Source organism: Chromatiales bacterium, assembly GCA_020445605.1.
Classification (GTDB): Bacteria; Pseudomonadota; Gammaproteobacteria; order JAGRGH01; family JAGRGH01; genus JAGRGH01.
Window position 1 is genome coordinate 1 of record JAGRGH010000010.1, and the last position, 55,143, is coordinate 55,143.

The window sequence follows — 55,143 nt, forward strand, 5'->3', positions numbered from 1 at the left end:
GGCCATCGGAAGCCATATAGATGGCTTCCGAAGCCGCGAACGCCTTTCAGGGATGAAAGGCTGGGCAAAGCTACAGGGACGTAAACCAGCACTGCGGTGTTGCGAAGAACGCTGGCGTAGCTCAGTCGGTAGAGCAACTGATTTGTAATCAGTGGGTCGCGGGTTCGATTCCTGTCGCCAGCTCCAGATCTTCTAAAATGAGTTTCAACAGCCTCCTAAAACGTCTGGGGGGGCTTCCCGCTCGATTCGCGTAATCAAGGCTTACTGCTCGCCAATGAGTTGTAAAGTCTTGGCTCGGTTGGCGGCCTAGGGTGCAATCGGCACTCGCGGTGATCAGCGAGAGCGCTGAGGCGATCAGCGCCCGTTCCGGTGTACAATACCCGCTCACGGTCTGGCTGAACGCAGCCGCTGACCATTCCCCCGACAAAGATCCCTCATCCCCCTCCCTAGTCTTTACTGCCGCCGCGGCGGCCAACGGTAGCTTTCTCTGATGTCCTTTGATTCTCTTGGCCTCAAGGCCGAACTCCTGCGCGCGATTGCCGCCCAGGGTTACACCATTCCGACCCCCATCCAGGCGCAGGCGATTCCGGTCGTGCTGGCCGGTCGCGACGTGCTCGCGGGCGCGCAGACCGGCACCGGCAAGACGGCGGCCTTTACGCTGCCGCTGCTGCAACGCCTGGACGATGGGCGCGGACCGCTGCGTTTTCCCCGCGCGTTGATCCTGACGCCGACCCGCGAACTGGCCGCACAGGTGGCCGAGAGTGTCGCCACCTACGGGCAGAACCTCGCCCTGCGCCACGCGGTGGTGTTCGGCGGCGTGGGCATCAACCCGCAGATCGACAAACTGCGCAGGGGCGTGGACATTCTGGTGGCGACGCCCGGGCGGCTGCTCGACCTCGCCAGCCAGCGCGCGGTGAACCTGTCCAAGGTGGAGATTCTCGTGCTGGACGAGGCCGACCGCATGCTGGACATGGGCTTCATTCATGACATTCGTCGCGTGCTGGCCCTGCTGCCTGCGCAGCGCCAGAACCTGTTGTTCTCGGCGACGTATTCCGACGACATCAAGCGCCTCGCCGACTCGCTGCTGCACAACCCGGCGCTGATCGAGGTCGCGCGTCGCAATACCGCCGCCGAGACCGTGGCGCAGGTGGTGCACCTTGTGGACCGCAAGCGCAAACGCGAGCTGCTCTCGCATCTGATCCGCGACGGAAACTGGCATCAGGTGCTGGTGTTCACGCGCACCAAGCACGGTGCGAACCGGCTCGCCCAGCAGCTGGAGCAGGACGGCATCCGCACCGCGGCCATCCACGGCAACAAGAGCCAGGGGGCGCGCACCTCCGCGCTGGCAGGCTTCAAGGCCGGCAACATCCAGGCCCTGATTGCGACGGACATCGCCGCCCGTGGCCTCGATATCGATCGTCTGCCCCGGGTGGTGAATTACGAGCTGCCGAATGTCCCCGAGGATTACGTGCACCGCATCGGCCGCACGGGCCGCGCCGGTGAGAACGGCATGGCCCATTCCCTGGTCAGCGGGGATGAGTCCGGTTTCTTGAAGGACATCGAGCGGCTGCTCAAGCGCACGATCGATCTGCGTCTGGTTCCGGGTTTCGCGCCCACCGGCGACGATGGGCCGGACCCTGATGTCCGCCCCGACCACCGGGGGCGCCCTGGCAACGGTGGACGTCAGGCTCGCGCGGGTGCAGGTCAGGGCGGCAACCGGAATCACGCATCGCAGCCGCGCTCAGGCGATGGAGCGGCGAATGCCCCGCCGCGCAGACGCCGCGTCCGCCGGCGCAGAGCACCGGCGACCGCGCACTGAGGGATCCGCTGTCCAACGGCCGCGGACGCTCGGGCTTCGCGAGCTTTCAGGTCCGGTTCGGAAGGGTCACTTGGTTCGGCCGGGGCGGATACGTCGGCCGCGATAGGCACAGGCGGCGATGAGCGACAGTCCGGCCGCGATCAGCGCCAGCCCCGGTATGGAGTAGGCGGGAACCGCTTCGGGGACCCCGCCGAATACGGCCAGCCCGAATCGTGCGTCCCCGAACAAGGGAAAGATGTGGGCCGCTGCGCCGGCGCTTGCGAGGGCGAGGCCGGCGACGACCAGCCAGCGTGAGTGGGGCGATCTGCTCATTGGCGCTCCAATTTGGTTCGTTTTTGCGACCTGTGCGAGACTCTACCCCGAAACGTACAAACAGGGGGAGTCCGGTCGATGAAGCTTCGAGTTCTCGCGGTCGCGGTCAGTAGCGCGATCTCCACGATGGTCTGCGCACAGACCTCAGTCCCCCACACCTTTGCAAACGGCGAAATCATCGACGCGGCCAAGTTCAATGAGAACTTCGACGCGCTCGAAACCGCCATCGACAGCATTTCCCCTGGTCCGCAGGGCCCGGCAGGACCTCAGGGCCCGCAAGGTCCCGCAGGCCCGACTGGAGCGGACGGTGCAGCGGGTCCAGCAGGCCCCGCCGGTCCGGCAGGCCCCCCCGGAGCGCCTGGAGCGCCAGGTCCGCCCGGCGCCGCAGGCGCGCCTGGTGCCCCTGGAGCGCCTGGTGCTCCGGGAGCCCCGGGAGCCGATGGTGCTCAGGGCATCCCCGGCCCCCCCGGCGCGGACGGCGCACCCGGCCCTGCCGGTCCGCCCGGCGCGGACGGCGCAGACGCCATGGACCTCTGTCCGGTCACGGTCACCACGACGGTCAGCCTGAACTGCCTGGATCTGTCCGGAACCAGTATGGACGGCGACGGCGAATGTCAGCTGACGGTCACGAGCCTGGATGTGCCGGGGATCGGCGCCGGCATCCTGATGACCGTTCCGCCGACCTCCATCACCGATGGAGGCGAGCCAACCTTCGTCTGGGATTCAACGCTGCAGGCGCCGCAGACCAACAAGTCGTTCATCATCAATGGCCACTACGGGTTTGAAACGTTCACCGCGGTGGGTTTCTACCATACGGTCTGCGGAACGGTGTATTCGACAGCGTCGAGCGGCAAGACCAGCAATATCTGCGTCGCGGAAGGGACCCTGATCCGGCTCGCCTCGGGTGATCTGGTTCCGGTCGAACGGATTGGCTATGACGATGATCTGCTGGTGTGGGATTTCGACAAGGGCGAGTTCGCTTCGGCGAAACCCGCGTGGATCAAAGTCACTGAACTCACCGACCGATACAATCTGCTGCGGTTCTCGAACGGTTCGGAACTGCGCACGATCCTTCAGCACCGCATCTTCAACCAGCAGGCCGGGCGCTTCACGCCATGCATGGATGACGAAACCCCGCTGGGGACCCGCACGCTGACCAGCACGGGTGAGATGGCCACGCTGGTTTCCAAGACGGTCGTTCACGAACCGGTGCGCTATTACAACCTGATCACCGAAGGTCACTTCAACGCGTTTGCCGGCGACGTGCTGACGAGCTGCCGGCTGAACAACCTGCGGCCGATCGAGAACCTGAAGTTCACCGGTGAGGCACGGCAATACCACGATGCCGGGGCGCTCAAGGGGCTCGATCCGTATCTGGTTCGCACGCTGCGCCTTGCTGAGCAACCGTTGCCGGCAGAGGAAATCCAGTGGTACGTGCGCCGGCTGCAACGCTTCGCGCTGCCGCGGCAGGCGACCAGTCGCCGGGCATATGGCTAGCCCGGAACGGCATCCGGTATAGGGAAACTCTGAACGATTCAGAGTTTCCCGCGGCACAGGGAGGTGCCGCCATTTTCAACGGATGTAAGACGTTGAAAATGAGAGAAAACGGGAAATGACACTTTTTCGGGCTCAACGCTCTGGCAATCCGGGACGGACTGGTCAGAGCTTCCATAGTGTTTTACGGGGGTCCGTCGGTGACAAACGTTGTCGGCGCCGAGCATGAGTTCCACAGCGAGGAATACGCCATCGGGTGGTCGGAGCGATTCGTGCCGACCCCTGAGCGCCGCCGCCTGTTTGCGCTGATCAGCGCCGAGCTTGCCGAGCGAATCCCGCCCGATGCGTGCGTCGTCGAGCTGGGACTTGGCCCGGGCTATCTGGCGAGCCACCTGCTGGAGCGCATGCCGGGCATCCGTTATTGCGGGATCGATTTCTCGACGCCGATGTTGCGGATTGCACGGGAAAGACTTCAGCAATTTCCGTCACGCGTGAGCTACCTGCAAGCCGATCTTGTCGAGGAGGCCTGGGAAGAAGCCACACCCCGGCCGGTTCACGCGGTCGTCTCCACCTGGGCATTGCACGATCTCGGTAGCGAGGAAAACATCCGCGTCGTCTACGAACGGGCGTACCGTGCGCTGGAATCCAGCGGCCTGCTGATCAACGGCGACTTCATCAAACCCGACGCTGCACGACAGGATTTCGAAGCGGGGCGTCTGTATGTGTCCAGCCATCTGAAACTGCTGGACCATGCGGGTTTTTTGCAGCCTCGGTGTCTGTCGATGTTCGAGGAGGAAATCGAGCATCCGACCTCGGCGCAGAACTACGCCTGCATCCGGGCACAGCGGCGGTGAGCGCAACGCAACGACGGAGAGACTGCAGCGTGCGGTGACCGCCGCAGCCGTGACGAACGACCGCGTTGAAGCCGACACTGTGGATCTGTTCGTGGTTACGTATCTTGCATGCCCGGGCTGATGGCTTCGGCAATTGATTGCAGCACCCGGATTTCGGCGAGCATCCCGCTCGGCCAGGAACGCCAGGGTGCGGACGGCGCGGGGCCTGCCGCTCCGAATACCCTGCAACCGTAGGTCCAATCAGGGACAATACCGGCGCGGAGATCGAGCCCGTGTTCTCGCCCACATCCATGACTTTGCGTTCCCTCTGCTGCAAACACGTACTGCGAGTTGTGCTCGTGGCGGTCATGGCGTCTTCCGTCGCGGCCTGCGGACGTCCGGCCGAGCCGACGATGTCGCTGTACCGCGCGGTCGAGATGGGCAATCTCGATCAGGTCCTCCGTCATGTCGCCTGGGGCAGCGACTTCAACGAGCGCGACGTGCGCGGTCAGACGGTGCTGCACCGGGCGGCGGCCGCGGGCCGCTCGACGATCGTCGAGAAGCTGCTGGCCGGCGGGGCCGATCCGAACCTGGGCGATTCGCTCGGCGACACGCCGCTGGTGCTGGCCGCACGGGCCGGACACCTCGCCGCGGCGCGCGCGCTGTTCGACGGTGGCGCGAAGGACGATCCAACCGCGCTGCTGTTCGTGGTCGCGGCACAGGGCCTGCCGGATCGACGCCTGCTCGACCTCGTGCTGCAACGCGGCGCGAAGATCAATGCGAAGAACGACCGCGGCGAGACCCCGCTGCACGTTGCCGTGGTCAATGGTGACCGACTCGTCGTGCGGGCGCTGGTGGCCGAACGCGCGGACCTGAATGCCACCGATGCCGACGGCCGCAGGCCTGCCGATATTGCACTGCAAAACGGCGACAATTACCTGTACAGTCTCCTGCAACGTCAGGGCGGCAGCTGACGAAATCCGGCGCATGGCCGGATCCAATTCATGACCTCGACCCAAACAGACTCCCAACCCGAGCGCATCGATATCGCGCCGGTGCTGCTCTCGGGCGGCTCCGGCACGCGGTTGTGGCCGCTGTCGCGCGCGCTGTTTCCGAAGCAGTTTCTCGCCGTGGACGGTGCGCCGCACACGCTGTTGCAGCGCACGCTGGAACGACTGGACGGGCTCGACCCGGCCTTTGGCCTGCGCGATGCGCTGGTGATCTGCAACGAGCAGCACCGGTTTCTCGTCGCCGAGCAGCTGCGCAGCATCGGCCGGCGCAGCGCCGGGATCTGGCTGGAGCCCGTAGGCCGCAACACCGCACCGGCCGCGACGATCGCCGCATTGGTCGCCGAGACCGGCGATCCGGTGCTGCTGATCATGCCGGCCGACCACGTCGTCGCCGATGGCCGGGCCTTTCGCGCCGCGGTCGAGACCGGCGCACGGCTCGCCGCCGCCGGTCGGCTGGTGACCTTCGGCATCGTCCCGGACGCGCCGGAAACCGGCTTCGGCTATATCCGCGTCGGCCACTCGCTGGAGGGCGCCGATGCGTTCGGTCTCGCCGCGTTTGTCGAGAAACCGCACGCCGCGCATGCGCAGGCCTACGTCGCCAGCGGCGAATATCTCTGGAACAGCGGCATCTTCATGATGCGCGCAAGCCGCTGGCTCGAGGAGATCGCGCGGTTCCGCCCGGAGATCGACGCCGCCTGCCGTGCCGCGCACGCCGCAGCCGTGATCGATGGCGATTTCGCCCGCGTTGACCGCACGGCATTTGCGGCCTGTCCGTCGGATTCGATCGATTACGCCGTCATGGAACACATCGCCGGCGGTGACGCCGCCGTGGTGGTGCCACTGGATGCCGGCTGGTCGGACATCGGCTCGTGGTCACAGCTCTGGCGCATCGGTGAACACGATGCCGCCGGCAATGTGAAACGCGGCGATGTATTGGTCGAGGACGCGCAGAACAACCTGGTGATCGCCGGACACCGGCTGGTCACGGCCGTCGGCGTGGAAGACCTCGTCATCGTCGAGACGCCCGACGCCGTGATGGTCACGCATCGCGATCGCGCGCAGGACGTGAAGAAACTCGTCACACGGCTCGACGCGAACGGACGCGAGGAGGCGAAACTGCCGCGTTGCGTGCATCGGCCGTGGGGCAGTTTCGAATCACTCGATCACGGCTCGCGCTTCCAGGTGAAGCGCCTGAGCGTGAAACCGGGCGCCGCACTCTCGCTGCAGAAGCACAGACATCGAGCCGAACACTGGGTGGTCGTGCGCGGTACCGCGACGGTGACCTGCGACGAACGCGTGTTCGATCTCCACGAGAACGAGTCGACCTACCTGCCGGTCGGCGCGGTGCACCGGCTCGAAAATCGCACCGGTCAACCGCTCGACATCATCGAGGTGCAGTCGGGCGACTACCTTGGTGAAGATGACATCGAGCGCATCGAAGACCGCTACAAGCGCAATAGCGACGACTGAACTCCAATCGCCACGTCTCACCGTGGCGAGTGCAACCAGCCTCCGAGAGACACCCCATGGGATTCAAATGCGGAATCGTCGGCCTGCCGAACGTCGGCAAGTCGACGCTGTTCAATGCGATGACGCGCGCGGGCATCGCCGCGGAAAACTACCCGTTCTGCACGATCGAGCCGAACATCGGCGTCGTGCCGGTCAACGATCCGCGTCTCGACCGGCTTGCTGCAATCGTCAAGCCCACGCAGGTGCTGCCCTCGACCATGCAGTTCGTGGACATCGCCGGGCTGGTTGCCGGCGCGTCGAAGGGTGAGGGGCTGGGCAACCAGTTTCTCGCGAACATCCGCGAGACCGATGCCATCGTGCATGTCGTGCGCTGTTTCGAAAACGACGATGTGATCCACGTCGCCGGGCGAATCGATCCGCTCGCGGATATCGAGGTCATCGACACCGAACTCGCGCTGGCCGATCTGGACAGTGTCGAAAAGGCGCTCTACAAGGCCGTGCGTCAGGCCAAGGCGCAGGACAAGCTCGCGATCGCCCGCAAGGCGCTGCTCGAGCGTCTGCGCGATCATCTGAACACCGGTGCGCCGGTGCGTGCGCTGGCCGTTGACGACAACGAACGCGCGCTGCTCTACGAGTTCCACCTGCTGACCGCGAAGCCCGTGCTGTATGCCGCGAACGTGGCCGAGGACGGCTTCGATCACAACCCGTTCGTCGAGCGCGTGCGTGCGCATGCCGCGGGCGAGGGCGCTGCGGTCGTCGTGATCAGCGCGGCGATCGAGGCTGAACTCGTGGAACTGGATGCCGCCGAACGCGCGGAGTTCCTGCAGTCCATGGGCCAGGAGGAGCCCGGGCTGGACCGGCTCGCACGCGCCGGACAGACACTGCTTGGGCTTCAGACCTATTTCACGGCCGGGCCGAAGGAGGTCCGTGCCTGGACCATTCCCATCGGTGCGACCGCGCCGCAGGCGGCCGGCGTGATCCACACGGACTTCGAACGTGGCTTCATTCGGGCCGAGGTGATCGGTTACGAGGACTTCATTGCCTGCAACGGGGAGACCGGTGCCAAGGAGGCCGGCAAGTGGCGGCTCGAGGGCCGCGACTATGTCGTCGCCGACGGCGATGTCATGCACTTCCGGTTCAACAACTAGTGGCCTGTCCCACAATTATCTAGGGAAGCTCTGATCAATCCGTCCCGGATTGCCAGAGCTTTGAGCCCGAAAAAGTGTCATTTTTCGTTTTCTTTCATTTTCAACGTCTTACATCGGTTGAAAATGGCGGCACTTCCCTGTGCCGCGGGAAACTCTGAATTGTTCGGAGTTTCTCCAGGGAAGCTCTGAGCCGGCCCGGAAGGGGCGGTCAGGGCCTTCCTCGACTCCGGAATCGGCGCGGGTATTGATTCAGGTCTGCTTTCCGGCACATTTCCGGGGCTATATTCTGGAGAAGGCGCCGATCCGCGATTTCCGTTGCGGCCCGGAGCGCGCGGTCCATGGCTGATCCACGAGGAGTGTCGGGAACATGATCACCTTCGACGAGTTGAATACCCACAACCACAAGATCACAGAGCTCAGCACCGTGCTGAGCTACCTGCTCGCCGAGCGCGGCATGTGCGATACCTCGGTCACGAGCCGGCTGTTTTTCGAGTATGTCGATCTGGTTCATGAACACCTTGAACTCGAGGACCGCACCCTGTACGCGAAACTGCTCGTGCATGGCGACAAGAAGGTCTCGAACACCGCGCGACTGTTCATGTCCGGCGAGGTCGAGATCAAGCGCATCTTCGGCGCGTATCTGAAGAAGTGGTGCGTGCGCAAGAAACACGCCCTGAACATCCACGACTACGACGCGTTTCGCCGCGAGACCGAGGAGATGTTCGAGATGGTCCTGAGCCGCATCCAGGACGAGACCGAGAAGCTCTATCCCCTGGTGCGCCGGGTCGAGGCCGAAGCGGCCTGAGACGCCTGCCCGCCAGTTGGCGGGTCAGCAGAACGTCCCGCGGTACAGCAGTAAGGCGTCAGCACTTTGATTAGGGAAGCTCTGATTAATCCATCCTGGATTAACAGAGCGACGAAAACGAAAAAGCGCGGTTTTTCGTTTTCTTACCATTTTCAATGGCTGGCGCACATTGAAAATGGTGGCACGTCCCTGTGCCACGGGAAACTCTGAATTGATCAGAGTTTCCTTCGCTTGCCGCAGGTGTTACGACCCCGTTTCTGCTGCGAAGTGGGGGGGGGGTAAATGCCACGAAAACCAAGGTTCCATCTGCCCGGCGTGCCGGTCCATGTCGTCGGGCGTGGCCACAGTCGCGAGCCGGTGTTCTTCGAGGATTCCGACTACGCGGCCTTCCTTGGCTGGCTGGGTGAGGCGACCGTGCGCTATGGCTGTTTGGCTCAGGCATTGATGTTCTGCCCGCAACCGCCGATAGGTTTCAGCGCTGCACCAGCACCACCCGACGATTGCTTGCGCGACCGCCTTCGGACGCATTAGTCGCCACCGGTGCAAGCGGACCGACGCCCCTGCCTTCCAGCCGCGCGCCATCAATCCGGTATTCTGCCATCAGCGCCTTGACGACTGACTTGGCGCGACCTTCCGACAAACTCATGTTGTGTGCAAGACTGCCCTGCATATCGGTATGCCCGACCACATAGAGTTTCAGGTCGGCACGCTCGTTCAGGAGCTTTGCGACTTCGTCGAGCGCGGGCTTTGATTCCGGCTTGAGATCGGTCTTGTCCGTGTCAAAAAATATACCTTCCACCACCACATAACCCTGCTTGTCGAGGTCTTCAGTTAGCGCCGCCATATTCAGCGTGGCCATGCCGGTGTCCATCTTTTTCATTTCGACGACATGCACGTCGGTGTTGTTGTCGCCCACGGCGAGAACCAGGTACGCGATTTGATCGCCCTGATCCAGCTTTGCGAATACGTAGCGGCCGGATTGGTTGCCAATCGAGGCAATGGCGAATTGCTGCCGCAGATGTGCCCCGACGTAGCCATCGACGCATTCCTTGTCGGCCTGATTGCACTGATAGAGAATCTCGACACCCTCCTTCTTCAGGGCTACCTCATAATTACGGTAGATTTCCAGCACCGAACGTTCCTTCGGATTCTTGTACAGTAGCTTGGTTACCTTTCCTTCCAATTTCTCGGTATTGTACTGTTTTGCTTCTTTGTCCCAGCCCTTGAAGACACGGTACTCATCATACTGTTTTACGTCTTTGCTATAGACAGTTGAACCGGCATAGGGCGCAACCAGGGGGTGGTCGGATTTGTCGGGTTTGGCAGCCAGAACCGGCTGCGACGCCAAGCACACCAGAATCGACAAAAACTGAAACAACGTCCCGCGCATACAGTCCTCCGCAACCAGAATTGAACCATCAACAGCGACTTTCTCAGCACATGATATACCTGCAAAAAAAATGTCATCCAGAAAAACCGCCTCAAAGAACAGCTTCCCGTAATATAGATCGCGATTGAATTGAGCCGTTAGGGAAACTCTGGTCAATCCATCCCGGATTGCCAGAGCTTTGAGCCCGAAAAAGTGCGATTTTTCGTTTTCTCTCATTTTCAACGTCTTACATCCGTTGAAAATGGCGGCACATCCATGTGCCGCGGGAAACTCTGACAATTCAGAGTTTCCTTCGAGGGAAGACGCTGCCACGCAAGCCACGCTCTGAGTTTCCCGGTGTCCCCCGGCACCTTGTGCTGCGGGGTAACCTGCTGCCCGGCACGGGTTTCATCACCTGGGGCGCTCCAATCGTTGGGGGTTCCGTTGCAATAGAATAGCCCGATGGAATCCCTGCTGCTGCGGTTTGCCCGGCATCCCTGGTGGACGCTGTTCGCGCTGTTCGCCCTGTGCGTGCTGGCCGCGACCAGGCTCGGCGACGTCCGGGTATACATCGGCGCGGACGAGTTGCTGGTCCGTGGCGACCCGCAGCGCAGCTACTACGAGGAGATTTCCAGACGGTTTGGCGAGGAGCGCGTAGCACTTCTGTACCTCGCTGACGACGCGGCGCTCGACCCAGAACGCCTCAAGGTTCTGCAAAGGGCCATCAGCGCGATTGAGGCGCTGCCCTTCGTCGAGCGGGTCGACAGCCTGTTTTCGATTCCCGAGGTGCGCACCGTCGACGGCTTCATCACCAAGGAGCCGTATCTCAAGGAACTGCCGAAAACGCAGGCCGCCGCGGATGAGATTCACACCAAGGCGCTGAACAACGCGTTTCTGCGCGACGTGCTGCTGTCGGTGGACAGACGGGTGATCGCCGCTGCGATCGTGCTGCGCGACGACGGCAGCGCGGACGAGGACATCGCGCTCACGCTCGACGAGCGTATAGCACCCTTGCGCGAGATCTATGCGCAGGCGTTCGTCATCGGCTATCCCGAGGTGCGTCTGGAGATCGCCGAACGCATCCGTGCGGAGCAGGGTCGTCTGCTGCCCTGGGCCGTCGGTGCCCTGTTGCTGACGCTGTTCATCTCGCTCCGTCAGGTCGTCGACGTGCTCGTGCCACTGATGACCTCGGCGGTGAGCATTCTGTGGACCCTCGGACTCATGGGCGCGGCGGGGATCCCGCTGAACATCGTCACCTCCATGGTGCCGATCCTGCTGATCATCATCGGCTCGACCGAAGACGTGCATCTGCTCGCTGAGTTTCGCTTCGCGCAGCGACGTGGCCGCAATGTCGACGCGGCGATCGGCGACATGTCGAGACGCATGGGCCGCACTGTTTTGCTGACTTTCGTCACGACCTTCATGGGCTTTCTGTCCGTGGCGTTCGGCGGCGTGGAGCTGTTGCAGCAGTTCGGGCTGGTGGCCGCGGCCGGACTGCTGTTCAACTTCATTGCGACGATCATGCTGATACCCGCGATCCTGAAGCTGATCGGCCGCTGGCGCCTTGATGGCCGTTCACCGTTTCTGGCCCGGCACGAGTTCGGCATCGCGCGGACGTATTGCCGGCATCTGCGCATGGGGCGCCATGTCGTCGTCGCGCTGATGATCGGTCTCACGGTGGCCGCGGCCATCGGTGTGCCGCGAATCTCCATCAACGGCAATCCGGTCGAGACCCTGCCGCCGGATTCACAGTCGCGCGAACAGTTTCGCCTGGTCAGCGAAAACCTCGCCGGCATGGAGACGGTTTCCATTGTCGTCGATGCGCGAATCCAGGATACTTTTCTGAAGGCGCGTTATGTCGACGAACTGAAGAAACTTCAGACGTTTGTCGAAGGCACAGGCCGCAGCCGCTCCACGACCTCGTTCGCGGACTATCTTGCGCTGCTGAACGCGGCGTTTCAGGAATTCGAAACGCCCCGCATTCCGCAGACCGACGCGGAGGTCAATGAGCTGATGCTGTTCCTCGACTACTCGCATGTGCGGGGCTATGTGTCGGAGGACTACAGCAGCGCGCGGGTGTTGATCAGACACCGTCTTACCGACGAGCGCGAATTGCGGGCGTTCCTGCGCGATATCGCGGCCTATCTGGGGACGGAACTCGACCGCGGCCTCGACTGGCATATCACCGGCCCGTCCGTGCTGTCGCTGTCGTCCACGCATGCGATGATTCGCGGGCAGTTGCAGTCCGTCGGTGTGCTGCTGGCAGCCATCGTGTTCATGATGGCGCTGATGTTCGCCGACATCCGCGTGGGCCTGATCGCGGCGCTGCCGAACCTGTTTCCCGTCATCGTGCTGTTTGGCGCGATGGGCTGGTTCGACATTCCGCTGAATATCGGCACGACGATGGCCGCGGCGATCACGATCGGCATTGCGGTCGACGGGACCATGCACCTGATGCTGCGCTACAACGAACGCCTGAAAACCCAGGGCGATTTCGCGCGCGCGATCCACACGACGATCCAGAGCGAGGCGCTGCCGATGATTGCGACCTCGGCCGCGCTTGTCGCCGGGTTTCTCGTGTTCACGCAGTCCGAGTTTCTGCCGGTGCGCCAGTTCGGCATCCTCAGTGCGCTGGCGATCAGTGTCGCGCTGGTCGCCAACTTCGTGGTGCTGCCGCTGGCAATTGCGTCGTTGCGCGTTGTCACCCTGTGGGATCTGCTTTCGGTTCCGGAGATCAAGGAGGTCATTCGCAGCAGCGTGGCGTTCAAAGGGCTCAGCGACTGGCAGATCCGCCGATTCATCGCATCCGGCGCGATCCGGCGCCAGCGCGCGGGCGATATGGTGTATGCGGTGGGTGACTCCAGCGACGCGATGTATCTCGTGCTCGAGGGCGCCTTCGAGTCGCGCCTGCCGGTCGGCGAGGGTGAGCAGGTGGTGGCCCGTTTCGGGCCCGGCGATCTGCTGGGCGAGATCGCGCTGCTCGCGAACGAACCGCGTCACGCGCGCGCCGTGGCCGTGGCGGACAGCCGGCTTCTGGCGCTGACGCGCGATAGCATAGAGAACAACCGACGCTGGCACCCTTATTTCACCTCGCAGTTGTTCGTAAATCTTGCGGAAACGGCGAGCCGACGGCTGTTGCGGCTGATCGATCGTGAATACACCGGCCCTGCAAAGGCGCAGGAGAATCCTGATGAAAATTGATGCCTGGTCATCTGGTGCGGCCCTTGGCGCCATGTTGCTGGCGGCTGGCCCGCTGCATGCGAACCCCCAGGGGGCCGAGCCGCTCGGCGCGAGCCCGGCACAGTTCGCCGAACCCTACAGTGGACGGCGCGTCGCCGAATACGAGGTGACGCTGCCTGTTTCCAGTGAAGAGAGACATCTGTATCGCGTACCCGCGGACTGCACTGCCGCGCGCGCGGCACTGGCTGGTGGCGCGTGGCAATACGGAACGCAGGTCGAACGGCGCGTGTGGACGAAAGTCGACAACGACTGCGTGTACGCATCGATCATCGGACAGGCGGCGCGCCATGCCGACAACGATTTCGTGACCGCCTACGACTTCATGAACTCGCCGCTTGCGATGCTGCCGGTCGTGCAGCCCTGCGCGGCAGCGCTGGGCGCCGACTGTGTTCAGCTGAGCCCCGTGTTCGGATTTCTGGGCGTGCGCAAGAGCGTCGGCGAGACCGGCCCCTGTGAAATACGCAATGGCGTGTTTCGCGGCTACATTGCGCGGCGCGGCGATGAACTGGTGTGTTCGCGCGATCCGGCTGCCCCGGGCTTCCGGGTGATGTCGGCCTACTGCGCAGATGTGGATGGCGACAAGCACAACGATGTTCTGCTAAGAATTCTGCCGATCGGACCGGTAGCCGGCGCGCGACCGGTCATCGTGCCGCTGAGGCGTCCGGCCCATGGCGCGCCATTCGCGCTGCTGGAGGGCGTCAGCCTGCCGCAGCCGCTTGCGCTGCCGGGCCTTGGATTGCCTTAACAGGTTGTTGAAAAAGGCCCATCCATGGCCTTTTCAACGTCGCAACCGAAAAGCGCGGTTTTCGGTTGCTCACGAAAATCAAACACTTGTGCGTTCGATTTTCGGGCGACACGTCCCTGTCTCGTGCTAACAGGCTGTTCAAAATAGAATTTCAACAGCCTGTTAAGAATGCGACAGCTTTTTCAGCTTGCAGGGGTGCGGCGACGGGGGGCCATTGGAGTATGATGCCGGGCCGTCCGGCGCAACCCTGCGACCTGGAGGCAGGCATCCCCGCATGAAAGAACTCGAATTCGCCAGGAAATACGATCGCGAGCATTCGCAGAAGTATTTCGAGAAGCACCGCAAGGGCCTTCGCCGGCGGTTGACCAACTGGCGTGAGCTGCAGCTCGCGCGCAAGGGGCTGGTGCTGGCAGGCAATCCCGCAGTGGTGCTCGATCTGCCCTGTGGCGCAGGGCGCTTCTGGCCGGTGTTGCTGGAGGACCCGGCTCGCAGGGTGCTCGCCGCGGATGTGAACGAGGGCATGTTGCAGTCGGCGCGCGAGAACCAGCCGCCGGAGGTCGTTGCGCGCATTGAGCGAATCTTTCAGACCTCTGCGTTTGAGATCGGGCTCGCCGATGCGAGTGTCGATGGCATTCTGTGCATGCGCCTGATCCATCACATTACCGAGTCGGCCGACCGCATGCAGATCCTGCGCGAGTTCGCGCGTGTGAGCCGTGATTCGGTGGTGATGTCGCTGTGGGTGACTGGCAACCGGCAGGCCAGCCGACGGCTGCGCCAGGCCGCCGTACGGCCCAAGTCTGCGCATCTGCACACTGCGGTGCTGGAGCCTGGGGCGATCGAGGCGGAGTGTCGCGCGGCCGGCTTTTCGATCGCCGGACACTTCGACGTGCTGCCCGGGTTGTCGATGTGGCGTTTTTACGTATTGCGCAAACCGGCGGCCTGATTTGCTCGCGCATCTAGCCCGCGGAACGTCGGCGTTGCCGTCTTGCCTCTGATGCGTTGACCTTGCGCTCGACGCGTGCCGCCAGTCGGCGGAACAGGATCTTGGCCCGGGCATCCAGTCGTTCGATGCCGAGATAACGGCGTAGAAAGCTCGCGCGCTCGCGCGGTGACACCCACAGGGTGTTGCGCGCGAGGATGCCGACGTCGCGCAGCATCGTGTAGCCGCGCCGGATCCCGAACCGCGCCATCTCCCAGTCGATGATCGCAACCTCACCGGTGTGCGGGTTGGCCATGACGTGCTGATCGCTGGGCTTGTTGTGCTGGATGCGGGCCGCATGCAGGATCGCCAACTGCTGCGCGGCGGCGTTGGTCAGCCTGCGCAGGTCGGCGCGCGAAAGCGCGCCGCACTCGAACTGCCGCTGTATTTCATCGAGCGCAACAAAGCCTTTCAATTCCCGGGTCGCAATCAATGCTTCGGCGCCGCGGATTTCGAAGAACACACATTCCGGCACATGGACCCCGGCCTGTGCGGCGTTGCCCAGCATGCGCTTCTCCCGGTTCAGTGTCGGCTCGCGGCCGATGCCCAGAAACGACGAGGTGTAATGCTCATGTTGCACCTTGACGTAGAGCGTGTCCGCCGGGCTGCCGGCGTGACCTTTGAGATGGAGCCGGTAGACACCACTCCAGCCGCCGCGGCGTTTGTTCGGTGGCTCCACCCAGTCGCTGTCGTGCTGCCACAGGCGCTCAAACAGACTCTCGGGTGCGATCCCGTAGCGGGCGAAGTACGCGCGGTCGATGAACGGTTCGAGGATGGCCGGCATGGGTGTTCGGTCTGATAGGTCGACAGGGCGCACAACAGCGCGACCGCGGGAGGCGGAATCATACCCGAGGGCGCCTCGATGGCGGCGCCTGTCCCACCCATATGACGCCTGAACGACTGCATGGTCGCCTGCGCTTGTAGGGCTGCTATGATCTCGATGCGCCTGCCCCGGCACCTGTCGTTGGGTCCCGTTCCGGTCCCTGATTCGGGGCCGACACACAAGCTCCAGAGTCACGGATGTCATCGTCATCTGCACGTCAGCGTATTGCCCCGCAACGGATCGAACCGTTCTGGAACCGCATTCCGGCGTTTTTCCGCTATGCGCTTTCTCCCGTGCCGCTGATCCTTTACGCCGTGGTTGGCGCCGTGACGGCCATCCTGCCGTTTTTTGCGGTACTGATCATCGTCTATGCGCTGATGACCAAGTACGCGTTTGAGGTCCTGATCCAGACCTCGGAGGGCGAGATGCGTCCACCGGGCCTGACCGGTGATGTTCTGAACGAACACTACGAACTGGTCTTCAAGCAGATCTTCATCTACGTGTTGTTCGGCGGCATTGTCGGCGGACTGGCGTCACAGGGACTCGTTGGACTGGCCGGGGTGGTCGTGGTGATCGGGCTGTTCCTGCAGCCGGCGATGACCATGGTGCTGGCATCCACGAACAGCTTCGTGGCGGCGGTGAATCCGGCGATGCTCGTTGCGATGGTCGTGCGCGTGGGCTGGTCCTACCTTGCGCTGTACGGGCTGCTGCTCGTCGTGTACATGGGCGAGGAGAACCTGATGGGATTCCTGCTCGCGCATCTCGGCACGCGTGGCCAGATCGCCACCGCGATGATGATCAGTCTGTTCTTCGCCGTGCTGGCATATCACATGATGGGCTATCTCTTGTACGAGCATCACGAGGACTTCGGCATCGAGCAGCGCGCGAAGACCGCTTCCACGGATGAAGGGACGGAGGCGCGGCTGGGGCTGTTCTACTCGTACATGGATCGCGGCCTGACCGATGCCGCCAAGGCCGAGCTACTTTCGCTGGCTGCCGAAGACCCGGCCGACAACAAGCTGCAACGCAAGGTCTGCGCGCTGCTCATGACCAGTGGCTCGGAGACCGAAAAACTGCGCTATGCGCGGTCCATCATTCCGGTCCTGCTCGAGTCAGGGGGCGTCGGCATGGCCGCCGCGGTCTATCGTGACCTCGTGGCCGGCAATCCTGATTTCGCGCTGCGTAAGCCGGGGTTGTATCGCGCGCTCGCCAACGCGCTGAATGCCGTGGGCGAGCACAAACTCGCGGTGAGCCTGACCCGCAATCTTCACAAGCGGTTTCTGAACGACAACGAGGTTGCGGAAATCTATCTGGATGCGGCGATGGTGCTCAGCGACAAGCTCGATCGTGACGATCTGGCCATCCGCCTGCTTGATTTTGTCGTGGCGAACTACGCGAACCATCCGCGATGCAATGAGGCTTTTCAGCTCGCGACGGCGCTGCGCGACGCGGCGGTGAAGTAGACCTCAGGCGCGCGCCTTTTCGGCATAGGCAATCAGCTTGCCACCGCGCTCGCGATCGCCGCTTTGCATGTGCTTGCGGCCGAGGGCGGCGGCCAGTGCCGCGACCTGTTCGGTGCGCCCCAGTTTTTTCGCAAGATTCACGATCAGGCGTTCGGCCTCGTCCAGTTCGCCGGTTTCGGTGAAGCGTCCGGCCAACTGGGCGACGAGGGTGGTGCCCAGACGTGGAAGCGGTCTGGCACGTTCGATGTATTCTCGAAACGTTTCCAGCACCCAGGCGTCGGTGTGGGGGTCGTGTCCCGGCAGTGCAAGGATTTGCTGACTCAGGCGGTGATACTCGTCGCTGGAAGGGTCCATGCGGCTGCACTGATGCAGGTGGTAGAGCACTCGTTCATCGTCGGGATGTCGTGCATGCAGCCGCGCCAGGGTCGGCCGAGCGCTGCGGTATTCCAGCTTTTCACACAGTGCCACGGCGGTGTCGAGTTCGCGGTCGAATTCCTTGCGGTCGTCCTCCTCATCGATGTGTGCAAGTGAAAACGATGGCAGCAGCCGGCGCACGCCCGCGGCGATGACGCCGCCCGTGACGAGACCGCCCAGGTGCGCGGCATAATTGATGTTCGATTCGGTGTTTACGAAAAGCTGGTACACCTCGTTGGCGATCCACAGCGGCAACAGCGTGATCGCCGGCAACATCGCAAAACCAAACACGACGAAGAAAAAGTAGAAAAACCGGATCTTGCGGGTCCAGAACAGCACGGCATACATGCCCATGAGCCCGGAGATTGCACCCGAGGCGCCAATGCCCGGCACCCGGTCAGCGGGATTCAGCAGGAAATCGAAGCCTGCCGAACCCAGCCCCGCCAGCAGATAGCACAGCAGATACGCAACCGAACCGAAGGTGCGTTCGACGAGAAAGCCGACTGCAATCAGAAAGAACAGGTTGCCAAACAGATGCATGACATCGGCATGCAGGAACATGTGTGCGGCAAGTTCCACGGGTCGAACCGCGATGGTTTTGAGTCCGTATTCGCGGTAGACGACTCCTGCCATCATTCCGTCGAACTGTTCACGCAGCGCCCGCCAGCGCCGATACTGGGCGGAGTCTGGCCGGATCAGCTGGCCCCCTTCAACGGCTCCGAGAAAGTCGTCGTCGTGGATGGCCCACCAGCTCCACGCGAACAGCGGGGGTTCGTCGGCGCCGGCGGCTGCTTTTGCATTGGGAAAGATTTCCGGCAGGGGCAGCCCGCGCGCACCGAGATAGGTCTTGTAGGCGTCGCGCTCGATCCCGGCCAGCCCGGATTCGTGATAGTAGTCGAGCGCGTCGCTGAGCCGCTCGTTGTCCCCGGACTGCCAGCCGAAGTAGATGAGGATGTTGATCAGCGCCAGCAACAGGGTGGCGACCGGCGGATGCTTCCAGTCGATCTGACGGTCAAACGGGATGATCAGCACGTGTGGTCCTTGTTCCTCGGGCTTGCTGACGCCGTAAATCCGGTGGCCGCGCCGTCGCATGGCACGGTCGCCGCATTGTCGGGGGCAGGCGCGAGGGGCGCAAGGTCGACTGCCAGACAGCGCAGCCGAGTGCCCGCTTCTACCGGCCCGGCTTGAAAGCCCAAACCGCTTGGCTCACCCTAGACGGCAATCTGGCCCGGGACGCCGGGTCTCTCACATGCCCTGAGCATGCATTTTCCGCGCTTGATGTCATTAGGTTTGGTGATGCTGTTGGCGCCGGCGTCACGGCTGGCGTGGGCCCTGCCCATGGTGATGCAGGGCGAGCTGACGGGCAATCCGGTCGAGCGGTTCGGCGATCTGAGCACGGTTACCCTGGCGTCACCGGCGCCGGGTTCTGGCTGGATGGCCACGGACACCACCCTGGGGCCGATCGGCACCGCCGCGTTCGAGTACAACGCGATGGGCTGGCGCGACGATGGCTTTCTTTACGGGCTTGAACTGATTGAAACCGGCAACACCGGCCTGGTCGTTCGTATCGATCCGACGACCGCCATGCTTGCAGGCGCGAAGCTGAGTCCGAATTTCGCGGGTGCACCAGGCTGGAACGCAGGTACACGCTACGACGCCGGCGATGTCAACAACCTTGACGACGTGTTGTACCTGTCGACGAACAACACCGCGCTGTTCATGTACAGTTTCCTGACCAACACCATGAGCCAGATCGCCATCAGCGGCGATGTCGGCTATGTCGCCGACTGGGCCTTCAATCCTGCGACAGGTCTGCTGTATGGCGCGGATACCCAGGGCCAGCTGGCCACTTTGAATCCGGTGACGGGCGTGCGCACGGACAGTGCGGCGATCATGGGCTCTGGCGTTGCATTCGGCGCCGCCTGGCACAACCCGGCCGACGGCCTGCTGTATTTCTATCGCAATCAACCGACCGCGACCGGGGTGAGCATCTACGGTGTCACCTCCGGTGGAACTGTTCAGAATCGCTGGGGCGCGCCGACGGCGACCCTCAACGACGGCGCGTTCGTCGCGTTCACACCGCTTGCCGCGCCGCCCGCGTGGGGGTTTTTCGTGCTCGGTCTGCTCGCAATGAGGGCGCTGGGGCGCACACGGTTCAACTGACAGGGAGACTGATATGAGTGAGTCCGAGAATGTCGCGATCCTGAAGGCGGGCTACGACCACTGGAATGTGAATCGCGAACAGGCCTTTGACAGCTGGCTAGGGCTGATTGCCGAAGACATCCGCTTCCGGTCGCTGGCGAATGGCCTGGACGGAATGGCATTCACCACGGAATGCAATTGCAAGGAAGACATGCTGCGATACTTCCAGGGACTTGCCGCGGACTGGGAGATGCTCCACTACACGATCGATGAGTACGTCGCGCAGGGCGATCGCGTGGTTGCCATTGGCAGTTGTGGCTGGCGCCACAGGGCGACCGGAAAGGAACTCGAAACCCCCAAGGTCGATCTTGTAACGATGCGCGACGGAAAGATAACGGATTTTTTTGAGTTGTATGACACTGCACGTGCAATTGCGTGCACGACGCCATAGGGAAGCCCTGATCGAGCCGTCTGACTTGTCAGGGCAACAGAATCAGGCTGGCAGGGTTTTTCGTCTTCTGTACGGAACCTCTGATCAATCCATCCAGGATTGCCTGTGCGGCGAAACCGAAAACGTGCGATTTTTCGCTTTCTTGCATTTTCAACGGCCTGCAGTCACCGAAAATGGCGGCACTTTCTTGTGCCGCGGGAAACTCCGCGTTGTTCAGGGTTTTCCTGATCTTCAAACGCTGGCCGCCGTCGAAGATGGTCGTACGATTCTGTGCCCCGGGAAACTCTGACCCGACCGCAGTGGTCCGGGCAGGGGCGTCATTAGCCGGTGCGTCGTGTCCGGTCAATTGCCGTCCGAGTGAAGGATGAATCGGGCCAGGAACCTCCCGTTGGCCGCAATTCATCGACGATATGCTATGACAAATATCTAAATTATCGACTTTGTTCTGGCGCCTCGGTTCGTAAACTGCTCGCCATGAAGATTTCCATTCAAGTCCATGGTCCGGCCGCCTGAGCGTCGTGACGCCCGCTGCGCGGACGGCGCGATCACATTTTCCCGACATGGCGTAGCGCTGCGCGGATCAGTCGGCGTCGGGAGATCGACGCGCACGGCGGGCACGCATGGATAAGCTGGTTTTCGCACTATTGCTGCTGCCGCTCGCCGGCGCGCTGCTTACCCAGATGCTGGCGGCACGACTCGGCCGCGACAGCGCGCGTTTCAGCATCCTGGGTGGAACGGCAACGCTGGGCGTGGCCGTCGTGCTGCTGGGGCTTGCACTCGCCGGCGTGCCCGCAACTCAGCTCCAGATCGGCTCTGGATGGGGTGTGCTGCTGTTCGATCCGCTCAGCAGCCTGATGGCGTTCGTCGTTGCAGGCATCAGCCTGCTGGTGCACGTGTATTCGATCCGGTACATGGCCGAGGAGCGCGGTTACGCGCGCTTTTTCGTGCTGCTCGATCTGATGACCGCGGCGCTGCTGCTGATGGTCAGCGCCGGGGACCTGGTCACGCTGCTGATCGCCTGGCACCTGATCGGCGTGCTGCTGTACTTCCTGCTCGGCCATGACGTCACCAGCCACACGGCGCATCGCTATGCCGCGTGGACGCTGCTGACCTATCGCTTCGGCGATCTGCCGCTGCTGGCCGCCGCTGCGCTGCTGTATCAGGCGTTCGGCACCTGGTCGCTGCCCGACATCTTTGCCCGGCTGGCTGCCGCGCCCGAAACCACGACGCTGTTTGACCTGCCATTGGCCGAGACCGTGGGCGGCCTGGTCGCATTATCGGCGTTTGCGCGTTCCGCGCAGTTCCTGCTGCACACCTGGCTGCCGTATTCCATGAGCGGGCCGACGCCGGTGTCGGCGCTGATGCATGCCGGCATCGTCAATGCCGGCGGCTTTCTCATCAATCGCTTCGCGCCGGTGTTCGTGGCGACGGATGGAGTCTTGCACTGGATCTTTGTGGTCGGCCTGGTTACCGCGGTGATTGGTTCGATGCTGATGCTCGCGCAGAACGACATCAAAAAGGCGCTGGGCTACTCGACCATGGGCCAGATGGGTTTCATGATCATGGAATGCGGCGTGGGTGCGTTTTCGCTCGCGGTTTTCCACCTCATCGCCCATGGTCTGTTCAAGGGCACGCTGTTTCTCGGCGCCGGCAGCGTCATCAACGAGGCGCGTCACGATGACGGCGTGCCCAAGGACGATCTGTACACCTTCGTGGTCGAGCGACGTCCGGCAAAAAGCCGTCAGCCGTGGCTGCTGATGGCGGGCGTCACGCTGGTCGTCCCGCTGACGATTCTCGCGCTGTCGCACTGGCTGGTCGCAAACGACTTTTTCCAGAAGCAGGGCGCCGTCGTGCTGCTGTTCTTCGGCTGGGTCACGGGCGCGCAGCTGATCTTCTCCACGTATCGCATGCGTACGGAAAACGTCTGGCGGCTGATGGGGCTGATCCTGTTTTCGTTCACGGTCGTGGTCATCGGCTACACGTTGATCAGCCACGCATTCGATGTGTTTCTGTATCCGGATGAGGCATTTCGTTCGGGCATCTATGCCGCGGCGGGGATCGACCTCGTCTGGTTCGATGCGCTCGTCATCCTGATGACGCTGGTCGTCGTGCTGGGCTGGCTGGTGACCTATTACACCGAGCAGTCCGGCGTACGCGGACAGCGACGTCTGGGTACGGCATGGCGCCATTTCTACACCGTGGTCGCGCGCGAATTTTTCGTGCAGAACTTCTATGCCCGGCTGTCGTCCACGCTGATCGGTCTGGCGAAACGCCTGAATGTGCTGCTGCGGTGGGCGTGACATGACGACGTTCGCATTGCTTGCGGCCGCGCTGTTCCTGCCGCTGTTTCCGGCGAGCATGCTGTTCAGCCTTGTCTATGCCCGCATCGCCAATGTCTGGGTGCGCATGGCGCTGTTGCTTGCCTGGCCACAGATCGGTCTGCTGGTGCTGGTGCAATCCGGCGCGGAGCCTCCGGAATGGGTCGCGTACTGGGCCGTGTTCACCGCGGCACTGTACGGATTCAGGGCCGTGGCACTGCGTGATCTGGCATTGTGGACCGCGTTCATGGCGGTCGCGTCCTGGTCGCTGCTGTGGGTGGCGGTCATGTTCGGCACTGCTGATGTGTGGCCGTACATTCATGCCGTGGGACTGAGCATCCCGTTCATGTTGCTGGCCTGGATTACAGCGCGGCTCGTGGCGGCCTGCGGGGCGGCGTTTGCGGGCGCGTGTGGCGGGCTTGCCATGAGCATGCCGCGCATCTCGCTCGTTCTGGTGCTTGCGATACTGGCGGCAGTCGGCACACCGTTGTTCCCGGCGTTCTTCACAATGTTGATGAACGTAACCGGTGCAATCGCGACCTTGCCGGGTGTCGCGCTGGCCATCCTGCTCGTATGGATGTTGTGGGCCTGGGCGAGTGGTCAGCTGATCCGTGGCATGGTCGTCGGGCCGGCGTCCGGTGAGCCGGCGACCGACCTCGGGCGTGTCGCCACAACGGCTTCACTCGCGATCCTGGGCGCCGTGGCGGCGGCCGGCCTTGTTGCGGCGGGGCGGTTCACATGAGCCCGGTACTTGCCGAGAAGCTGCGCGTTCGCGCCATGATCTACGTCGCGGGCAGACCGGTGCCGTTTTTCTGGCCCATGCGCTCGTTCATCCATCACAACCCGCTGCACGGGTTCGAGCATCTGCCGTTCAGTCAGGCGGTCGAGCAGGGCGCGCGGCTGTTCCATGCGCAGGGGTTCCTTCCGCGCGCGGTCTACCGTCGCTATCTCGCCGATGGCCAGGTTGACCGGGCGACGCTGGAATCCGGAGTCCGCGGTTTTGCCGCCGCGCGGGGCGACCATCTGCCGTTTGATCTCGCCGACTGGCTGCTCGCCGAGCTGGAGCACCATGATCGGCCGGTTGCGATAGAGTCCGCGCTTGCCGACGCCTCGGACGTGCATGCGGCGCTGAACGGCGCTGCGTCACCGGAGGCGGTTGAAATCACCGATGAAGCGCTGGCCGGCGCGCTGGAACGCGAATCGCTGCGCGCCCGGCCCGTCTACGAAGTCGTCGACTGCCTCTATGGTACGGACATCGGTACGGAACTCGATGAACGCGTCATCCGCGCCTGTCTCGACTTCTTCGACGAAGGGCAGTCGATCTGGTGCATGCCGGATCGCGGCATGGGCTTTTTCAAGGCCTGGCTGGCGGTCGCCGGCAATGATGTGCGGAGAACGCTTGATACGCTGCAAGCGGACGCACCGGACGGATTCGATTCCGATTCCGAGAGCATCATTGCGCGGGTGCTGACCGAACTTGGCGTCCACGAAAGCGACTGGCAGCCGTATCTCACGCGGGAACTCGCGCGTCTGCATGGCTGGGCCGGTTTCATACGCTGGCGTTCGGATGCCACCAACTATCACTGGGAGCAGCAATACCCGGGCGACCTGGTCGACTATGTTGCGGTGCGGATGTTGCTCTCGCTCACCCTGCTGCGCAAGCACGCACACGGCAGGCTGCCGACGACCGTCGGCGCGCTGCGCGAGTCGCTCAGGGCCAATCCGCGGGAATTCTATCTGCGCCGTGAATTCCATTCCGGTGGCCTGTTCGTCGAAATGGCGCAGCAACTCGAAGACGCGCTGTCACGCGGTAACCGTGCCCGTATCACGCAGGTGTTCGCGCAATACCGTGCGCGCAAACGACGCTTCGAAGCGGAACGCCAGGCGCGCAGCATGAAGGCGTTCGCACAATCCGCCGGTTTCTCCGACCAGCTTCGCGGCATGTCGGTTGAACAGTTTGGTGCGCTGGCCGACGCCCTGCATGCCTTCAAGGCCCACGAGGGCATGATCTGGCTTCAGGCCATGGAGGCGCATGCCATCGACGATCTGCTCAACGGCATTGAGCTCACCCTGCCGCAGCCGCGGGACAAGCGGCCGTTCGCGAAAGCGGCGTTCTGTATCGATACGCGCTCCGAACGCCTGCGCCGCAAACTCGAGTCCATTGGTGACTATGAAACCTATGGAATCGCCGGATTCTTCGGTGTTCCCGTGAGTTTCATGGAACTCGGCAAGGGCAGTGAAAACCACCTCTGTCCGGTTCTGCTCACCCCGAAGAACCTGGTCATCGAGATGACCACGGCCGGCGCGCAGGACGCGGCGGCGTTTTCCACGCTCGGCAAGGCCATGCACGACCTCAAGGAATCCGTGCTTGCGCCGTTTGTCACGGTGGAGGCCATCGGTTTGCTGTTCGGATTTGACATGGTCGGCAAGACACTGATGCCGACGAGCTATCAGCGCTGGCGCTCGCGACTCGACGAGCGCAAGCCGCTGACGCATCTCATCGTCGACAAGCTCAGTCGCGAGCAGGCGGATTCGTTCGTTCGCGCGGTGCAGCGTGCCGTGATCGTAAAGGCGGTGGAACGGGAGTTTGGCATCGCATCCGAGCAGATCACCGACGATCTGGTTCGTGAACTGCGCGAGGCGGCCCTCGGCCATCAGCCGGGTTGCCCGGTCTGTCAGGCGGCGCTGAAACTGGATGAGGCACGAACGAACAAATTCATCGACCGGCTGCGTGAGGGCTACCGGATCAACCAGGCCTTTGCGCAGTTGCAACTGGAACGTCTGGGGCGAATCGGGTTTTCGCTCGACGAACAGGTCGGCTTTGTGACACAGGCACTGCGCTCGATCGGTCTGACCAGCGATTTCTCGCGTTTCATCTTGCTGGTCGGGCACGGCAGCAGTTCCGAGAACAACCCCTACGAGTCCGCGCTGGATTGCGGTGCGTGCGGTGGCAGTCATGGCCTGGTCAGCGCGCGCGTGCTTGCGCAGATGGCGAACAAGCCCGAGGTGCGCCGTCGCCTGCGCGAGAAGGGGATCGACATTCCGGACGATGCATGGTTCGTGCCGGGCCTGCACAACACGACGACCGATGAAATCGCGCTGCACGATCTGGAGCTGTTGCCGCCATCGCACCTGATGTATCTCGATCGTCTGCGCAACGGACTGACCTCGGCGTCGCGCCTGTGCGCGCAGGAACGCCTGCCCAGTCTCGACCGGAACGCGCGTGGTCTCGACCCCGCCAGTGCCTACCGCAGCGCGCGGCGCAACGCCATGGACTGGTCGCAGGTGCGCCCGGAGTGGGGCCTGTCGCGCAACGCCTATTTTATCATCGGGCCGCGGGTGCTTACCCAGCACAAGACGCTCGACGGCCGTGCATTTCTGCACTCGTACGACTATCGCGTCGATCGCAAGCGCCGCCTGCTGGAGAACATCCTGACCGGTCCGCTGGTCGTCGGCCAGTGGATCAACATGGAGCACTACTTCTCCACCGTCGACAACGAGCGTTTCGGCAGTGGCAGCAAGGTCTATCACAACGTCGCCGGACATTTCGGCGTGATGACCGGCAACCTCAGCGATCTGCGCACCGGCCTGCCGGCGCAGACGGTGCTGGACCAGGGCAGGCCGTTCCACCAGCCGATGCGGCTGATCACCGTGATCGAGGCGCCGTTCGAACACGCCCTGAAGGCGGTCGAGGGTGTTGCCGTGATCAAGCGTCTGGTGCGCAACGGCTGGATTCGTCTGCTGATCGCCGACCCCGAAACCTCCATCGTTCATCTCTACGAGGACGCCGGCTGGCGCCAGTGCACGGGTGCTGACGCAGCCGCAATCGCCGCCGACGTCGCTGTCACACAGGAGTCAGCCAGCCCATGAAAAACCTGAATTTCAGCCAGCTGAAGAAGCTCGAGATCATCCTCGGCGGCGAGCATCGCGGGTTCGCCACGGATCTGCTGGACCGCGCCGGGGTCAAGGGCTACACGATCGTGAACAACCTGTCCGGCAAGGGCAGCCACGGTTTTCACGAAGGGCATCTGATGTTCAACGAGGACGACGTCCTGATCATGATCATCGCGGCGGTGCCCGAAGAACTCGTCAACCCGATCCTGCAGGGCTTCGCGCCGTTCTACAACGAACACTCCGGCGTGGTGTTCATCTCGGATATCCAGGTCACACGCCTGGTGAAATTCCGCGGCGGCTGAGCGCGCGGCTTCCGGCATATTCCGCGGCCGCCTGGCGGGCGGCCATTTGCTGCGTCCAAACGCGAGCCGGCGTTGCGATTTCGGCCGTCGACATCCAGCGGCGGCTCCGTAAGCCACCCCTCGATGCATAGATAAAAATCAATATGAATCGAAGATAGGATTTATTTGATCCATAGCCCATCATCTACCTATGCTGATCTACACATCTACCGGATTCGTTCATCACTGCCACCCCAGCAACCGAACCAGGAGTTGACCATGGCATCGAAAGCGTATGACGCGGGCGTAAAAGAGTACCGCGAAATGTATTGGACGCCGGACTATGTCCCGCTCGATACGGACCTGCTTGCCTGCTTCAAGGTGACCGGCCAGCCCGGTGTGCCGCGCGAAGAGGTCGCCGCTGCGGTGGCAGCCGAATCCTCGACCGGCACCTGGTCGACGGTGTGGTCGGAACTGCTGACCGATCTCGAGTACTACAAGGGACGCGCCTACCGCATCGAGGATGTGCCGGGCGACAACGAGTCGTTCTATGCGTTCGTTGCGTACCCGATCGACCTGTTCGAGGAAGGCTCCGTGGTGAACGTGCTGACCTCGCTGGTCGGCAACGTGTTTGGCTTCAAGGCCCTGCGTCATCTGCGTCTGGAAGACATCCGCTTCCCGATTGCCTACATCAAGACCTGCGGTGGTCCGCCGAACGGCATCCAGGTGGAGCGCGACAAGCTGAACAAGTACGGCCGTCCGCTGCTGGGCTGCACCATCAAGCCGAAGCTGGGGCTGTCGGCGAAGAACTATGGCCGTGCCGTGTACGAATGTCTGCGCGGCGGTCTGGACCTGACCAAGGACGACGAGAACATCAACTCGCAGCCGTTCATGCGCTGGCGCGATCGTTTCGAGTTCGTCGGCGAGGCCATCCAGAAGGCGCAGGTCGAGACCGGTGAGCGCAAGGGTCACTACCTGAACGTCACCGCGCCGGACCCGGAACAGATGTACGAGCGCGCCGAGTTCGCGAAGGAGGTCGGTTGCCCGATCATCATGCACGACTTCCTGACCGGCGGTTTCACCGCGAATACCGGTCTGGCGAAGTGGTGCCGCAAGAACGGCATGCTGCTGCACATCCACCGCGCCATGCATGCGGTCATCGACCGTCATCCGAAGCACGGCATCCACTTCCGCGTGCTCGCGAAGTGTCTGCGTCTTTCCGGCGGCGATCATCTGCACACCGGCACCGTGGTTGGCAAGCTGGAAGGCGACCGGCAGTCGACGCTCGGTTTCGTTGATCAGCTGCGTGAATCGTTCGTGCCGGAAGACCGCTCGCGTGGCGTGTTCTTCGATCAGGACTGGGGCTCGATGCCCGGCGTGTTCGCCGTCGCCTCCGGTGGTATCCACGTCTGGCACATGCCGGCGCTGGTGACGATCTTCGGCGACGACTCCTGCCTGCAGTTCGGTGGCGGCACCCAGGGTCACCCGTGGGGCAACGCGGCCGGTGCCGCGGCCAACCGCGTGGCGCTCGAGGCCTCCGTCAAGGCCCGCAACGAGGGTCGCGAGATCGAGAAGGAAGCACGCGACATCCTCACCGAGGCGGCGCGCAACAGCCCTGAGCTGGCGATCGCGATGGAAACCTGGAAAGAGATCAAGTTCGAGTTCGACACGGTGGACAAGCTCGACGTCGGCTGATCGACGCAGCGCCACCATCACGTGTCAACGAGACGTTTAACCGAGGATTAACCGATGCCTAAATCACAGATGGGTGATTTCCAGACCGCGCAGACGCTGGAAACCTTTGGCTTTCTGCCGAAGCTCTCGCAGGATGAAGTACTCGATCAGATCGCATACCTGATCGCGCAGGGCTGGACGCCGGCGATCGAGCACGAGCATCCGAGCCGTTCGTTCAACCACTACTGGACCATGTGGAAGCTGCCGTTTTTCGGCGAGAAGGACCTCGGCAACGTCGTTGCCGAGCTGGAATCCTGCCACCGCGCCTATCCGGACCACCACATCCGGTTGCTGGGCTACGACAACTACACCCAGAGCCAGGGTGTCGCGTTCGTGGTCTACGAAGGCCGCGGGTAATCAGCGGCGGAGCGACAGCAAATGGTGGCAGCGGTCAGGCGCGTCCTGACCGTGCCGACCGGTGACTCAAACGATCCAGGCGAGTGAACACATGACACAGCAAAGCGGTGCCCAGGGACAAAGCGGACGCGCGTTGGCATTGGCCCGGCGCAAGGCCCTGTCCAGCGCCGGCAAGACGGCCGAGAAGTCGTCTGCGCCGGAACGTACGCGTGCGGACTCCATGAGTGGTTCCGGCGCCGCGCTGGTCCGCGTGGCGAGTGCCGCTACTTCGTCATCGGCGCCGAGCCGCGCGGGCGGCAGTGACTCGGGCTCCAGCCGCGCGGCGGCACTGGCCCGTCGCAAGGCGATGTCGAGCCGCGGCAAGCTGGCCGTGTCCAGTCAGGATCGTATTCGCGAGGGATCACGTGCGCAGACCAAGGCCGCATCGCAACCCGCGCCGGCCGAAGCGCCGCGCAAGCAGGACGGCGATTGTGGCTGCGGCTGCAACGGTGCCGGCGATTGCGGTGACCAGGCCGCGACGCGGACCGAATCCTCGGCCAGGCTCAACGGCCGTACGAAAACCCGTTCCGCCTCGCGCGGTAACGGCAGTAAGGATCCGGGCCGAGCGGCGTCCATGGCGCGGCGTCGTGCCCAGTCCGGGCGCGGCAAGGCGGGCCTGAGTACCTCGGGCATAACGACCGCGCAGACGGCACGTGCCGGCAATCCCGATCTGACCAGCCGCGAGCTGTCCAAGGCCCTGCGTGAGGCACGCAGCAAACGCGGCGGGGCGGGCCAGAAAAAGTCTGCACCGACCGGGCGTGTGCGTCCGGCACCCGAGTCTCGGACCCAGGCGGCTGCGCAGGACGCACCGTGGAAGGTCGGCGCCAGCCAGACCACCCGCGGCCAGACCGTGACCGGCACGATGGTGGGTCGCAGCCGCGATGTGACCGGCGATGAGGCGAGCACCTGTCGTGCCGTGACCGGCACCGAATACATGGGCGCGGACATCTTCCGCGATTTCTGTCAGACCGAGCCGAAAAAGGGCTTCAACCGGGTCGGCGCCAGCGCGACTTCGCGCGGCAATACCGTGACCGGCAACAAGGTCGGTCGCAGCAATCGCGTGACCGGCGACGAGCCCGGCACCTGCAAGAAGGTCACGGGTACCGAATACGTCGGCGCCGGGCAGGGCGAGGCGTTCTGCGGCACGAAGGCCGCAGCTGGCCCGTCCAAGATCACCAGCGCCGAGACACGCGGTGGCAAGTCCGTGACCGGCAACAATGTCGGCCGTTCGAGCAAGGTCACCGGCGACGAGGTCGGTGCCGACCGCGCGCTGACCGGCACGCAGTACATGCAGCTCGGCGACGACCGCGCCCCGAACAAGGTCGGCACCAGCAAGACCCTGCGCGGCGGCGCCGTGACCGGCACGATGGTCGGGCGTCGCGAGCGCATGACCGGCGACGAGGCCGGCAGCTGCCGCAACGTCACCGGCGATGACTACATTGGCCAGGAACAGTTCGGCTCCTTCTGTGCGTCCACGCCGGCGCCGAAGGACCGCAAGGTGGGCGTGTCGGCCACGCCGAATGGCGAGCGTGTCACCGGCACCATGACCGGACGTGGCGAGCGCGTGACGGGTGACGAACCCGGCACCTGCAAGGCCATCACCGGCACGCCGTATGCGGGTGCCGAGCAATACGGCGCATTCTGCGAACCGGACAAGGCGAAGGCCGCCGCGGCGCGCATGCAGGACAGCAAGCGTCGCTTCGGTTCCGTGATGACCGGCCTGCAACCGTCGGTCCTCGGCAAGATGACCGGCGATCACAAGGGCGCCTGCGAACCTGTGACCGGCACGCCGTACGTGGGCTCCGACCAGGTCGCCGCCGCTTGTCCGGCCAGCGCCGCGGAACCGGGCAGCCCGGATTTCCCGCAGGCCATGGGTTCCACCCCGTGGGGCGCGTTCAGCGTCGAATCGCCTTCGCATGCCGCGACACCGCCGCAGATCGTCTCCGGCGTGACCGGCTCGGTGTACGAGGGCGGGGCGATCACCGGCCCGTTCGGCATGGCACCCGGCAAGGTGACCGGCACCGAAGAGGCGCGCTTTGGCCATCGTCAGACCCGCCGCGAAGCGGCGCCGGCCGAGGCGCCGATGATCGACGGACGCGTGAAATCGCGCATCACCGGCGAAGGTCAGGATGCGGGCTCGAAGATCACCGGCGACGACTGGGCCCGTGGCGACCGCGTGACCGGCACCGAGGGCAGGTCCGCCCTGGCCCGCAACCCGAGCCGCCGCGGCCCGGCGATGTCCATGGCCGCGGCCATGGCGCATGGTCGCCCGGACGACGTGCCGAACCCGGTCAGCAAGGTGACCGGCGGCAGTGGCAACACCGAAAAGGGCGCGCTGATCACCTATTCGGGTGGCGCGCGCGGCTAACCGAATCACGAACACAGAACCCGTAATCGACCATGCAACGCATGCACCGCCAATCTCCGGAGAACGTCATCGGCCCCGCGCCGTTGCGGCGGCCGGGTGCGGTTGGCCTCACGACGCCAGGACCGGTCGTCGCCGGGGCCGTACCTGCGGAGCGCCGGCAGACCGCCCGGCCCGGCCGGGCCAGGCCCGTGCGTGGTCATGCGCTGGTGCGCAGCGGCGAGAACACCCGCCTGCATGACTACGAACAGGGCGTAAAGACCGCGTTCGACGACATCGTGCCGGTGCTGCGCAAGGTCTCGGCCCTGCAACACGAGCGCGAGTTCGAGGATCTGGCGCAGGCGATCGCGCGTCGCGAACTCGGTTTCGAACTGCCGCAGGACATCCTCGCCGATGCCTGGGTCGAGCAGCTCGACATGCGTCGGCTGTATGCATGGTGCACGTTCGCGACCTACCGCCGATTCTGTGACGAGTTCTTTGCCAACGATCCGCTGGCCGCAGACGATGCGACGAGCTTTGATGGCTTCCTGCAGACCTGCGGCTTCCACACGCTGGACATCTCGCCGTGCGCGGACGGTCGTCTCGCGCATGTGATCCGCTACGTGCTGCGTCTGCCGCATCGCGCGGTGCGTCGCAAGTCGTATGCCGGCGCGATGTTCGACATCGAGGACAGCATCCAGAAATGGGTCGAGACCGAGATGCTGCGCTTCCGCGAAGGGCGGCCGAACACCGCCGATGCGCCGACGCGCTATCTGAAACTCGTTGCGTATCACTTCAGCTCGGTCGATCCGGCGCACGAAGGCTGTGCCGCGCACGGTTCGGATACCGCAAAGGCCGCAGCCGCCGGTCTCGAGCGACTGATCGGATTCCAGACCGCGATCGAGAACAGCTTCTGCTGCGGCGCGTCGATCGATCTGCTGCTGATCGGTGTGGACACCGACACCGATGCCATTCGCGTGCACGTGCCGGATGCCGATGGCGACATCGATCTGCACCGCTTCGTCGATGCGCTGGAGCTGTTCGATGTCAGTGCACGTTCGGACGCCGATCGCGCGAGACATGACATCCAGGATGCGATCCGCCAGGCCTCGCCGGGCGTGGTGCAGGGCACCGCGCGCCTGATCGAGCGCCTGATCGAGAACAACTTCTCGCAGATCGCCTATGTACGCGACTACCACGGTGAACACTACGCGGACATCGGCCACGCCGAGCGCTTCATTGGCGCGGGCGTGGGGTTCGAGGAGATCCAGCTCCGCAATCTCATGTATTTCGCGTACCTCAACACCGTCGAGGAAGCCACCCAGGACCTCGATGTCGGCATCAAGATCTTCACGGGTCTGAACATCCGCCATGGGTTGCCCGCGCCCGTCGTGGTGCGGTTCGACTACCACGGCCAGGTGCCTGGCGCGCGCGAACGTGCCGTGCAGCACTGCCAGCGCGTGACCGGTGCGATCAAGGCGCGTTATGCGGATCTGTTCGATCGCGGCCTTCTGCATGTCATGCAGGTCGCGCGCGACTGCAACTCGGACGCGCCGATCGAACTTCTGGAATGCACCGTGAACACGGACACCAAGGCGGGGGCGCACTGATGAAAATCTGTCAGGTGGAACGACCGCTGGTCGCAACCAATCGCATCACGGGTCTCGAACACAAGCACCTGCAGGTGGTTCGCGACGGCTCGACGCTGCAGGTCGCTGTGGATTCGGTCGGCTGCATACCCGGCGACTGGGTGATCTGCGTCGGCAGTTCCGCTGCGCGCGAAGCGGCCGGGAGCAAGGAATATCCCAGTGATCTGACTATCGTCGGCATCATCGATTACTGGCCGCCCGAACAGGGCGGGGGCCAGGCCGGGGCGTCGTGATGGAAATCTTTCAGGTCGAATCGCCGCTGGTCACGACCAGCCGTGTGGACGGGCTCAAGCACATCAGCCTGCGCGTGCTGCGCAACTCGAGCGGCAAGCAGCAGGTGGCCGTGGACACGATCGGTGCGCGCCCGGGCAACTACGTCTTCACGGTCAGTGGTTCTGCGGCGCGTTACGCGGCCGGTGATTTCGGGATTCTCACTGATCTGACGATCGGCGGAATCATCGACTACTGGGACGAACAACCGGGCTCGGCGGGCGCGACGACGCAGGTCCCGACGAACGTTTGATGATCACAACTCAAGTTCACTAGGAGACACGAAGATGGCAACTGAAAACTACGGTATCGCACTGGGCATGATCGAGACGCGCGGGCTGGTGCCCGCCATCGAGGCCGCCGACGCCATGACCAAGGCGGCGGAGGTTCGTCTCATCAGCCGCGAGTTCGTTGGTGGCGGCTACGTCACCGTGATGGTGCGCGGCGAGACGGGTGCGGTGAACGCTGCCGTGCGTGCAGGCGCGGATGCCTGTGAGCGCGTCGGCGATGGTCTGGTCGCGGCGCACATCATTGCGCGTCCGCACCGCGAGGTGGAGCCGGTGCTTGCCAAGCCGTAACCGGCCGCACACACGCTCATTGGTAACGATTGACTCCTTTACTATCGGAGATAAGACGATGGCTAGCGAAAATTACGGTATTGCGCTCGGCATGATCGAGACCCGCGGTCTGGTTCCGGCGATTGAAGCTGCGGACGCAATGACCAAGGCCGCCGAAGTGCGACTGATCGGTCGTGAATTCGTCGGCGGTGGTTATGTCACCGTGCTGGTGCGCGGTGAGACCGGTGCCGTCAACGCGGCGGTCCGTGCCGGCGCCGATGCCTGTGAGCGCGTGGGTGACGGTCTGGTCGCGGCGCACATCATTGCGCGTCCGCACCGCGAGGTCGAACCGGTTCTGCCGACCGGCGGCGTCGCTTCGTCGGCCCGGGCCGCCTGAGCCCTGACGGTTTCGTCAGAGCGAACGGATGCCGGCATCGCCGCCCGACACCAAGGTTCTCGGCTATCTGGGACGCGGTCTCAGCCTGGAACTCTCGGCGGTGCAGATGTACAGCACCCAGTCGCGGCTGGCCGCGACCTGGGGGCTGGACGAAGTCGCGAAGCGGCTGCGTGACGAATCACTCGAGGAGCTGGGGCATGCGGAGCGGATCATCGCCCGCATGCTGGCCCTCGGGGTCGCACCCAACGCCTCGCAGCTTCGGCCGGTCAAGCCCGTCGCAGACCTGCTGGGCCTGCTCCGGCAGGACCTCGACTTCGAGAACGAGCTAGTCGGGCTGTATGCCGACGCGGCCCGGCATGGTGCGCGGATCGGCAGTCACGACGATCGTGTATTCTTTCAGGCACTGCTCGAGGAAGAGCAGGCCCACGCCCGGGAACTCGTGCAGTGGATCCAGGAGCTGGAAACCCCGCATGCCGAACCGTCCACCCGGGCGGCACATCGTCGCTGATTGCATGAAGAGCCGCTGATGAAAGAGGCCTGGCAGGAGCGTTCGCGTCCCGCGCGTCTCGAACGCCGCTATCAGTTTCCGAACTATTCGGCGCTGCGTGATTTTCTCGATTGCGCGGCCGAGGTTTCGGAGCGTGAGGGTCTGTACCCGGACATGGGTTTTGGCCGCGACTACGTGAACATCACGATCCACTGCGACGAAGGCAGCACGGAGCTCAATGAGCGTCAGCGCAGATTTGCGGTGCTGCTCGACGAACACTGCCCAGCGGCCACTTCGGGCTGATCGATTGCCATGGCCGTCGTCGCACTGGTCGGAAACAAGGGCGGTGCCGGCAAGACGACGCTGTGCATCAACCTCGCGGCCGGTCTCGCCACGCGGGCGCCGACGGTCATCCTCGACGCCGATCCGCAGCGATCATCACTACAATGGCGCACACTGGCCGACCGCGATGATGCGGTGGCGGTGATGGACGCGACGGACGATGTCGCCGGCGCGGTTCGGCGCACACGCAGCCAGCATCGCTATGTGGTGGTGGACTGTCCGCCATCGGTACATGCCGAACAGACCGCGCAGGCACTCCAGGTCTGCGATCTCGCGCTGGTACCGGTGCAGCCCTCGCCGCTGGATCTCTGGGCCACGGTGCACATCGAGGACAAGGTGACCGAGGCGCGGCGCGTCAATCCGGGGCTGCGCGCGGTGCTGGTCATCAACCAGCTCGAACCCAGAACCAGACTCTCAAGACTCATGCATCAGGCGCTGGCCGAGCTGGGTCTGCCGGCGGCGCAGACCGCGATCCGCCGTCGCGCCGTCTATCGCAGCAGTGTGCTCGAAGGCCGCTCCGTCGTGGAGATCGGCAGCCGTGGCAAGGCCGCTGCCGACGAGATCAACGAACTCATCGAGGAGGTAGTCGCAACATGACGACAACAGACAAGACCGGCGACAAGCTCGTGGCGTCCATCCGCCGCACCAAGGCGAATGCGGCGAAGCCCACGGACGCAGCGGCCAAGCCGGCCGCGAGCGCTGCCGCATCAGGGCCGGCGAAGCGTGCGCCGCGACGCCGCACGAGTGCCGGCAACGGCGACGCCGCTTCGGCGATAGCCGCCGTCACGCAGCAGGCCTCGACCGATCCGTTCCAGTCGCGCGGTCGCATCTGGCCGGATTGATCGGCCAGTGGACCTGAGCAGGCGGCCGGGGAGAACCCAGTCGCCCAAGCGCCGTCACGCGAGACCCACAACACGATAGCGACCACCATGCCACCGTATAGCGAACAGACCTACACACCGCCGGCCGCGATGCCGGACTACCTGATCCGCTACGCAACGCTGCGCCAGTTGCAGGTATTCGAGGCGATCGTGCGTCTGGGCAGCTTCACGCGCGCCGCTGAGGAATTGTTTCTTACGCAGCCGACGGTCTCCATGCAGATCAAGAAGCTGGCCGATTCCATGGGGCTGCCGCTGTTCGAACACGTTGGGCGCAACGTGCGGCCGACCGAGGCGGGGCTGGAACTCTACGAATCCTGCCGGCGCATCTTCGAGACGCTCGCGAATCTCGAGATGAAGATCGCCGATCTCAAGGGCATCAAGCGCGGTCGTCTGCGCCTTGGCGTGATCACCACCGCAAAGTATTTCGCACCGGAAATCCTCGGCGAGTTCTGCAAGCTCTATCCGGGCATCGACGTGGCGCTGAAGGTCTCCAACCGTGACCGCATCCTCGAGCGAATCAACGCCAACGAGGACGATCTGTACATTCTCGGCCAGCCGACCGACCAGGTCGATGTCCAGATGTATCCGTTTGCCCCGAACCCGATGGTGGTGCTGGCGCCGCGCGATCATCCGCTGGTCGGCAAGAAAAACATTCCACTCGCGCGGCTGTCCGAACATCCGTTCATCCTGCGCGAACCGGGCTCCGGCACGCGCGACGCAACACTGCGTGCGTTCGATGCGATCGGTCTGCGGCCGAACGTGCGCATGGAACTCGGCAGCAACGAGGCCATCAAGCATGCCATCGTCGGCGGGCTCGGACTTTCCGTGCAGTCACTGCACACGCTGACCCTGGAAGGCTCGGATGGACCACTCGCCATCCTGGATGTCGAGGGCTTCCCCATCATGCGCCAGTGGTACCTGGTGCATCCCAAGGGCAAGGAACTCTCGTTGGTCGCGAAGGCCTTCCTCGAGTATGCGCTCGAAGTCGAGCCACACATGCGCGAACGCATGCAGAACCTGTGGCCGAAGCTCAGCGGCCTGTTCAAGACGATGAAAAAGAGCGCGGCACCGCCGCGTAAGAAGGCTAAGGGCCAATGACTGACTACCGTGAAATCAAGCTTTCCGCTCTTTGAAATCTGTCTGAGGAAGGCGACGTAAGTGGATTCGTAGAGTGTTCACTCGACAACGAGCTCGCATCTCCTAGCTCATTCAAGACTCGTCGCGTGGAAGCACGATTACCAGAACAAATACTTTCATTGCAAGCGCTGCTTCCTGGTTCGCAAACCTAGAGCACCCAAGGACGCGTGCTTCGCCCAATTTCGTGTGACCTAGAGGTTGGCCTCATCGACAAGTAAGCTCGCCGTCAGGTTCATGTCGGCATCGTAATCTTGGCAGGTCAGGAAAAGGTGGCTTCAGGCTCTTTCCCGCGAGAGACCACTTCACATCTTTTGCCGGAAACCAGTCTCCGCCCGGATCATTGCACTGAATTGACGATTCCGGAGCTAGCTTCCCCCGCATGGTCGAGGGCCCAAAGTCTTTACAGCCGCCCTCCCACTGCCACCACCTCGTTAGAGGCATCAGCACCGCGCCTTCCCATGTTGGCAGTCGATAGGAGTAGTACTTGCCGTTGTAGTCCCGAATCAGTAGGTCGCGTTGCCCGGGCGTTAACTCTGATCGATCCGGAAAATCGTCTTGTCTGCTCTCCTTAAATTGGCGAATCATTACCTCGCCTGGGCGAAGTTCGGGGACCGGTGGAGTGCCTCCGGCGTGCCATGCTGCGCGGGCTTTTGACGATGGGAACAGGCTTCCAATGAATGGTGTGGCGGCGACTGCAGCACCAAAGACCGCCAGCATAATCAGGACAATACGTAACTTTCGCCGATAGCCAACTATGGCGAACGACCGCTGGACCAGTGTTTCGCTGCGCGCTAGCTGCGCTAGGTGGTCTAACGAACTTGGTTGTATTTGCCGCTCCATGGGCGTGCAAGTCTCTAGAGGGCGATCGATTCACGAGGTACGGGTGAGCGTAGCAGCCGCCCGGCCAATTGGAAACCTCGAGAGGTGGGAGTGGCGTCGGTCGCACGCGATTTAGGGGGCGTCGTCTATACGGGCCGATAGACGACTGCGGCGGACAGCCTGCGGCGGCTAATGCCCGCGCATGCGGCGGGTCTTTTCCACCATGCGGTGGGTCGAGCGGTTGTTGTTGAACCGCGCGACCTGATGCAGCGGCACCCAGCGGATCTGGTGCGATTCGTCGTTGCCGGGAATCTCCAGGTCGTCATCCATCTCGATCAGAAAACGCACGTCGATGTGTTCGTGCCGCGGGCCAAGGTGGCTTCCCGGGATGGTGTGGATGTCCACGTCAAAGATGTCCGTGTCGACCAGCCGGATGTGTGACGGCTGCATGCCGGTCTCTTCCGAGGTTTCGCGCAGCGCCACCCGCAGGATGTCCGCATCACCGTCGGCATGACCGCCGGGCTGAAACCACTGGTCGTGCTTGCGATGGTGCAACAGCAGCACGCGGTCGCGACGCGGGTTCACGACCCAGGCCGAGCCGGTGACATGCGCGGGCCACAGATCGCGGTGAAAACAGTCTTCGTGCGCCTGCACGAACGCCCGGGCGCGGGACAGGTAGGCCGCCTCTTCCATGAAGCTGGTCGGGTGCGCGTCGAGCAGATCGAGCAGGTCCTGGCGGTGCATGGCGGCGCGGGTCAGGTCGTCGAGGGGTTCTCGACGGCCTCGATCGCGGCGGCCGCGGCCTCGTCCACATCGCCCTCGCGGCCGGACAGGATCAGGCGCCCGAACGCGCCCACGGCGCGCACATCGACCAGGGTGATGTTCGCGGCCTTCTCCGCCTGGTTCGCGGCATAGATGATGTAGCCGGCCGGCTCGGTCTCGAGGATGAACATGCTCTGGCCGGGCAGGATCATGGAGCCGCGCCGGTCCTGGCGATTGATCAGCACGGCGTGATCGGGCGTCATGCCGCGGATGACCTCCTGCCAGGCGATGCGGCAGCGTTCGCGGTCGTGCGCGCTCGCCCGCATGTTCGCCAGCACGATGCGGCCTGCCTCACGCACGTCGCTCTGGTCGCGCTGGTGGATGACCATGGAGCCATACGCCCGCTCGACGACCTGCTGCGAGAGATGCACGCGGGTCGCCTTGAGTGCGATGTCCGTCAGCCGATGGATCGCCATGCCGGGCGAGACCTCGACCCACAGGCAGGCATCGCCCGGCACCGGCAGAAACCCGCGCGACACCGTCGCCATATAGGCGGCGAGCTGCGGCTGCAGCGAGTCGATGTAGACGTAGGTTCTTAGCTTGATCATCCGGTTCAGGGGCCCAGGCCAACAACGGACCAACGCTAACCACGCAACGCCAGCCATGGATCACGGCAGGGCATGACGGCCCCGCCCATGGCGGCGATCGAGTCGCTGGCTGGTTGTACCTGTGCCCGGAACCGGCCGGGCAGACGGGAGGGTCTAGGCGGCGGCGGCGAGCGGGCTGTGGACGACCAACGAGAAGCGGCTGTGGAAGCTGAAGTCCTCGATATTCAGTCGTATGTGATGGTCGGGGTGCGCGGCAAGGCAGCGGTCAAGCTCGGTCACGAGCTTGTGGTCATCGCCGCTGTAACAACATTCCTGCCCCCACTTCCGCCACGGCGTGAACCGTGCGCCCATCACGGGCGTGTGCTCTATGCAGATCACACAGCCCTGTCTCAAACATGATCCAATCGTCTCGAGCACCGAGTCCGCAACGGAATGAACGCCGGCACTGTGTTGATCAGGTCGCATTGGCAAGCCCCTTCGCTTGTGGCGGTTAGAGCCGAGCTCTGCGGTGCCCCGTTCGGGGGCCATACGCAGATCGGCAAAGGGACTCTAATCGGAACGCCCGTGCAACGGAAATTGCAATTTTGCGTGTCCGACATCAACATCAATCTATAACCTATGGAACCGTCGCTGACCTATAGATCATCTGCACATCGTGCCCGGTGCCTGTGAACAGCCCCGTTTTCGGGGGCCGGGAGGCGGGGCGTCGGTCCGTGCGAAGCCGCCGAAAACGAACCGGCAGCCGGCCCGTCGGGAGAACGGGCGGGCCGGCTGCCCAAGGTGTCTTTCAGGTTGCTTCTGACACGACACCTTTATATACGGTGCGCGCGCCTCATTGGAAACTGATAGTTTCGATCCGAACCATCGAAATATGTCTATGCATCAGCCGGCACGTCGCGTGCGGTGCCGCGCGCCGGGCGTGTTGCGAGCTCAGTTGCCCCGCGGGTGGCCCGATCGTTGGCCGGGGGCGCTTTTGTAGCCGTTGAGGGGCGCAGTGTCCGAAGCGGGTCCGGCCGCTTGGATCTTCACCGGAATCGGCGCCGTTCGAATCGCCGCGACTCAGCGCGCGCCCGGCGGCATTGGAAGACTGTCGAAATTTCCCTTTTAGCAGCCCGATATCGCGAGACGGGGTCGTCTCGCCCGAAAATCGAACACGCAAGTGTTCGATTCTATTGAGCAACCGAAAACCGCGCTTTTCGGTTGCGAGGTTGAAAAGGCCATGACCGGGCCGTTTTCAACAACCTGTTAGACCCGGCGGTCTGTCTTGCGGCTGCGTGATCGGCAGGCGACCAGCGCGCCCAGCGTCAGCAGCGCAATGGCGCCCGGGGCCGGGACGGAGCCGCCGAACGGTGGCGTTGTCGCGGACCAGTGATGCACGGCAAACCCGCCTCGTGGATCAAATGCGGCCGCTGCGGCCGCACCTTGAACGAATCCCCAGAGCTGATCGAGCGCAAGCGCGGCGGCGACGGCGTCCGGACCGGTCGCAATGTCGAGCAGGTCGATTGTGTCCTGTTCGCCCTGTCCAAACAGGATGCTGAACTTCACGCCGAGGAAGTTGGCAACCAGATCGTCGCTGAAGCCTGTGTCGATCAGCGTGAACAGATGACGTTTCTCATCCCCGACGCCGGGCTTGGCGTCGAGATAGCCGATGACGAAGGCATGGGTCGGGTCGAAAGAAATCACATGTTCCAGCCTGGTTGGGCCGGAGCTGTTGATTGCAAAGGGATAATCCGCGCTGCGTTCGATGGCGTTCCACTCGAAGATGATGACGCTGTGAATGTCTTCGCCGGTGGGGGTTTCGGAAAACAGTTCTAGGTCATAGGTGATCTTGAAACCACCCCCGATCTCCATGACGCTGGCCAGGGCGTGGTCCGCTCCAAGCAACAGTAACAGTGCGAGAACGGTTCGGCCGAGTGCGTTCCGACGCCTCGGCGCCAAGCCGGCAATATCGACATGTGCGTTCATATTGTTTAGATTCCCCCGCAAGAACTGCCATTCTGTAACAGAATGCACGTGGCTGGGAAGCCCTGGCGCGCACGGCATTCGGCGGGCCCGGCTGCGGCATTCCGCTACTATCGACCGCTGCAAGCCGTTGAAATTGAGATAAAACGAAAAATCACACTGCATGGGTTTCGGGGCTCCGGCAGTCTGGGACGGATTGACGAGAGCTTTCCTGGTTGGCTGCGGGCGAGCGTTCAAATTCGCCGCCCGCGGGGTCAGCCCCATCTCGATTCAGAGTCTAGAGCGAGACGACAATGCGAAATTTCCACCCTGTCACTGGCTCGTTGCTGCTGGCAACGCTCGGTCTTGTCGGGACTGGTTCCCAGGCTGCCGGGAATCTCATCATCACCGAGATCATGTACAACCCGGCCAGTTCCGAAGACAACTGGGAATGGATCGAAATTCATAACAACGGCGACATGACCGTTGATCTGGCCGGCTATGTCGTTGACGACAACAACGGGGTGGCTCATCTGGGCGCGAACATCGCCAGCGGTTCGGTGGCCGCCGGCGAGTCGGCGGTTCTCTACAACGCCGACGACGTCAGCGCGGCGAACTTCCAGGCGGCCTGGGGCACGGTTAATCTGATCGCCGTGACCAACTGGTCCGCGATGTCGCTGAACAATAGCGGTGACACCGTTGGCATCTGGAACAGTTTTGCCAACTACAGCGGCGACAGCGTGACCCAGGCCAATGTCATTGAGCAGGTGGTCTATGGCACCACTGCGCCATGGCCCGTCGATGATGGTGCTGGCTCCATCTACCTGACCGGTCTCGCCGCCGACAACAACAATGGCGCCAATTGGGCGCTGAGCACGGACGGTGCCAGCACGCCGGTCTTCGATGCCTACACCGCCGCTGCCGCTGGCGGTAACAGTGGAACCGACATCGGCTCGCCCGGGCTGTCGCCGCCGAAGCTCATCGTCACCGAGATCATGTACAACCCGGCCAGCGCGGAAGACAACTGGGAATGGATCGAGATCTACAACGCCGGTGGTTCCACAGCTGATCTGGCCGGCTATGTCGTTGATGACAACAATGGAGTGGCTCATCTGGGCGCGAACATCGCCAGCGGTTCGGTGGCTGCCGGCGAGTCGGCGGTTCTCTACAATGCCGACGACGTCAGCGCGGCGAACTTCCAGGCGGCCTGGGGCACGGTCAATCTGATCGCCGTGACCAACTGGTCCGCCATGTCATTGAACAATGCCGGTGACACCATCGGCATCTGGAACAGCTTTGCCAGCTACAGCGGCGACAATGAACTCCAGGCCAATGTGATCGAGCAGGTCGTCTATGACGATGAAGCGCCATGGCCCGTCGATGACGGCGCGGGCTCCATCTACCTGACCGGTCTCGCCGCCGATAACAACAATGGCGCCAATTGGGCGCTGAGCACGGACGGTGCCAACACACCGGTCTTCGATGCCTACACCGCCGCTGCCGCTGGCGGTAATAGTGGAACCGACATCGGCTCGCCGGGAACGCCCGTGGTGGTTCCGGCGCTCAGGATTCACGAGGTGCAGGGTTCGGGCGCGGGTGTAACCAGCCCGGGGACCGCCGTGATGATTGAAGGCGTGGTGATCGGCGACTACCAGGAGACCGACGAGCTGGATGGCTTCTTTGTCCAGGAAGAGGACGCCGATGCCGACGCCGATCCCGCCACCTCCGAAGGCATCTTCGTCTATTGCGGTGGCGCCTGCGGCACCTTCCCCGTCAGCGAGGGGCAGATCGTTGAGGTGACCGGCATTCAGGAAGAGTTCTTCGGCATGAGCCAGATCGACGTTTCCGGCGCTGGCGCCAATGTTGTCGTCACCGACGCCGGAGACAACCTGGGGCTGATCACGGCCACCACGGTCTCGTTGCCTGCCGCGGCCGGAACGGATCAGGCGGGAACGTTTGAAAATGTCGAAGGCATGCTGGTGACGTTCGATGTTCAGCTGACCGTGACCGAACTCTTCGAGCTGGCCCGCTACGGGCAGATCGTGCTCTCCGAGGACGGGAAGCTGCGCCACTTCACCGATCAGAATGCACCGGATGTCGCGGGTTATGCAGATCATCTGGCGGATATCGCGAAGCGACGGATCATTCTGGACGATACCAATGACGTCCAGAACCAGCCGGACAACGTTTTCCATCCGCAACCCGCTGGCTTCGCGGTGGACAACTTCATCCGTGGCGGTTACACGGTGGGCAACCTGACCGGCGTCATGCACTGGTCCTGGGCCGGCCTTGGCGGCACGGATGCGTGGCGAATCCGTCCGCAGCTCAGCAGCCCGGTGAGCTTCAATGCGGACAACGCCCGCCAGGCGACACCAACGGACGTGGGCGGGGACATCAAGCTCGCCGCGCTGAACCTGCTGAACTACTTCAGCACCATCGATGCCACCGCCAGCAACAGCATCGGGGATTGCGGTCCCGGTCTCACACTGGATTGCCGCGGTGCCGACAGCGCGGCCGAGCTGACGCGCCAGACGCAGAAACTGACCAGCGCGCTGCTCGCCATGGACGCTGATGTCGTCGGTCTGGTCGAGATCGAAAACAATGAAACGGCATCCTTGCAGGCGATTGTCGATGCGCTGAATGCGATTGCCGGCGCCGGAACCTACGACTATGTCGACACCGGCTTCATCGGAGACGATGCCATCAAGGTCGGTTTCATCTACAAGCCTGCCGTGGTTGGCCTGTCGGGCGCCGCGGCAGTTCTCGACACCGGGGTGGACGCCCGTTTTGACGACTTCCGGAACCGTCCGACGCTGGCGCAGACATTTGAAGTGGTCGATGTCGCCAACGACAGCTTTGGAGAAAAATTCACTGCCGCAATCAACCACTTCAAGTCCAGAGGCTCGGCCTGTGACGATGTCGGCGATTTCGACGCCAACGATGGCCAGGGCAATTGCAATGGAACGCGTACCGGGGCCGCCGAGGCCCTGGTCGACTGGCTGGCCACGGATCCCACGGGCAGCGGCGACCCGGACTTTGTGATTCTGGGGGACCTCAACGCGTTTGCGATGGAGGATCCCGTTGCCGCGATCCTGGAAGGGGCCGATGACGTTTCCGGCAACAGCGATGACTTTGTGAATCTGATTGACCAGTTCCTTGGAGCCAATGCCTATAGTTTTGTCATCGGCGGACAGTGGGGCTATCCGGACCACGCCCTTGCCAATGGACCACTGGCGGCACAGGTCACTGGAGTGACCCAATGGCACATCAATGCCGACGAGTCGAGTCTGCTGGACTACAACGACAAGGTCCTCGACACAGGAGAAGCGAGCTTCGAGGTCAAGCCCGGCACGAACACCCTGTTTGCGCCGGACCCGTATCGCGTCTCCGATCACGACCCGGTCATCATCGGCCTGAGCCTGTTCACTCCGGGCAACATCATCATTCGCAAAGTGACGGATCCCGCCGGAGAGCCCGGAGCCTTTGAGTTCACCGGTGCGGTCAGCGGCAACATCGGTCATGGGCAGCGGATCGTCATGAACGGCCTGCCACCCGGAAACCATGTCGTGACCGAAACCGATCCCGCACCATCGTTCGAGCTTACGGCGATCAGTTGTGACGATGGAAACAGTAGCGGCGACATCGGCGCGCGATCAGCCAGTATCAACCTCGAGGAAGGCGAAACGGTAACCTGTACCTTCACGAATACCGTGGATGACGCGGACGGCATCGCTGCCGCGATCGAAGACAGCGTGCCTGGTTACAACGGCTCCGCTCAGGGCGATGGCAACAACGACGGCATTCGCGACGTACTTCAGGGCAATGTCAGCTCGATTCAGGACCTCGCCAGCGGCTGCTGGTGGACAATCGAGTCAGACGGCGAGGGCCATCGCGACGTTGCCACCGAAGCGGTTCCGGCGGATGCGCCGCCGGGCTATTACCCGTGCAACTTCATCAGCTTCACGGCCGATCTGGCCGTGGATCAGACCGAACTGCAAGTGAGCCTGTACCTTGCGCCGCAGAACGTCGCTATCGGCGGAGCGGTTAAGTTCAATCACGTCGCCGGTGAGTGGCAGGTGATCGGTGACGTCGATCAGGGCGGAGACAAGACCGTCATCCATTACTCCGTGACGGACGGCGGACCGTTCGATGGAGACGGGACGGTGAACGGCCAGATCGAAGACCCGGTCGGGCCGATCGTCCAGGCGCGCCCGATTCCAACCATGTCCCTTGCCGGCTTGGCGCTATTGATCGGGCAATTCGCATGCCTGCTGATGCTGATGGGTCGCAGGCAGCGTAGACGATAGCCGCAGCAGCCCGGTCGCATGGCTGCGTGCCGGGCTGCCGCCTGAGCCGTCTTTCCGGGAAGGGCACCTTGGTTCGGGTTGGGCACGACTGTGCGTCGTACCGTCGCCTTATTGCCCGAGCGGCTAGAATGCGAACATGGACATTCACGATCCGTACACCATCGCCGCAATCGCTTTGCTCGCCGTCATCTTCGGCGGCGTGTGGATCGTTGTCTGGTTGATCGCGGGTTGGCTTTGGGCCGCTCTGGCCTGTCTGGCCGTGTTTTTCCTTCTGGGCGTACTGAGCGTCAGCGGCTACAGCCGTGGTGGCGGATTTCTGGACAACACCGGCTGGATTGACTAGACCGGGTTCTTTGGAAACGGCAATTCAAGCCGCCTTCCGGCGGCTTCAATCAAGGCGTTTGGTGGAGGCGGCGGGAATCGAACCCGCGTCCGAAAGCCCTACGTCCCAAGCTCTACATGCTTATTCCGCCTATTGTTTTAACCGCGCGCTACCCGACGGACAGGGAAGACGCGCGGCGAGCCCGGTAAGGTTTTAACGCTCCGGCCCCAGGCGAGCCTCGGCGCGATTCTGTGAGGTATGACGCCTGGAATCCGCACGCACAGACACGGCTGCGGTCAGACGGCACCCTACCGGGTATTAAGCGGCGAGTGCGTAGTTGTCGTCGTTGGCAACTAAGATTTTGCGGCTGGATTTACGAGGTCCTCCGCGCCTCGGCATGCACCTGAGGTTTCGCGACCCCCGTCGAAGCCAGGTCGCCCCCAGTCGCTGTCAGTTTAGGCCCCGTGGCCCGCACTGGCAACGAGGGCTTAGATGGGCGCTCGCAGCGATGGTTCAACCGCGGAGCGGCGTGGCGCTGACGCCGTGGCCGTGGGAGACTGTTTCGGGTCTCGATCTTGTTGGCACCTGGCAACGTTTCACATGGCCAAGTCACCGAAAATCCGTCCCCGCAATCCCGTTGCCCGCGCGCCGATCCTGCGCAAGGGTGGGGCGCATCAGCGCCGCCCGGAGGCCGCCGATGCGGACCTGGAAACCGAACTCGACGAGGCGCTCGAAACCGACCGTCCGCCGCCCCGGCGCCCGCCGCGCAAGCCCGCGTCGGGTTAGTTTGCGCAACTCCGGGGTGCCGGAGTGCACCGGGCAATGCTGCAGGTGTCGGCCATCTGGCCCGTCGGGGGTCGAAAGTGTCGCTATCGCGGCGCGGAGATCGGTGTCAGGAAACCTCGCCGGGGACGGGGGTGTCTACCGGGCGATGGGTTTTGCTCGATTGGACGTGGCTTTCCTGCTTGGGAAAACGAAACGGCCCTCGATGGGCCCTTTTCGACACGAATTCAGCGCTTGGAGTCGGCTTGCAACCTGCGCCGGCTTGCGAACGCCAGCAGGCCGGCGGCGAGCAGGAGTTCGCTGGTCGGTGCCGGGATCAGCTGAATCTGGGCGATCAGGTCCTGCTGGGTGGCGTTCACCAGGGAATACAGGCCCGTCGCCTGTGGGCCGGTGACCAGATCGTTGACGTACAGGTCGAGCCAGCTCTGCGCCAGCGCGATGGCGCCCGCCACGCTCTCGCTGCGAAACCGCGTGTTGCCGGCGCCTGGCGCACCATTGGCCACGACAAAGCCGCCAGCGGTTACGGTTTCGCGGACGATCTCCCAGATCGCGATCTGAATCGCCAGCGCCTGCTGGTTGGTCAGGGTGGTCGCGCCAAAGACCGGGTAGACGCCACCGAGCAATTCGCCGACGTATCCCGCGCGCACCGCGCCCATGCCGCCGATGTTGTTCGCGCCGCTGGACACACCCAGGACTTCCCAGGTGTAGGTCTGCCCGGTCGAAACACCCTGCTGGGGTTCGACACAGAACGCGAGGAAATTTGCGCTGCCACTCGGCAGGAGGTCGCCGGCGAAGTCACCGCCGGTTACGGTCATGCTGAACAGGCCCGCGCCCAGATTCGTCCAGCCCGTGCTGCCGGTGGTGCTGTCGGAAATGATGCGCTGGACCTGCCCGCCGGCAATGGTGCCGTTGTAGGTCGCGGTGATCGTGGTCGCGTGCAGGGGCGAACCCAGAAAAACCAGGAGCCAAGCCAGCCATCGAAATCCGGCGCTGAATCGGAGCATCTACGGTCGTTCGTCTCCGTCGAGACTGCGTGCCAATGTCGTTGTTTTCCAAGAAGTTGTCAACCGGCGGGCTGCCGCAGGCTGCCCGGCGGTGAACTCCGGTGGTCCACTGGCGGTCTCACGGGCGCGGTGTGGTGGCGGTCCCGGTCCTGTCCGATCGATGCGTTGTCGGAATGCCCCATTGACTTGGAGCCGGCTCCAGGTTCTATGCTGTATGCATGCAGTCGGCCGCATCGATCTCCGCGCCGCTTTCCATCGGCCAGGCCAGCCGCGAACTGGGCGTTGCGGCCGACACCCTGCGCTATTACGAGCGTATCGGGCTGGTGCCGCGCACGGCACGCTCCGGCGGCGGTCAGAGGCGATATGCGCCGGGCGACCTCGCGCGGCTGCGCTTCATCCGGCGTGCCCAGGCGATGGACTTCACGCTCGCTGAGATCGGCGCGCTGCTCGAGCTTCGCGCGGCATCTGGTGACGTACGCGCGGACGTGCGGGCGCTGGCACGGATGAAACTGGCGGATATCGATGCGCGGCTTTCCGAGCTCGAAGCCCTGCGCGCTGAACTCGGCGCTCTGATTGATCGCTGCGCGGCATCGAATTCAGGGCCGTGCCCGATTTTGACGCGACTCGGCGGAGAAATCCGTACGGAGGACCAGGACCATGCTTGAACTACAGGTCGAAAACATCAAATGTGCCGGCTGTGCGAACACCATCCGCAAGGCGGTCGGTGAAGACGACCGCGTGCGCGGCGTGGACGTGGACATCGACAACCAGATCGTGCGTGTCGACGCCGAAGAAGACGCGCGCGAACAGGCCGTGGCCACGCTCGCGCGTCTGGGTTATCCATTGGCCGGATCGGTCAAGGGCCTGTCCAGCGCGGGCGCGAAGGCCCGTTCGTTCGTGAGCTGTGCCATCGGCCGGATCAACGACTGAATACTTCTCGCCGACATTCAATGCGCCGTACAGCCTCACGCATCGCAAGCGTCCTGATCAGCCTGCTGGTGGCAATGTCACCCGTGCGTGTCGCGTTTGGCTGTCTGCACGATGCGGCAGCCGCGACATCGCAATCCGGTGCACAGACTTTCTGTCACTCCACTGCCATCGACACCACCCGGCATGACTCCGGTTATTGCGATTCCGGGGCCTGTTGCCAGCCGATGGCCGCGGCGTTGCAGAACTTCGTCACGGACATTCCCGCACTTGCGGCGGCTGTTGCGCAAGCCGTGTATCTGAGTGCCATGCATCCCGCACCCGAACGCCCGCGGCTGGACCGTCCACCCCAGGCCTGATCCCCGAGCGGGTATTTCACCCGCAAATCGCTGACGTTTCGCACGCCGGGCGTTCTCGCGCGTGCGGCCGATTGTCGTGCAACCTCGGGATATCACACTCATGAGACTCATCACCCGTGCCGTGACCGTGGCCGGTTGCGGCCTGATATCAATCATTGCATCGGGCTGCGCCAGTCCGCCGCTGCCTGAGCTCACCAGCGCACATCCGGCCAGCGTCAATGCGCCGGCCGGTCATATTCCCGCTGCGACCGGAACTCTGGCGGTTGTCCCGGTCAGCCCGCGCGCGATGCCCGGCGCGATGGATCATTCCGGACATGCGGGCATGGACCATTCCGCACACGGGGGAATGGATCACACCGGGCATCACGGGAGCCAGCCATGACCACTCATCGACTACGTGGCGCGTGCCCGGCGCTCGCAGCGCTCGCGCTGCTCGGCGGTTGTGCGAGCGTTCCGGAAAACGCCGGCCTGGCTGCCGTCAACGAGCGGGTCGCTCCCGCCACCGGCCAGACGCTGATCCAGCGCCGTGATGCCGAGTCGGACGCCGCTGCGCGTGCCGAGGTCGCGCGATTGCTGGCGCGGCCGCTCAGTGCGGACGATGTCGTTCGGGTGGCCCTGCTGAACAACTTCGAGTTGCAGTCGGCGCTGGCCGATCTGGGCATCGCGCGCGCCGAACTGATGCAGGCCTCGCTGGTGCCGAATCCGGTGTTTCACGGCGAGTGGAAATGGGAGCACGGCGAAGGTCGGCCACTGGTCGACATCGGCCTGATGCAACCCATCCAGGGTCTGCTGACGCTGCCGGCGCGAAAGCGTGCGGCCAGCGCGAGTTTCGACCTGCGCAAGATCGAGGTTGCCGACGCGGTGTTCGGACTGGTGCGTGAGACTCGCGTGGCGGTCGTCGAGTTGCAGGCCGAAAAGGCGCGCTGCGCGCTGCTCGAGGAGGTTGCCGGGTCCGCTTCCGCCTCGCTCGACGTGGCCCGTCGGCTGCACGCGGCCGGCAATCTGACCGACCGCGATCTCGATCGCCGCCAGGCCATGGAGGCCGAGGCGCGGCTGGCCCTGGCGGAGTCCGAAGAGGCCGTCGCGATGCGCGTGGAGGCATTGAACCAGGTCATGGGCGTGTTCGGCGACGACACGCGCTGGCGTCTGGCCGACGACCTGACCGAACCCGAACGATCGCCGCCGGATACCGCTGGCATCGAGCGCGCCGCCATCGAGGCCAGCCTGAGCCTGGCCGCCGCGCGTGCGCGGCTCGAAACGGCCGCGGAACGGGTCGGCATCGAAAACACGCAGTCGCTGTTCCGGCATCTGGAACTCGGGCCCGTGCATGAGCACAAGGGCGGTGAGCGCGAATACGGCTTCGGCTTGGGCTTCGAACTGCCGCTGTTTGACGTCGGTCAGGGCCAGCGCGCCGCCGCGCAGGCGATGTTCATCAAGCGTTCGGCCGAATATCGCGCGACCGCGCTCGCGGTGCGCTCGGCGGCGCGCAGCGCCGCGCTGCGCCTGTCGGCTGCGGACGACAAGGCGCGCTACACACGCGAGGTGCTCGCACCACTCGCGCAGCGACAGTTCGCAGGCAAGGTGCTTGAATACAACGCCATGCAGATCGGTGTGTTTCGCCTGTTGAGCGCATTTGATGCACAGACAGCAATGAAACGTCGCCTGATCGACGCAACCCGCGACTACTGGCTGGCCCTGATTGACATCGGTGCGCTGCATGCCGGGCATACACCCGCGTCAGGCACCATGACCGCCGGCTCGACGGCTGCAATGCCCATGGCCGGCGGCAGCGATGGAGGACACTGACATGAAGCTCACACGTCGAAACCTGCTGACTGGCGCGGCGGTCGCCGCCGGCGCCGCTGCGCTGGCCTCGCGAAGCACACAGGCCGCACCGCGCTGGGACCGCTCCTACAGCGGGCTGGATCAACCCGACACCCCACGCAAGCCGGGCATGCCCGGCGTCGACTACCGTCCGGTCGAAACCCCGGGTGGCGCGAGCCTGCCGTGGAAGGTCGTCGATGGCGTGAAGGTCTATCACCTGATCGCCGAAGAGGTCGAGCACGAGTTCGCGCCGGGCATGCAGGCGACCTGCTGGGGCTACAACGGCCGTGTGCACGGCCCGACCATCGAGGCCGTGGAGGGTGACCGCGTTCGCATCTACGTGACCAATCGTCTGATAGCGCCGACCACCGTGCACTGGCATGGCGTGTTCCTGCCCAACGGCATGGATGGCGTGGGTGGCCTGAACCAGCGCGCGATCCAGCCCGGTGAAACCTATCGGTACGAATGGACGTTCCGCCAGCACGGCACCTTCATGTATCACTCGCATCATGACGAGATGACGCAGATGGGTCTTGGTCTCATGGGCATGATCGTCGTGCATCCGCGCGGCCAGACCGCGAGCGATTTCGTCGATCGCGACTTCGCGATCATGCTGAGCGAGTGGAAGCTCGAGCCGGGCGCGCGCAGGCCCGACCCGAACGAAATGACCGATTTCAACATTCTTACGATGAATGCGAAGTGCTACCCGGGAACCGCGCCGCTGGTCTGCAAGACCGGCGATCGTGTGCGGCTGCGCATCGGCAACCTGTCGGCGATGGATCATCATCCGATCCATCTGCACGGGCACTACTTCCGCGTGGTCGCGACCGATGGCGGCGACATCCCGCGCGAGGGTCAGTGGCCGGAAACGACCGTGCTGGTGCCGGTCGGTTCGACACGCGACTGCGAGTTCATCGCCGACGCGCCCGGTGACTGGGCCATGCACTGTCACATGACCCACCACGTCATGAACCAGATGGGCCACGGGATCCCGAACATGATCGGTGCTGACGTGCGCGGCCTGGAACGGACGATCAGTCCGTTCGTGCCGTCCTACATGACGATGGGGCACGACGGCATGGGCGAACACGGCGCCCATATCGAGAGCGGTCACATGGCCGTGCCCGACAACAGCCTGCCGATGGTCGGCGCCTGGGGGCCGTACGACTACATCACCATGGGCGGCATGTTCACGATCGTTAAGGTGCGCGACCGGCTCGCGAACTACGCCGACCCGGGCTGGTACGAGATCCCCGCCGGCACGCAGTCGGTCGCGGCCACGGCCGCGGAACTCGTGCGTGACGGCATCGAAACCTGAGTGAGCCCGTTCCGGACTCCGGCGGGCCGGTTTTGTATACTCCGGCGCGCCGGCGATGCATGGCGGCCGTGAGGACCGCGACCGGTGTAAATCAATACGTACGAGGACGATCCATGAACAAGCGAATTGGGTTTGTGTCGCTGCTGATGTTGTTGCCAGGCGTGGTGATGGCCGGCGCCAGCGGCAAGGTCGAAAAGGAGTTCTTCGGTGAAAAGAACACGATCACCGTCACCGACGGTTACGCGTTCAACGCGCCGGATGTCTTTGACAAGACCCGGCAGGCCACGGTGATCTTTCTGTCCAGCCAGCCGATCGACCGCAGTGGTCTCGACCGTGCCCGTGACCGTGCCGAGGTGATCGAGGATCGTCTGCGTGACCTGGGCGCCAGCTACATCGAGCTGAACATCACGCAGGAAAACAGGGAGCTGAATTCCGCGAATTTCGTGTTTTCCGGCAGCGGCAACCTGTCGACCTCCGGCAACACCCTGGGCACGATCACGCGGCTCGACGCCGGCCAGGTCGCCGGCTCGCTGACCGATTCGACGGTTGAATTTGACCTGCCGATTGCGCCGCCGCCGAACCTGCCCAAGGGCAAGGCGCTTGGCGCAGGTGGCGGCGCGCCTGGCAAGGCCTACATGGCGAGTCGCGCAGCGATCGCCGCCGGCGATGTCGACACCATGGCGCGGTATATGAATCCGGACATGGCCGAAATGATGCTGGCCGCGCGCAAGGAGCCGGACTTCAAGGAACAGCTCGGTTTCCTGCAGGAGATGAATGCCGGCGAGGTCAAGATCGTCAGCGGCGAGCAGTTCGGCACGGACGAGGCCATTCTCCAGATGGAGGGCAGCATGGACGGTTCGGCGTTCACGGGCGAGATCACCATGAAGCTCGGCCCGAAGGGCTGGTATGTCGAAAAAGAATCGCGCTCGTTCTGATCACGACGGAGAGGCAGATGTACGGTTTTGACCTGAAGCTTGCTTGTGATTTTGACGAGGCGATTGCGCGCGTGACCGCGGCGCTCGCGGTTGAAGGCTTTGGTGTGCTGGCGGATATCGATGTCGCCGGCACACTGAAGAAGAAGCTTGGTATAGAGCGCGGCGCGTACCGGATTCTCGGTGCCTGCAATCCGCCGCTGGCGAATCAGGCGATCGACGCCGAGCCCGACATCGGCCTGCTGCTGCCGTGCAATGTCGTCGTGCGTGCCGAGGACGACGGCAGCGTGACGGTCGCGTTCATGGACCCGAACGCCGTCCTGAAACTCGTCGACAAGGCCGAGATCACGGCGCTGGCCGGCGAGGTGACCGCACGCCTGCAACGCGTGCGCGCCGCGCTCGCGCAATAGGTGCCGGTCAGCGAAGCCCTGTAAGGATTCAGAGGGTCCTGCGGCAGACGTGAAGTGCCGCTCTGGCAATCCGTGATGGATTGATCAGGGTTTCCTTGGGCAGGTTCAACGCCCGTCGGCAGTGCTTGTGTCGGCCTCTACGCGGTTGCGGCCGAGGCGTTTCGCGCGATACAGCGCGTTGTCGGCGGCGGTGATCAGCCGGTCCATGTCCTGGTCGCTGACCGGCACGCCACACGCGACCCCGGCGCTGATCGTGACGTGCACGGGTTCGCTGCGTGCGCCGACGGCGATTTCCACCTGTTCGACCGCCGTGCGCATGCGTTCCGCCAGCACGCTCGCACCGTCGAGATCCGTCCCCGGCAGCACGGCCACGAACTCCTCGCCACCGTAGCGGCCCAGCCGGTCGTTCGGCCGTTTCAGTTGCGCTGCCAATGCATCGCTGACCCCCTGCAGGCACAGGTCGCCGGCCTGATGACCATGGTCGTCGTTGAACTGCTTGAAGTGGTCGATATCGAGCATGATGCAGGCGACGATCTTCGCTTCGCGAACGTTGCGTTCCAGATTCTCGAACATGAACTCGTCCATCGACCGCCGGTTCGGCAACTGCGTCAGGTCGTCGGTGGTTGCCAGGTGGTGCAACTGCAGGTGTGCCTGCTCCAGGCGTTCGTTGGTTTCGGTCAGCTCCACGTTGACATGCTGCAACTGATCGAGCAGCCCCTGCTTCTCGAAACGGTCGCGAAGGCCGGCGAGCAGCATGGCCGTCGCGGTGCGGTGTGTGATCAGCAGCATTGCCACGAATGCGACGAGCAGCACGCCGACGGCGAACGAGAACGCCGTCCGTCCGAGCAGCACCTCGACCAGCGCCGGTACGAACATCGCCAGCACGAACAGTGCGTAGGCACGCGGGTGCGAAATCATCGACGAGAACGCGCCGGCCGCCATGCCGCCCATCGCCCACAGGAACAGCAGCTGGTACTGCGAATCGAGGTGCGGGTCGATGACGACGAACCCGATGCCCCATGCCAGGCCGGTCACGGTCGAGCCAAGCGCAAAGGTGCGTTCGGCATGCTTCGGCACCGGCGCACGTTCAAACGCCTGTCGGGCGCGTGCCAGATGAATGATGCGTGCGACCGCGAGGACACTTAGCGCGATGAACCATCCGATCGCCAGTCCGCGCGCGCCGCTGTCGCGCAGGATGATGACGAGAATGATGGCGATGAGGATGTTGAACGGCACCGCGCGCAGCCCGTTCGCATACAGCATGCGCACGCGCTGGTCGTCGATGGCGGCCGCGACCGGCGCGGTCGGGACCTCGGTGCCCGTCCCCTTGCGGTGGGCAAGCTCGGTAGAACGCATGAAACCCCGCCCCCGCGGTTACGTTCAGTTGTGAACTCGCACCGCGCTGTCCCGCCATCAGGCAGGCCGCCGCGCCGGTGCGGCTTATGTCACAAGTCTGGCATGGAAATCGGCGGAGCGCCCGGCCCCCGGCGAGCCGTGACAATTGTTTGCCGGCTGGCGGCTGGCGGCTGGCGGCTGGCGGCTGGCGGCTGGCGGCTGGCGGCTGGCGGCTGGCGGCTGGCGGCTGGCGGCTGGCGGCTGGCGGCTGGGAGCTGGCGGCTGGGA

At 63.7% G+C, this 55,143-nt stretch carries 52 protein-coding genes, 1 tRNA gene and 1 other RNA gene; 42 read left to right on the forward strand and 12 right to left on the reverse strand.

What is annotated here, in order from left to right:
- The first annotated feature begins 110 nt into the window (after positions 1-110).
- Together KDG50_01985 and KDG50_01990 are read left to right on the forward strand one after the other, a co-directional pair.
- Positions 111-186, forward strand: a tRNA-Thr gene (locus KDG50_01985).
- Between the two features lie 304 nt (positions 187-490).
- Positions 491-1,819, forward strand: a complete 1,329-nt coding sequence (locus KDG50_01990) for a DEAD/DEAH box helicase (GenBank protein ID MCB1864172.1) — start codon at positions 491-493, stop codon at positions 1,817-1,819.
- A 66-nt stretch (positions 1,820-1,885) separates the two neighbouring features.
- Here KDG50_01990 and KDG50_01995 read toward each other — a convergent pair whose 3' ends face one another.
- Entirely contained in the window at positions 1,886-2,131 is a 246-nt protein-coding gene (locus KDG50_01995; protein MCB1864173.1) for a hypothetical protein, read from the reverse strand.
- Between KDG50_01995 and KDG50_02000 the strand changes: the two genes are divergently transcribed.
- The 6 genes from KDG50_02000 to KDG50_02025 all read left to right on the forward strand — a co-directional run bounded on the left by KDG50_02000 (position 2,114) and on the right by KDG50_02025 (position 8,891).
- Entirely contained in the window at positions 2,114-3,628 is a 1,515-nt protein-coding gene (locus KDG50_02000) for a hypothetical protein (GenBank protein MCB1864174.1), read from the forward strand. The two genes, KDG50_01995 and KDG50_02000, sit on opposite strands and share 18 nt — an antisense overlap.
- Positions 3,629-3,825: 197 nt before the next feature.
- Positions 3,826-4,479 carry a class I SAM-dependent methyltransferase gene (locus KDG50_02005; protein MCB1864175.1) on the forward strand — a complete coding sequence of 218 codons (654 nt, stop codon included), beginning with the start codon at positions 3,826-3,828 and terminating at the stop codon, positions 4,477-4,479.
- A gap of 347 nt (positions 4,480-4,826) precedes the next feature.
- On the forward strand, positions 4,827-5,432 hold the full coding sequence (locus tag KDG50_02010; protein ID MCB1864176.1) for an ankyrin repeat domain-containing protein: 606 nt from the start codon (positions 4,827-4,829) through the stop codon (positions 5,430-5,432).
- Positions 5,433-5,462: 30 nt separating this feature from the next.
- Complete coding sequence (locus KDG50_02015; protein MCB1864177.1) at positions 5,463-6,938, forward strand: mannose-1-phosphate guanylyltransferase/mannose-6-phosphate isomerase; 1,476 nt, start codon at positions 5,463-5,465, stop codon at positions 6,936-6,938.
- Positions 6,939-6,994: 56 nt separating this feature from the next.
- Positions 6,995-8,086 carry a redox-regulated ATPase YchF gene (gene ychF / locus KDG50_02020; protein ID MCB1864178.1) on the forward strand — a complete coding sequence of 364 codons (1,092 nt, stop codon included), beginning with the start codon at positions 6,995-6,997 and terminating at the stop codon, positions 8,084-8,086.
- Between the two features lie 367 nt (positions 8,087-8,453).
- Entirely contained in the window at positions 8,454-8,891 is a 438-nt protein-coding gene (locus tag KDG50_02025; GenBank protein ID MCB1864179.1) for a hypothetical protein, read from the forward strand.
- Positions 8,892-9,363: 472 nt separating this feature from the next.
- Here the strand turns inward: KDG50_02025 and KDG50_02030 are convergent, their stop codons facing one another.
- Positions 9,364-10,560 carry an OmpA family protein gene (locus tag KDG50_02030; GenBank protein ID MCB1864180.1) on the reverse strand — a complete coding sequence of 399 codons (1,197 nt, stop codon included), beginning with the start codon at positions 10,558-10,560 and terminating at the stop codon, positions 9,364-9,366.
- A 162-nt stretch (positions 10,561-10,722) separates the two neighbouring features.
- Here KDG50_02030 and KDG50_02035 point away from each other — a divergent pair, with 162 nt between their 5' ends.
- The 3 genes from KDG50_02035 (at position 10,723) to KDG50_02045 (ending at position 15,188) form a co-directional block, all read left to right on the forward strand.
- Positions 10,723-13,461 (forward strand): MMPL family transporter, encoded by a 2,739-nt coding sequence (locus tag KDG50_02035; GenBank protein ID MCB1864181.1) that lies wholly within the window; start codon positions 10,723-10,725, stop codon positions 13,459-13,461.
- Positions 13,451-14,245, forward strand: a complete 795-nt coding sequence (locus KDG50_02040) for a hypothetical protein (GenBank protein ID MCB1864182.1) — start codon at positions 13,451-13,453, stop codon at positions 14,243-14,245. Before KDG50_02035 ends, KDG50_02040 begins: the two co-directional genes overlap by 11 nt.
- A 274-nt stretch (positions 14,246-14,519) precedes the next feature.
- Positions 14,520-15,188 (forward strand): class I SAM-dependent methyltransferase, encoded by a 669-nt coding sequence (locus tag KDG50_02045; protein ID MCB1864183.1) that lies wholly within the window; start codon positions 14,520-14,522, stop codon positions 15,186-15,188.
- Between the two features lie 13 nt (positions 15,189-15,201).
- Here the strand turns inward: KDG50_02045 and KDG50_02050 are convergent, their stop codons facing one another.
- Entirely contained in the window at positions 15,202-16,008 is an 807-nt protein-coding gene (locus tag KDG50_02050) for a phosphotransferase (GenBank protein ID MCB1864184.1), read from the reverse strand.
- A 236-nt stretch (positions 16,009-16,244) separates the two neighbouring features.
- Between KDG50_02050 and KDG50_02055 the strand changes: the two genes are divergently transcribed.
- Positions 16,245-17,510 carry a hypothetical protein gene (locus tag KDG50_02055; protein ID MCB1864185.1) on the forward strand — a complete coding sequence of 422 codons (1,266 nt, stop codon included), beginning with the start codon at positions 16,245-16,247 and terminating at the stop codon, positions 17,508-17,510.
- Between the two features lie 3 nt (positions 17,511-17,513).
- On the opposite strand, the gene KDG50_02060 is transcribed toward KDG50_02055, so the two are convergent.
- Positions 17,514-19,016 carry a rhomboid family intramembrane serine protease gene (locus KDG50_02060; GenBank protein ID MCB1864186.1) on the reverse strand — a complete coding sequence of 501 codons (1,503 nt, stop codon included), beginning with the start codon at positions 19,014-19,016 and terminating at the stop codon, positions 17,514-17,516.
- Between the two features lie 204 nt (positions 19,017-19,220).
- Between KDG50_02060 and KDG50_02065 the strand changes: the two genes are divergently transcribed.
- Positions 19,221-20,087: a hypothetical protein gene (locus KDG50_02065; protein ID MCB1864187.1), complete on the forward strand. Its 867-nt coding sequence runs from the start codon at positions 19,221-19,223 to the stop codon at positions 20,085-20,087.
- Between the two features lie 13 nt (positions 20,088-20,100).
- Entirely contained in the window at positions 20,101-20,517 is a 417-nt protein-coding gene (locus KDG50_02070; GenBank protein MCB1864188.1) for a nuclear transport factor 2 family protein, read from the forward strand.
- Between the two features lie 28 nt (positions 20,518-20,545).
- Here the strand turns inward: KDG50_02070 and KDG50_02075 are convergent, their stop codons facing one another.
- Positions 20,546-20,863, reverse strand: coding sequence for a hypothetical protein (locus KDG50_02075; protein ID MCB1864189.1), 318 nt, complete (start codon positions 20,861-20,863; stop codon positions 20,546-20,548).
- 274 nt (positions 20,864-21,137) lie between these two features.
- On the opposite strand from KDG50_02075, the gene KDG50_02080 reads away from it, so the two are divergent.
- The 17 genes from KDG50_02080 to KDG50_02160 all read left to right on the forward strand — a co-directional run bounded on the left by KDG50_02080 (position 21,138) and on the right by KDG50_02160 (position 37,165).
- Positions 21,138-22,817 carry an NADH-quinone oxidoreductase subunit L gene (locus KDG50_02080; GenBank protein ID MCB1864190.1) on the forward strand — a complete coding sequence of 560 codons (1,680 nt, stop codon included), beginning with the start codon at positions 21,138-21,140 and terminating at the stop codon, positions 22,815-22,817.
- A gap of 1 nt (position 22,818) precedes the next feature.
- The gene (locus KDG50_02085) at positions 22,819-23,577 is read left to right on the forward strand and encodes a hypothetical protein (GenBank protein MCB1864191.1); all 759 of its coding nucleotides are present in this window, start codon (positions 22,819-22,821) and stop codon (positions 23,575-23,577) included.
- The gene (locus KDG50_02090) at positions 23,574-26,705 is read left to right on the forward strand and encodes a DUF2309 domain-containing protein (protein ID MCB1864192.1); all 3,132 of its coding nucleotides are present in this window, start codon (positions 23,574-23,576) and stop codon (positions 26,703-26,705) included. Before KDG50_02085 ends, KDG50_02090 begins: the two co-directional genes overlap by 4 nt.
- On the forward strand, positions 26,702-27,031 hold the full coding sequence (locus KDG50_02095) for a P-II family nitrogen regulator (GenBank protein ID MCB1864193.1): 330 nt from the start codon (positions 26,702-26,704) through the stop codon (positions 27,029-27,031). The genes KDG50_02090 and KDG50_02095 overlap by 4 nt, the downstream gene beginning before the upstream one ends.
- Before the next feature lie 258 nt (positions 27,032-27,289).
- On the forward strand, positions 27,290-28,705 hold the full coding sequence (locus tag KDG50_02100) for a form I ribulose bisphosphate carboxylase large subunit (GenBank protein ID MCB1864194.1): 1,416 nt from the start codon (positions 27,290-27,292) through the stop codon (positions 28,703-28,705).
- 54 nt (positions 28,706-28,759) lie between these two features.
- Positions 28,760-29,101, forward strand: a complete 342-nt coding sequence (locus KDG50_02105) for a ribulose bisphosphate carboxylase small subunit (GenBank protein ID MCB1864195.1) — start codon at positions 28,760-28,762, stop codon at positions 29,099-29,101.
- Between the two features lie 346 nt (positions 29,102-29,447).
- Positions 29,448-31,508: a CsoS2 family carboxysome shell protein gene (locus KDG50_02110; protein MCB1864196.1), complete on the forward strand. Its 2,061-nt coding sequence runs from the start codon at positions 29,448-29,450 to the stop codon at positions 31,506-31,508.
- Positions 31,509-31,549: 41 nt separating this feature from the next.
- Positions 31,550-33,094, forward strand: a complete 1,545-nt coding sequence (locus tag KDG50_02115) for a carboxysome shell carbonic anhydrase (protein MCB1864197.1) — start codon at positions 31,550-31,552, stop codon at positions 33,092-33,094.
- Positions 33,094-33,366 carry a carboxysome peptide A gene (locus tag KDG50_02120; protein MCB1864198.1) on the forward strand — a complete coding sequence of 91 codons (273 nt, stop codon included), beginning with the start codon at positions 33,094-33,096 and terminating at the stop codon, positions 33,364-33,366. The genes KDG50_02115 and KDG50_02120 overlap by 1 nt, the downstream gene beginning before the upstream one ends.
- Positions 33,366-33,656 (forward strand): carboxysome peptide B, encoded by a 291-nt coding sequence (locus KDG50_02125; GenBank protein MCB1864199.1) that lies wholly within the window; start codon positions 33,366-33,368, stop codon positions 33,654-33,656. Before KDG50_02120 ends, KDG50_02125 begins: the two co-directional genes overlap by 1 nt.
- 34 nt (positions 33,657-33,690) lie before the next feature.
- The gene (locus tag KDG50_02130; protein ID MCB1864200.1) at positions 33,691-33,981 is read left to right on the forward strand and encodes a BMC domain-containing protein; all 291 of its coding nucleotides are present in this window, start codon (positions 33,691-33,693) and stop codon (positions 33,979-33,981) included.
- Positions 33,982-34,039: 58 nt separating this feature from the next.
- The gene (locus KDG50_02135) at positions 34,040-34,357 is read left to right on the forward strand and encodes a BMC domain-containing protein (GenBank protein MCB1864201.1); all 318 of its coding nucleotides are present in this window, start codon (positions 34,040-34,042) and stop codon (positions 34,355-34,357) included.
- Between the two features lie 28 nt (positions 34,358-34,385).
- The gene (locus tag KDG50_02140) at positions 34,386-34,865 is read left to right on the forward strand and encodes a bacterioferritin (GenBank protein ID MCB1864202.1); all 480 of its coding nucleotides are present in this window, start codon (positions 34,386-34,388) and stop codon (positions 34,863-34,865) included.
- Between the two features lie 18 nt (positions 34,866-34,883).
- The gene (locus tag KDG50_02145) at positions 34,884-35,147 is read left to right on the forward strand and encodes a 4a-hydroxytetrahydrobiopterin dehydratase (protein MCB1864203.1); all 264 of its coding nucleotides are present in this window, start codon (positions 34,884-34,886) and stop codon (positions 35,145-35,147) included.
- Positions 35,148-35,156: 9 nt separating this feature from the next.
- Entirely contained in the window at positions 35,157-35,783 is a 627-nt protein-coding gene (locus tag KDG50_02150; GenBank protein ID MCB1864204.1) for an AAA family ATPase, read from the forward strand.
- On the forward strand, positions 35,780-36,028 hold the full coding sequence (locus KDG50_02155) for a hypothetical protein (GenBank protein ID MCB1864205.1): 249 nt from the start codon (positions 35,780-35,782) through the stop codon (positions 36,026-36,028). The genes KDG50_02150 and KDG50_02155 overlap by 4 nt, the downstream gene beginning before the upstream one ends.
- Positions 36,029-36,115: 87 nt before the next feature.
- Positions 36,116-37,165, forward strand: a complete 1,050-nt coding sequence (locus KDG50_02160) for a LysR family transcriptional regulator (protein MCB1864206.1) — start codon at positions 36,116-36,118, stop codon at positions 37,163-37,165.
- A gap of 1,047 nt (positions 37,166-38,212) precedes the next feature.
- Here KDG50_02160 and KDG50_02165 read toward each other — a convergent pair.
- The 4 genes from KDG50_02165 to KDG50_02180 all read right to left on the reverse strand — a co-directional run bounded on the left by KDG50_02165 (position 38,213) and on the right by KDG50_02180 (position 41,619).
- Positions 38,213-38,767, reverse strand: a complete 555-nt coding sequence (locus KDG50_02165) for an NUDIX hydrolase (GenBank protein ID MCB1864207.1) — start codon at positions 38,765-38,767, stop codon at positions 38,213-38,215.
- Between the two features lie 11 nt (positions 38,768-38,778).
- On the reverse strand, positions 38,779-39,393 hold the full coding sequence (locus KDG50_02170; protein MCB1864208.1) for a BMC domain-containing protein: 615 nt from the start codon (positions 39,391-39,393) through the stop codon (positions 38,779-38,781).
- Between the two features lie 153 nt (positions 39,394-39,546).
- Positions 39,547-39,786 (reverse strand): ribulose bisphosphate carboxylase small subunit, encoded by a 240-nt coding sequence (locus KDG50_02175; protein MCB1864209.1) that lies wholly within the window; start codon positions 39,784-39,786, stop codon positions 39,547-39,549.
- Between the two features lie 852 nt (positions 39,787-40,638).
- Positions 40,639-41,619, reverse strand: coding sequence for a hypothetical protein (locus KDG50_02180; protein ID MCB1864210.1), 981 nt, complete (start codon positions 41,617-41,619; stop codon positions 40,639-40,641).
- Between the two features lie 29 nt (positions 41,620-41,648).
- Between KDG50_02180 and KDG50_02185 the strand changes: the two genes are divergently transcribed.
- The gene (locus KDG50_02185) at positions 41,649-45,641 is read left to right on the forward strand and encodes an ExeM/NucH family extracellular endonuclease (protein MCB1864211.1); all 3,993 of its coding nucleotides are present in this window, start codon (positions 41,649-41,651) and stop codon (positions 45,639-45,641) included.
- A gap of 136 nt (positions 45,642-45,777) precedes the next feature.
- The gene (locus KDG50_02190) at positions 45,778-45,984 is read left to right on the forward strand and encodes a hypothetical protein (protein ID MCB1864212.1); all 207 of its coding nucleotides are present in this window, start codon (positions 45,778-45,780) and stop codon (positions 45,982-45,984) included.
- A 59-nt stretch (positions 45,985-46,043) separates the two neighbouring features.
- Here KDG50_02190 and ssrA read toward each other — a convergent pair.
- Positions 46,044-46,405: a transfer-messenger RNA gene (gene ssrA, locus KDG50_02195) on the reverse strand.
- Positions 46,406-46,563: 158 nt separating this feature from the next.
- On the opposite strand from ssrA, the gene KDG50_02200 reads away from it, so the two are divergent.
- Positions 46,564-46,749 carry a hypothetical protein gene (locus tag KDG50_02200; protein MCB1864213.1) on the forward strand — a complete coding sequence of 62 codons (186 nt, stop codon included), beginning with the start codon at positions 46,564-46,566 and terminating at the stop codon, positions 46,747-46,749.
- A gap of 224 nt (positions 46,750-46,973) precedes the next feature.
- Here the strand turns inward: KDG50_02200 and KDG50_02205 are convergent, their stop codons facing one another.
- Entirely contained in the window at positions 46,974-47,750 is a 777-nt protein-coding gene (locus KDG50_02205; protein MCB1864214.1) for a hypothetical protein, read from the reverse strand.
- Positions 47,751-47,968: 218 nt separating this feature from the next.
- On the opposite strand from KDG50_02205, the gene KDG50_02210 reads away from it, so the two are divergent.
- The 8 genes from KDG50_02210 to KDG50_02245 all read left to right on the forward strand — a co-directional run bounded on the left by KDG50_02210 (position 47,969) and on the right by KDG50_02245 (position 53,520).
- Positions 47,969-48,415: a heavy metal-responsive transcriptional regulator gene (locus tag KDG50_02210; GenBank protein ID MCB1864215.1), complete on the forward strand. Its 447-nt coding sequence runs from the start codon at positions 47,969-47,971 to the stop codon at positions 48,413-48,415.
- Positions 48,408-48,680: a heavy-metal-associated domain-containing protein gene (locus KDG50_02215; protein ID MCB1864216.1), complete on the forward strand. Its 273-nt coding sequence runs from the start codon at positions 48,408-48,410 to the stop codon at positions 48,678-48,680. Before KDG50_02210 ends, KDG50_02215 begins: the two co-directional genes overlap by 8 nt.
- Before the next feature lie 20 nt (positions 48,681-48,700).
- A complete protein-coding gene (locus KDG50_02220; protein ID MCB1864217.1) occupies positions 48,701-49,036 on the forward strand; it encodes a hypothetical protein in 336 nt (111 codons plus the stop codon).
- A 100-nt stretch (positions 49,037-49,136) separates the two neighbouring features.
- Positions 49,137-49,418, forward strand: coding sequence for a hypothetical protein (locus KDG50_02225; protein ID MCB1864218.1), 282 nt, complete (start codon positions 49,137-49,139; stop codon positions 49,416-49,418).
- Positions 49,415-50,842, forward strand: a complete 1,428-nt coding sequence (locus KDG50_02230) for a TolC family protein (protein MCB1864219.1) — start codon at positions 49,415-49,417, stop codon at positions 50,840-50,842. Before KDG50_02225 ends, KDG50_02230 begins: the two co-directional genes overlap by 4 nt.
- Before the next feature lie 148 nt (positions 50,843-50,990).
- The gene (locus tag KDG50_02235; GenBank protein ID MCB1864220.1) at positions 50,991-52,178 is read left to right on the forward strand and encodes a copper oxidase; all 1,188 of its coding nucleotides are present in this window, start codon (positions 50,991-50,993) and stop codon (positions 52,176-52,178) included.
- A 113-nt stretch (positions 52,179-52,291) separates the two neighbouring features.
- Entirely contained in the window at positions 52,292-53,113 is an 822-nt protein-coding gene (locus KDG50_02240) for a hypothetical protein (GenBank protein MCB1864221.1), read from the forward strand.
- A 17-nt stretch (positions 53,114-53,130) separates the two neighbouring features.
- Positions 53,131-53,520, forward strand: coding sequence for a DUF302 domain-containing protein (locus KDG50_02245; protein ID MCB1864222.1), 390 nt, complete (start codon positions 53,131-53,133; stop codon positions 53,518-53,520).
- 105 nt (positions 53,521-53,625) lie between these two features.
- Here KDG50_02245 and KDG50_02250 read toward each other — a convergent pair whose 3' ends face one another.
- Positions 53,626-54,876: a GGDEF domain-containing protein gene (locus tag KDG50_02250; GenBank protein MCB1864223.1), complete on the reverse strand. Its 1,251-nt coding sequence runs from the start codon at positions 54,874-54,876 to the stop codon at positions 53,626-53,628.
- Between the last annotated feature and the right edge of the window lie 267 nt (positions 54,877-55,143).

What these genes read in the sequence shown, in the direction of transcription:
- KDG50_01990 (MCB1864172.1), top strand. Translation starts at nt 491, where the DNA reads ATGTCCTTTGATTCTCTTGGCCTCAAGGCCGAACTCCTGCGCGCGATT.
- KDG50_01995 (MCB1864173.1), bottom strand. Translation starts at nt 2,131, where the DNA reads ATGAGCAGATCGCCCCACTCACGCTGGCTGGTCGTCGCCGGCCTCGCC.
- KDG50_02010 (MCB1864176.1), top strand. Translation starts at nt 4,827, where the DNA reads ATGGCGTCTTCCGTCGCGGCCTGCGGACGTCCGGCCGAGCCGACGATG.
- KDG50_02015 (MCB1864177.1), top strand. Translation starts at nt 5,463, where the DNA reads ATGACCTCGACCCAAACAGACTCCCAACCCGAGCGCATCGATATCGCG.
- ychF (MCB1864178.1), top strand. Translation starts at nt 6,995, where the DNA reads ATGGGATTCAAATGCGGAATCGTCGGCCTGCCGAACGTCGGCAAGTCG.
- KDG50_02025 (MCB1864179.1), top strand. Translation starts at nt 8,454, where the DNA reads ATGATCACCTTCGACGAGTTGAATACCCACAACCACAAGATCACAGAG.
- KDG50_02035 (MCB1864181.1), top strand. Translation starts at nt 10,723, where the DNA reads ATGGAATCCCTGCTGCTGCGGTTTGCCCGGCATCCCTGGTGGACGCTG.
- KDG50_02040 (MCB1864182.1), top strand. Translation starts at nt 13,451, where the DNA reads ATGAAAATTGATGCCTGGTCATCTGGTGCGGCCCTTGGCGCCATGTTG.
- KDG50_02045 (MCB1864183.1), top strand. Translation starts at nt 14,520, where the DNA reads ATGAAAGAACTCGAATTCGCCAGGAAATACGATCGCGAGCATTCGCAG.
- KDG50_02050 (MCB1864184.1), bottom strand. Translation starts at nt 16,008, where the DNA reads ATGCCGGCCATCCTCGAACCGTTCATCGACCGCGCGTACTTCGCCCGC.
- KDG50_02055 (MCB1864185.1), top strand. Translation starts at nt 16,245, where the DNA reads ATGTCATCGTCATCTGCACGTCAGCGTATTGCCCCGCAACGGATCGAA.
- KDG50_02060 (MCB1864186.1), bottom strand. Translation starts at nt 19,016, where the DNA reads ATGCGACGGCGCGGCCACCGGATTTACGGCGTCAGCAAGCCCGAGGAA.
- KDG50_02065 (MCB1864187.1), top strand. Translation starts at nt 19,221, where the DNA reads ATGCTGTTGGCGCCGGCGTCACGGCTGGCGTGGGCCCTGCCCATGGTG.
- KDG50_02070 (MCB1864188.1), top strand. Translation starts at nt 20,101, where the DNA reads ATGAGTGAGTCCGAGAATGTCGCGATCCTGAAGGCGGGCTACGACCAC.
- KDG50_02080 (MCB1864190.1), top strand. Translation starts at nt 21,138, where the DNA reads ATGGATAAGCTGGTTTTCGCACTATTGCTGCTGCCGCTCGCCGGCGCG.
- KDG50_02085 (MCB1864191.1), top strand. Translation starts at nt 22,819, where the DNA reads ATGACGACGTTCGCATTGCTTGCGGCCGCGCTGTTCCTGCCGCTGTTT.
- KDG50_02090 (MCB1864192.1), top strand. Translation starts at nt 23,574, where the DNA reads ATGAGCCCGGTACTTGCCGAGAAGCTGCGCGTTCGCGCCATGATCTAC.
- KDG50_02095 (MCB1864193.1), top strand. Translation starts at nt 26,702, where the DNA reads ATGAAAAACCTGAATTTCAGCCAGCTGAAGAAGCTCGAGATCATCCTC.
- KDG50_02100 (MCB1864194.1), top strand. Translation starts at nt 27,290, where the DNA reads ATGGCATCGAAAGCGTATGACGCGGGCGTAAAAGAGTACCGCGAAATG.
- KDG50_02105 (MCB1864195.1), top strand. Translation starts at nt 28,760, where the DNA reads ATGCCTAAATCACAGATGGGTGATTTCCAGACCGCGCAGACGCTGGAA.
- KDG50_02110 (MCB1864196.1), top strand. Translation starts at nt 29,448, where the DNA reads ATGTCGAGCCGCGGCAAGCTGGCCGTGTCCAGTCAGGATCGTATTCGC.
- KDG50_02115 (MCB1864197.1), top strand. Translation starts at nt 31,550, where the DNA reads ATGCACCGCCAATCTCCGGAGAACGTCATCGGCCCCGCGCCGTTGCGG.
- KDG50_02120 (MCB1864198.1), top strand. Translation starts at nt 33,094, where the DNA reads ATGAAAATCTGTCAGGTGGAACGACCGCTGGTCGCAACCAATCGCATC.
- KDG50_02125 (MCB1864199.1), top strand. Translation starts at nt 33,366, where the DNA reads ATGGAAATCTTTCAGGTCGAATCGCCGCTGGTCACGACCAGCCGTGTG.
- KDG50_02130 (MCB1864200.1), top strand. Translation starts at nt 33,691, where the DNA reads ATGGCAACTGAAAACTACGGTATCGCACTGGGCATGATCGAGACGCGC.
- KDG50_02135 (MCB1864201.1), top strand. Translation starts at nt 34,040, where the DNA reads ATGGCTAGCGAAAATTACGGTATTGCGCTCGGCATGATCGAGACCCGC.
- KDG50_02140 (MCB1864202.1), top strand. Translation starts at nt 34,386, where the DNA reads ATGCCGGCATCGCCGCCCGACACCAAGGTTCTCGGCTATCTGGGACGC.
- KDG50_02145 (MCB1864203.1), top strand. Translation starts at nt 34,884, where the DNA reads ATGAAAGAGGCCTGGCAGGAGCGTTCGCGTCCCGCGCGTCTCGAACGC.
- KDG50_02150 (MCB1864204.1), top strand. Translation starts at nt 35,157, where the DNA reads ATGGCCGTCGTCGCACTGGTCGGAAACAAGGGCGGTGCCGGCAAGACG.
- KDG50_02155 (MCB1864205.1), top strand. Translation starts at nt 35,780, where the DNA reads ATGACGACAACAGACAAGACCGGCGACAAGCTCGTGGCGTCCATCCGC.
- KDG50_02160 (MCB1864206.1), top strand. Translation starts at nt 36,116, where the DNA reads ATGCCACCGTATAGCGAACAGACCTACACACCGCCGGCCGCGATGCCG.
- KDG50_02165 (MCB1864207.1), bottom strand. Translation starts at nt 38,767, where the DNA reads ATGCACCGCCAGGACCTGCTCGATCTGCTCGACGCGCACCCGACCAGC.
- KDG50_02170 (MCB1864208.1), bottom strand. Translation starts at nt 39,393, where the DNA reads ATGATCAAGCTAAGAACCTACGTCTACATCGACTCGCTGCAGCCGCAG.
- KDG50_02180 (MCB1864210.1), bottom strand. Translation starts at nt 41,619, where the DNA reads ATGGGGCTGACCCCGCGGGCGGCGAATTTGAACGCTCGCCCGCAGCCA.
- KDG50_02185 (MCB1864211.1), top strand. Translation starts at nt 41,649, where the DNA reads ATGCGAAATTTCCACCCTGTCACTGGCTCGTTGCTGCTGGCAACGCTC.
- KDG50_02190 (MCB1864212.1), top strand. Translation starts at nt 45,778, where the DNA reads ATGGACATTCACGATCCGTACACCATCGCCGCAATCGCTTTGCTCGCC.
- KDG50_02200 (MCB1864213.1), top strand. Translation starts at nt 46,564, where the DNA reads ATGGCCAAGTCACCGAAAATCCGTCCCCGCAATCCCGTTGCCCGCGCG.
- KDG50_02205 (MCB1864214.1), bottom strand. Translation starts at nt 47,750, where the DNA reads ATGCTCCGATTCAGCGCCGGATTTCGATGGCTGGCTTGGCTCCTGGTT.
- KDG50_02210 (MCB1864215.1), top strand. Translation starts at nt 47,969, where the DNA reads ATGCAGTCGGCCGCATCGATCTCCGCGCCGCTTTCCATCGGCCAGGCC.
- KDG50_02215 (MCB1864216.1), top strand. Translation starts at nt 48,408, where the DNA reads ATGCTTGAACTACAGGTCGAAAACATCAAATGTGCCGGCTGTGCGAAC.
- KDG50_02220 (MCB1864217.1), top strand. Translation starts at nt 48,701, where the DNA reads ATGCGCCGTACAGCCTCACGCATCGCAAGCGTCCTGATCAGCCTGCTG.
- KDG50_02225 (MCB1864218.1), top strand. Translation starts at nt 49,137, where the DNA reads ATGAGACTCATCACCCGTGCCGTGACCGTGGCCGGTTGCGGCCTGATA.
- KDG50_02230 (MCB1864219.1), top strand. Translation starts at nt 49,415, where the DNA reads ATGACCACTCATCGACTACGTGGCGCGTGCCCGGCGCTCGCAGCGCTC.
- KDG50_02235 (MCB1864220.1), top strand. Translation starts at nt 50,991, where the DNA reads ATGCCCGGCGTCGACTACCGTCCGGTCGAAACCCCGGGTGGCGCGAGC.
- KDG50_02240 (MCB1864221.1), top strand. Translation starts at nt 52,292, where the DNA reads ATGAACAAGCGAATTGGGTTTGTGTCGCTGCTGATGTTGTTGCCAGGC.
- KDG50_02245 (MCB1864222.1), top strand. Translation starts at nt 53,131, where the DNA reads ATGTACGGTTTTGACCTGAAGCTTGCTTGTGATTTTGACGAGGCGATT.
- KDG50_02250 (MCB1864223.1), bottom strand. Translation starts at nt 54,876, where the DNA reads ATGCGTTCTACCGAGCTTGCCCACCGCAAGGGGACGGGCACCGAGGTC.